We start from the raw sequence: 57671 nt of genomic DNA on the forward strand, positions 1-57671 counted from the left end.
CTTTAATTACTGCATCGTCAGACATTTCCATCATCGGTTCAAACATGTGTTATCTCCGTTTTTTCCTGCAACTCAGGTTAAAACTCTTTTTGTATCCAATTACGCAATTTACCAAATAAACCTGACATAGAAGGTGCTGAACGCTTAGGTTCGCTGTAATCACCCTCATCACTTATCTGACAATCTCTTGCGTAATGAAGTAAACCAACCGCCGTAGAATGATACGGCTCTTTAACATAGTCAGTTAAGCCACTAACTTCTAACGGCTTACCAACTCGAACTTGATTGCGGAAAACACGTTCCGCACACTCTACCAATCCGTCAATTTGTGCCGCTCCACCAGTGAGAACGACGCCAGCTGCAAGGTGGTGCTTAATACCCTCATCTCGTAGCTGCAATTGAACCGTATCAATAGTTTGGTTAACGAGACCCATAAGTTCAGTGTAACGTGGTTCAATCACTTCCGACAAAGTTTGTCTTTGCAAACTTCTCGATGGACGGCCACCTACACTAGGGACGTTAACAGAATCATCCTTGCTTACGAGCTCACTCAGAGCGCAACCATGGTTTACTTTTATCTCTTCAGCATCGCTCACTGGCGTGCCAAAAGCGAAGGCAATATCACTGGTTACTGCATTTCCTGCGTAGGAAAAGACTTCTGTGTGTCGCAGTGCGCCGCCAGTCCAAATGGAAATATCCATCGTACCGGCACCAATATCAACAACACATACTCCGAGCTCTCTCTCGTCGTCAGTAATTACCGCATTACTTGAGGCAAGTCCTGAAAACACGATTTGTTCTACAGTGAGACCACATCGTTCAACAGCTTTAATAATGTTTCTCGCCATGTCGCTATGGCAAGAAATTAGATGAACACTGACTTCCATTCGAACACCAGATAAACCAAGTGGATTCTTAATGCCTTCTTGGTAGTCGATGGTAAATTCTTGTGGAATCACGTGCAGAATTCTCTGCTCATCACCTATTTTAATCGATTTCGCGGTATGGATCGCTCGATCCATATCGTCTTGAGACACTTCTTCATCTGAAATAGTGCCCATGCCTTTTTCAATTCGGCTTGCGATATGCTTACCGGACAGCGAGATAAATACATTGCTGATTTGGCATTCAGCCATCAACTCTGCTTGATCAATTGCTCGCTGAACCGACTTCACTACCGACTCTAGGTCGTTTACACCACCTTTATCCATACCTCTGGATGGGCTTTGCCCTGAACCAATGATATTGATTTGACCATCAGGCAGTATTTCACCAACTAGAGCTGATATGGTCGCAGTGCCTATATCAAGACCAACGATTATGTTGTCATCTGCGGTCTTAGTCATTTCTGCTCTCTTCTAACTCTTGCTCTGGAAACCAGCCTACAGCGGCTCCCGTATCATACCTGAGGTCGATGTAGCTCACTTGATTCGCTTTACTTCCTAATTCGTTATAAAGCGAAATAAAGCGTTCAACACGCTCATCTAAAGAATCTTTACCTAGTTCTAAACGGATACCGTTATCTAGGATTATTTGCCAAGCGCGACGTTCATTAAGAACGAGTGAGGTAACGGTTAATCCTAGACTGTTAATCAAAGGAGTAATCTGTCGCCATTTTGCTATCACTTCTTGGCTGGTCCCTTCCGGGCCATAAAGCTTAACTCTATCACCCTTTAACAGGCCGATATCGCCATTAAACACTTGACCGTTTTCGTTCAGCAGCATGTTGCCATTCCAGATTGCTGCCGCTTGGTATTCAGTCAAAAATACTTTTATTGTGTCTGGCCACTGTTTACGAATCGAGACAACAGATACCCAAGGTAACGCTTCTAAACTGTCTTGTAACACCCCAATATCTTGCGACATGAAGGTGCCAATATGTTCTAACTCGCCAAAAGCATGCTGAACATCACCAGCTGTTACATAAGTTAAGTCGCCTTGAAGTACTATTTTAGAAAGAGGCAATCGCTGATCGTCCCACATCCAAGTCAGTGTGGTATAGAAAAGAAACCCAATGAATAGCAATACCACGACTAAAAAAGACCCGCCTAAGGCGTGTTTCTTGAGCGATGGTAAACTGAATAGGTGGCGGTTTTCGCTAAAAGTACTTTCTACCAAAGCCCGCATTCCCTGTCGTTGGTTCGCAATTCTATTCCCTATCTTCGTAATAGAGGTAAAAGCACTTACTTTAACCTATGAATTATACTGAGCAAAATCAAACTATCAAACGTTGATAATAAGATTTTTGGTCAATTTTAGGTCAATCGCAAGAAGTGAGCGATTGACCACAGTCTGTAGAAAGTATTCTGCTACGCGTTCTGCATATTATTAATGTCTAACTGTAACGATTCGAGTTGCTTAGCAACACGACCAACATCACCTGCACCCTGCGTTAAAACAAGGTCACCGCCTTGAATGACGTTGGCTAGAACCGATGGCAGCGTGTTGATATCAGCAACGAAGATCGGATCAATCTTACCACGCCCACGAATAGTTCGACTCAACGAGCGTCCGTCAGCCCCTGCAATCGGTTTCTCACCTGCAGAGTACACATCTAATAAGATTAGAACATCAACCTGCTCAAGAACGTTAGCAAAGTCATCATACAGATCACGAGTTCGGCTGTAGCGGTGTGGTTGGAAAATCATCACAAGACGTTTGTCTGTCCAGCCACTACGGGCAGCTTGAATTGTTACGTCGACTTCGGTTGGGTGATGACCGTAATCATCAACCAACATTGCAATACCCTTACCCGTTTCGTACTCACCAAGGTGATCGAAACGACGGCCAGTGCCTTCCGTTCCCGCCATCGCTTTTAGAATCGCTTCATCGCTGATGTCGTCTTCAGTCGCAACCGCAATCGCCGCTGAAGCGTTCAGTGCGTTATGGCGACCTGGAATGTTCAACGTAATATCTAGGTTAGCTTTACCTTCACGTACCACAGTGAACTTGCCTTGTTGGCCTTCTTGTACGTAGTTTTCAATACGGATATCCGCATCTTCAGAGAAGCCGTAGGTAATCACTTGACGACTAACTTGAGGGATAAGCTCGCGCACTACCGGATCATCAACACACATTACAGCCTGACCGTAGAATGGCAGATTGTGTAAGAAATCAATGAACGTCTGCTTTAGCGTTTCGAAATCGCCACCGTAGGTATCCATATGATCCGCTTCAATGTTAGTAACGATACTAACCATTGGTTGCAGATGTAAGAATGACGCATCACTTTCATCGGCTTCAGCGATAAGAATACGACTCGAACCTAAACGAGCATTGGTGCCTACACTCTTCACCAAACCACCGTTTACGAAGGTCGGGTCTAAACCCGCTTCCGAGTAAATCTGTGTCACTAGCGCAGTTGTCGTGGTTTTACCGTGCGTACCTGCCACAGCAATGCCATGACGAAAACGCATCAGCTCAGCCAGCATTTCAGCACGACGAACGATAGGTGTGCGCGCTTCACGAGCGGCAATAATCTCTGGGTTTTCTTCGTTGATAGCGGTTGAAACCACTACCACACTTGCGTCGGCAACGTTGCTTGCTTGGTGACCGATGTAAACGGTCGCGCCCTTGCTAACTAAACGATCGGTTACTGGATTTTGAGCAATGTCAGAACCCGTAATCTGGTAGCCTTCATTAAGCAAGACTTCAGCAATCCCGCTCATTCCTGCGCCACCAATACCAATGAAGTGGATAGATTTAACACGGCGCATCTCTGGCACCATTGCACGGATTTGCGCTAAGTCTTGGGTATGTTCAATCGTCATCAATTCAATCTCATTATTTTGCTAAAGCTTTAATCGCTTCAGCGACGGTCACATCCGCATCAAGCTTGGCTGCTTGACGAGCTTTTGTTGCCATCATTTTTAATTCATTTCTATCAAGCTGAGCGATAGTATTCGCTAGCTTATCAGCCGTCAGTTGAGGCTGTTCAATCATTAATGCCGCGCCACATTCAACGAGGTGATCGGCATTCAGCGCTTGCTGTCTGTCTTTGTGCATAAACGGAACGAAAATAGAACCCACACCAGCAGCAGAAACTTCAGATACGGTTAATGCACCTGAGCGACACACTAATAGATCTGCCCACTCATAAGCTTGCGCCACATCATCAATAAATTCAGTCACTTGAACATTATCTACAGAATGTGATTTGTATTGTTCAATCACTTGCTGTTGATTGTTCTTACCGGCTTGATGCACCACAGTAAAACCTTCACCAAGCTGAGCCATGGTCACTGGCAAGGTATCGTTCAGGATCTTAGCGCCCTGACTGCCACCCATCACGAGGATACGAATATCGCCGTCACGCTCTGCCATGCGTTGCTCGGGTTCAGCTAAGGCAACAACATCTTCACGTACTGGGTTACCCACCACCTGTGCAGTAGGAAACGCGCCAGGGAAAGCTTGGAACACTTTTTTAGCAATTTTAGATAGCCATTGGTTGGTTAAACCTGCCACTGCATTTTGTTCATGTAGAACCACAGGAATACCGGATAACCATGCCGCGATGCCACCGGGACCACTCACGTAACCACCCATTCCAAGCACCACATCTGGTTGCCATGCTTTGATGTGCTGTCTTGCTTGAAGTATGGCATTAATAATCTGGAATGGCGCTTTAATTAGCTTGCTAATGCCTTGACCACGCAGGCCTTTCACCTTAATGAAGTCGATCTCAATACCATGCTTTGGCACCAGATCCGCTTCCATTCTGTCCGCAGTTCCTAACCAGCGAATTTCCCAACCTTGTTGCTGAAGCTTTTTAGCCACGGCTAAACCCGGGAAAACGTGACCGCCAGTACCACCAGCCATCACCAAAAGTTTTTTGTTTTTTTTCATCACGTTAGATTCTTATTCTACTAATTCGTTTTGATTGTCAGCTTGTTCTTTCTGTTGTATTCGGCACTCGTGATCGATACGTAGCAGCATCGAAACCGCCACCGACATCACAATCAAACTTGACCCGCCGTAACTGATCAATGGCAATGTCAGACCTTTGGTTGGAACGATTCCTGAAGCGGCACCTACGTTAACAAGCGTCTGAAATGCAAACCAAATACCAATACCAAAGGCAAGGTAGCCACTGAATAACTGTTCGTTCTCGAAGGCTTTCTTACCAATTAGAATCGCTTTAAGCACCAAACTAAAAATAAGGATCAGCACTAAAGTTACGCCAACAAAGCCTAACTCTTCAGCCAATACAGCAAACACAAAATCGGTATGTGCTTCTGGTAAATATTCTAACTTCTGAACCGAGTTACCAAGACCTTGCCCCATCCAATCACCACGGCCAAATGCCATCAATGACTGAGTTAACTGGTAGCCACTGCCAAACGGATCATTCCAAGGTTCCCAGAACGAGGTCACACGTCGAACACGGTAGGGTTCAATAACAATCAAGCCGACGACCGCAGCAATGCCCGCCACCATTAAGGCAATAAACTGTGAAAGCTTGGCGCCCGCGATAAATAGCATGCCAAATAAGGTAACCAGCATTACAACAACGGTACCTAAATCGGGTTGGCCAAGGAGTAAGACTGCAAAGGCACCAAACACCATAATTGGCTTACCAAAACCACCGAAGAAGGTTTTCCTCACTTCATCTTGTTTTCGAACCAAGTAACCCGCCATAAAGATAAACAGCGATAACTTAGCGACTTCAGCGGGCTGTAAGTTAAATAATCCAAGAGGGATCCAGCGCGATGCACCGTTCACCGACTTACCGACAGCCAATACCACGACCAACAAAAAGAAGGATAAACCCAGTAGATACATGCTGTATTGAAACCAACGCTTCATTGGAATTTGCAATATGACGCTGGATACGATTAACGCTAACACCAAGAAAATGGCGTGACGGAACATAAAGTGAAACGGCTGATCGGTTAAACGAGCACTGATTGGGAACGAAGCCGACGTTACCATTACCAAGCCCGTCAGCATCAGTCCAAGAGCAATCCATACCAACTGACGATCGTAGAGCGCTTCTGGTGTGGCACGGTTAAGCCATTGCCAAATAGATTGATTAATCTCTTTCACTCTTTGCACTGAATGTCAGTCCTTCAACACGTTAGGCATACTCATGAGCAAGTTCAGTGAACGCATCACCTCTCGCCATGAAGTTATTAAATTGATCGAAGCTTGCACATGCAGGAGACAACATCACCATGTCACCCGACACCAATTGTGCAGAGATACTCTCGATGATGTCACGCATGGTATCAAACGCCTTAGCCGATGGATGTAATGGCATAAATTGCGCAGCATCTTCACCGAAGCAACACAGTTGTACGCGGTCTAGTTGCGCCAACACGGGTTTAAGCTCGCTAAAGTCAGCACCTTTACCCACACCTCCGACTAAGAGATACAAAGTACCTTGGTATTCTAATCCCGACAAAGCCGCTAATGTACTGGCTACGTTGGTCGCTTTTGAGTCGTTAACCCATTTAATTTCGCGCTTGTCAGCCACTACTTGGCAACGATGCGTCAAACCATTGTAGGCTTTCAGAGCTTCAAGGCTTTTGCTGTATTCAATACCAACTTGCTTCAATAGCGCTAACGAGACTAACGCATTCGCCACGTTATGACGTCCAACCAATGTTAAATCTTGGGTAGCAAGTACTGGCTTACCGTTATCAACTAGCCATTCGGTGCCATCGACCATTGATACACCAAACTCTTGGTCATCAAGTCCAAATGTCACCAATGACATCGTATGGTCAGGATAAGTCTCTTTGTCTTCGCGGTTTACAATCGCGTACTGAGCATTATTAAAAATTCTTAATTTAGCGTCACGGTAATCGGCCATGCCTTGATAGCGATCCATATGATCTTCTGACAAGTTCAAAAAAGCCGCCGCTGCAAGATTTAGACTGGATGTTGTCTCTAGCTGAAAGCTTGAAAGCTCAAGGACATATAAATCGGCATCAAGCTCAAGAAGGTCTAAGGCTGGAATACCGATGTTGCCACCAACACCAACGTTAAGACCGGCAGCTTTAGCAAGCACACCCGTTAGATCGGTCACAGTACTCTTGCCATTGGAGCCAGTTATTGCCACGACGGGTTTGTTTACCGCCCAGCCAAACAGTTCAATATCGCCAACAACCGGAGTTCCCGCTTGAATAACATCTTGTATTTCAGGGGTCGCTAAGGCGATACCCGGGTTAGCAACCACTAAATCAGCTTCCGCTAACCATTGGCTATTCCAACTTCCAGAATGCAGTTCTACCGATTCAGGCAAAGATTCTTTTCCTGGTGGTAGCTCTCGCGTATCAATTACCTTCACATGCGTATGAGGTTGATATTTTACGAGATGTTTAACGACAGAGAGCCCGGTAATACCGAGCCCCACAACCACTACATTTTGAATATTTTGCCAACGTTCCATTTAAACAAGATGCTCTTAATAGTTTTAAAGAGCCTCTCACTAAGAGGCTCACATAGGATTAACGAACTTTCAGCGTTGCTAGGCCAACCAGTACTAACACCATTGAGATGATCCAAAAACGCACGATTACACGCGGTTCTGGCCAACCTTTCAGTTCATAGTGGTGGTGAATCGGTGCCATGCGGAAAATACGCTGACCACGCAGTTTGTAAGAGCCCACCTGCAGAATCACTGACAGAGTCTCCATTACAAACACACCGCCCATAATAACCAGTACCAACTCTTGGCGAACTAACACAGCAATCACACCCAATGCACCGCCAAGTGCTAGCGAACCAACATCGCCCATGAATACTTGTGCTGGGTAGGTGTTGAACCATAGGAAACCAAGGCCCGCACCCACGATAGCGGTACAAACCACAACCAGCTCAGAGGTGTATGGGATGTATGGAATGTGTAGATATGCCGCGAAGTTAACGTTACCTGTCGCCCAAGCAATTACAGCAAAACCAGCCGCAACCATAACTGTTGGCATAATAGCCAAGCCGTCTAGGCCGTCTGTTAGGTTTACCGCGTTACTGGTACCCACAATAACAAAGTAAGTTAGTACGATATACAGTAAACCAAGTTGTGGCATCACATCTTTAAAGAAAGGAACAACCAATTGAGTTGCTGCAGTATCGTGCCCGTGAGCATACAGAGCAAAAGCCACAACCAATGCAATAGCCGATTGCCAGAAGTACTTCCAGCGAGCGATCAAACCATCGGTGTTCTTACGAACCACTTTACGGTAGTCATCAACAAAACCGACCGCGCCATAACCAGCAAGTACAACTAATACAGCCCAAACATAAGGATTCGAGAGATCAGCCCACATCAATACCGTAATAATGATCGCAGCCAGGATCATCACACCGCCCATGGTTGGCGTACCACGTTTGCTGAAATGAGATTCAGGGCCGTCATTACGAACAACTTGGCCAATTTGTAGCATTTGCAGACGCTCAATTAAACGAGGTCCCATCCACAGCGACAGACATAAAGCTGTCAAAATACTCGCGATTGCTCGAAACGATAGGTATTCGAACAAACGGAAAAAAGAAAAGTATGGCTGTAGTAGCTCTGCAAGCCAAATTATCATGAAAAGTTCTCCTTTAAAGCAGCGGCTATTTTACTCATCCCTGCACTGTTTGCGCCTTTCACCAACAAGGTGTGTGACGCGTTATTCGGCAAGCATAAGTGCTGCTCTATGTGTGCGATCATCGCTTGATGCGTTGCGAAGTGGGTGCCATTACAGACCTCACTAATCACCTTGGTATCATCACCGTAAGTGAGTACATGCTCAAAAGCGAATGGGGCAGCATATTCACCGACTTGACGGTGAAGTGCAAGACTTTCGTCGCCTAATTCAGCCATATTGCCTAAAATCAACCAACGTTGACCTTTAAAGCTCGACAGCAATTTAGCTGCCGCCTTCATTGCAGGCACGCTAGCGTTATAACTGTCATCTATCAGCTTGATATTCTGACTTAATTGTTGAACCTCAACTCGTCCTTTGACCGAGATAAGGTTCGCTAAACCACTTTTTATTTCATCAAGCGTTGCACCAAATTGAATGCTCAACGCTGCAGCCGCCAACGCGTTCGCCACGTTATGCTGACCAATAATACCAAGTTCAACAGCCGCAGCACCTAATGGCGTCTGCATATCAAAGCAAGCTTCGCCTTGGTCGTTGATTTCGATATTTTCAGCAAAATAATCGGCTTCATGGTTACTTTCAGAAAATGTTAGCACCGCTTTATCTGCAAGTACTTCTTTCCAAAAGCCACCACCGTTGCTCTCTAGATTAACAATAGCAGTATCACCGGCAGCAAGCCCCTGAAAGATTTCACCTTTCGCTTGTTTCACGCCATCGATAGAACCAAAGCCTTCTAAGTGAGCTGCGGCCACATTATTCACCAAGGCAACTTGTGGTTTGACTAGCTGCGTGGTGTAGGCGATTTCACCAATATGATTAGCGCCTAATTCGATCACTGCATAGTCATCGCTTGGTTCACTGCGTAACAAAGTCAAAGGCACACCAATATCATTATTGAAGTTACCTGCCGTAAACAGCACCTTGCCACGCTGTTGTAGAATACTTGCCACCATCTCTTTGACGGTCGTTTTGCCACAGCTGCCTGTAATCGCCATGGTTGGAACATTACATTGCTCATGGATCCGAGCACTTAGCTGACCTAAAGCAAGTTTAGTGTCTTCAACAACAACTTGAGTAATATTTAGGTCAAGTTTTCGTTCGACTAACAACGCGCTCGCGTTTGCCTCAACGGCTTGGTGGCAAAAGTCATGCGCATCAAAGCGCTCTCCAACGATAGCGACAAACAATGCGCCTTCTTCAACGGTACGAGTATCCGTTGAAACAGCATTGATTACGGTATTGTTCGAATTTCCTGCCTCAATCAGCTCGCCATTAACAGCAAAACAAATCTGCTCGAGTGATACATCAATCATTATGAAATACCTAAAAGTTGTAGCGCAGACTCTCGGTCTGAATAATGTACCGTTTTGTCTTTCAATACTTGGTAATCCTCATGGCCTTTACCTGCCAGAAGAATAATGTCATTGCTGCCAGCCTGCTCTAGAGCAAACTTAAGGGCTTGATAGCGATCGTGCTCGACAAATGCAGCTTCAGGTTCACTTAAGCCGGCTAGCATATCTTTAACAATCAACGCAGAATCTTCACTGCGAGGGTTGTCATCTGAAATAATGCTTTTATCGGCGAACTGCTCTGCAGTTGCTGCCATCATTGGGCGCTTACCGGTGTCGCGATCACCACCACAGCCGAAGATTGCCCACAATTGTCCAGAGCAATGCACGCGCAATGCTGCCAGTGCTTTCTCTAACGCATCGGGTGTATGAGCATAATCGACAACCACTTTTGCCTTGTTCGGAGTTTGGAAAAGCTCCATACGGCCAATAACAGGCTGAAGCTGAGGCGCGGTGTCGACCAAGGTTTGCTTGTCGATACCCAACGAAAGCAAAGTCGCAAAAGCAACCAGTACATTTGATGCGTTGAACTGGCCAATTAAAGGAACAGACAGTTGCCCCTGCCCCCAGTTACCATCGAAAGACAGCTGAATACCAGTTTCTGCATAAGCGACATCAGATGCCCATACCGATTGTTGATAGCCCGTTAGCGGTGACAGTGAAACGGCTATGGCATTGGATAAATCTGACATCCAAGCTTTACCCACTTCGTCATCCACATTAATGACTGCGTGCTTGCATTTGTGTTGAGTAAACAGGCTCTTCTTAGCCAATGCGTACTCTTCCATCGTACCGTGGTAATCAAGGTGATCACGGCTCAGGTTAGTAAATACACCAACCTCAAAATCCAAAGCCTTAACTCGGCCTTGCACCAAACCATGAGAAGAGATTTCCATTGCGGTATAAACCGCTTTATCTGCTGCTAACTCACTCAGTGTGCGCTGTATTTCAATAGCACTCCCCGTGGTGTTAGCAGCTGTTTTTAGATTATCTAAGAAACCATTACCTGTTGTACCCATTACCGCTGAACGTTGACCGACGAGATCAAGCCATTGAGCAATCAACTGGGTGATGGTGGTTTTGCCATTGGTGCCAGTGACACCAATCAATTTGGTCGCTTGAGAAGAATAAACACGGCCAGCTAATTCAGAGAGTATTGAGTTTAAGTCTGAAACATAAACCACAGGAACCGAGTTTAGCTTCTCAACCAAGCCATGATCTTTGTCATCGCCAGCTTGTGCAATGACGGCTTTCGCGCCTTGAGAAACGGCTTTATCGATAAACCGACGACCATCGACAGCATGTCCGATTACGGCAACAAAAATATCACCGTCCTTGATGGCTCGGCTATCTAACTCCAATTGCTCAACAGCAATCGACTCCAACTCAGGAGACCCAAAGTCTCCCCAAAGAGAAAGTAAAGATGACAGCGTGAGGCTATTACTCATATTGAATCCTGATTAGCTCTATTCTTGAAACTTGTTTTCATCAGCAGGGACATTCAGTATTTGCAGTGCACCCTTCATGATTTCAGAAAAAACCGGGGCTGCAACTGAACCGCCATAGTAAAGGTCACCTTGAGGTTCATTAACCACAACAACCAACGCGACTCTTGGGTCACTGACTGGAGCAAAACCTGCGGTCACCGCGATGTATTCATCACTGTAGCCGCCCGCTTCAGCCTTACGAGATGTACCCGTTTTTGCTGCAACTCGGTAACCAGGAACCGCGGCCCTTGTCGCCGTACCACCTTTTTGAGTAACCCCTTCAAGCATTTTCAGAACCAGTTCCGCGTTCTCGCGCTTGATGATTTGCTTAGAAAAATCTTGGTCGTTACTCTTAATAATATGAATAGGTTCATACATGCCTTTGTTGGCTAACGTTGCATAAGCATGTGCCAATTGCATCGGTGTTACAGACAAGCCATAACCGAACGCTAAGGTCGCAATTTCAAACTTTGACCAACGACGGCGATTCGGGAAAATACCGCTCGTTTCACCAACCAAGTTGAGCCCAGACATCTCGCCTAGGCCAACTGAACTGTACATACCAAGCAAAGCTTCAAGTGGCATGTTAAGCGCCAGTTTTGCAACGCCGATGTTACTCGATTTCTTGAGTATCAGCGCTAAGTCAGCCTTACCGACTTTAGAAGAGTCTCGTACTCGACTACCACCGATCTGCATAATGCCATTGCCAGTATCAATAATGATATCTGGGTCTGCAGTGCCGTTCTCCAGCGCCGCCAAAACTACAAAAGGTTTCACGGTCGAACCGGGTTCCATTGCATCGGTCAGCACGCGGTTACGCATCTTAAAGCTTTGTAAATCAGCACGATTGTTCGGATTATAAGAAGGGGCATTAACCATAGCTAACACGGCACCCGTTTTTACATCGAGTAGTACCGCAGAGCCTGAAGTCGCCTTGTGATCGGCCACGGCTTGCTTAATAGCGCGATAGGCAATGGCTTGTAATCGTTGATCGATCGTTAATTCGAGTGGTTTGCCTTCTTCACGCTCTTCTAAAGCAATGTTTTCAACAACACGTCCATAGCGATCTTTACGAATCGTCCGCTTACCCGCCTCGCCCGTGAGCCATTTGTCATAGCTACGTTCAACGCCTTCCAAACCATGCCCGTCAATACCGGTCACACCGATAAGGTGCGCGCTGACTTCACCTGCCGGGTAGTAACGTCGAGATTCCGCTTTAAGGCCAACACCCACCAGCTTTAGTTCTCGAATATACTTAGCCATCGCTGGGCTAACTTGTCTTTGCAGGTAAACAAATCGGCGGGATTTGTTGCTAGAGATTTTATCGATCATTGATTGGCGTTTCAGGCCAAGTACGTCGGCTAACGCATACCAACGATCAATTTGGGCCATACCATTTTTATCGAAAATCGTTTTTGGATCGGCCCATACCGCTTCAACTGGAACACTCACAGCAAGCGGTTCGCCATTACGATCTGAGATAATACCGCGAGCGGAAGGAATTGCCTTAACACGTACCGAGCGAAGGTCGCCCTGACGGATTAAGTTATCTGGTTCAATAATTTGAATATAGGCGACACGGCCTACGAGTGCAGCAAAGGCAAGAAACACGAAAGCAATCAAGACGTTGAAACGCCACTTAATAAGAATTGGATCCGAATCCTTTTCGCTCTTCACACACTCTTTCGTTGATTTATTAACGGTTTTTGCGGGTGCTTTTTCCTTTTTACCGGTCATTTCAGTGTGATCACTACTTCTTTGTCAGAGTCTGGACGTTTCATGTCTAGCTCTCGTTTTGCCGATGCTTGAACACGACTATGTTCAGCCAGAGCCGTCTCTTCAAGCATTAAATTTCGCCACTCATCATCAAGTTGTTCTCGTTCCACTAATGCTGTGTCTTTTTGCGTAATAGCCTGACGTGACATATGTGTCGTAAGAACGACCCCCATCGCACTCGCGAAGATACAGATAAGAAGCACCAATGGGACTTTACCCACGGAGATCAAATCAAAAAATATTATCTTGGCTAAGTTTGGCTTGGAGGTCTTCATTGACTATAGCTTTTCTGCGATTCGTAGTACTGAACTGCGCGAACGAGTATTCTCATCCACTTCATCTTTAGAAGGCTTGATCGCTTTACCAATTGGTTTTAGATCGGCACTGCCTAACGCTTTAATTTGGTCTTCTGTTAGCGGTAAACCGTGAGGAACTTGTGGGCCTTGGCTCTCTTTACGAATAAAGCGCTTCACCATGCGGTCTTCAAGAGAGTGGAAGCTGATAACAGAGATACGACCTTGAGGAGCAAGAATGCTTGCTGCGCCTTTCAGTGCGGTATCGATCTCTTCAAGTTCACTGTTGATATAGATACGAAACGCTTGGAATGCACGTGTCGCTGGGTGCTTTTTCTCTTTAAAGCTCTTTGGAGCAACGTCTGAGATAAGCTTAGCCAGTTGACCAGTACGCGTTAACGGTTCGTTTTCTTCGTTTTCTTGATAAGCAATGATGCCTTTCGCAATACGGCGAGCATGTTTGTCTTCACCAAACTCACGAATAACCCAAGTGATATCATCAAGATCCGCTTCAACTAACCACTGAGAAACAGGAATACCTGTTGTTGGATCCATACGCATGTCCAACGGGCCATCTTTCATGAAGCTAAAGCCACGTTCAGCATCATCCAACTGCGGTGAAGAGACACCTAAATCCAGTAAAACACCATCCACTTGACCAACTAAGTCATAACGCTCTGCATATTCAGCCATACCCGAGAATGGGCCATGGATAATTGTAAAACGGGGATCATCAATCTTCTGAGCTTCAGCAATCGCTTGTGGATCGCGGTCGATACTAAAGAGGCGTCCATTCTCGCCCAGTTTAGACAGGATTGTACGGCTGTGACCACCACGGCCAAAAGTACCATCGATGTAGGTACCGTCAGGTTTGATCGCAAGTCCGTCAATAGATTCGTTAAGCAATACTGAAATATGTTTGAATGCTTCTGTCATAGTCTTCTCAGTGAGTGGATTGAGCCGTTAGTTAGGCAATAATTTGTTCTATTAACGTTTTAGTGTACTGATTTCACGCCGTATCTCCACCATATTGTGTATAGGCTTTGGGAATTTTTGACCCAAGCTTATATCAGGGTGAAGGATTCTAAGGAAATCTAAATAATTTACGTCAATATAAAGCAAAAAACCCATCACTACTGTTAAGTAATGATGGGTTCTTTATATAGGTGGAGTTGACACATACGCCGGGTTCTGTTCCGCTTGCGCGGCGGTAACCATTCGTCTAGGCCTGCAATCGCTCACAGGCTCAAGCAATCTACCCGCCCCCATACGCGAGCAGCGCAATGCGAGGGCCTATTTGATCTTGCTCCGGGTGGAGTTTACCTTGCTACGAACTGTTGCCAGCCGCACGGTGCGCTCTTACCGCACCCTTTCAGCCTTACCTGTGCCTCTTCCGAAGAAATGAGGCCATCGGCGGTCTTCTCTCTGCTGCACTTGTCGTGGGCTCGCGCCCCCCAGACGTTATCTGGCACCCTGCTCTATGGAGCCCGGACGTTCCTCCCCTCTACCAGTCTCCCGAAGGACTTCAACGTCAGTTTCCCGAAGGACCTCAACGTCAGTCTCCCGAAGGACATCAGCAAAGCAGCGATTACCCGTTCAACTCCGAGGGCGGATTGTATAGAGATTAGTGTGCAGTGTCTAGCGAGATCACACATATGCTGCAAACCATTAAGCAAGTGCACGAATTTCACACAATCCAGGCACAAAAAAAGGAGCGACGGTATTACCCTCACTCCTCACAAGCTTTTCAATACAAGTTAGCTACTCTATAAAGCGACCTCTAGTTGTCTAGATGCTCTAAGCCCCATTTGTATAAAGCGTTCTTTTTTAGGTTGTAGATTTCTGCTGTCATCGCTGCTGCTTTTTTAAGTGGCAGCTCTTTGGTTAGAATACCCAGCGTACGAGTTGCTTCGTCTGGCAGCTCTGTGCTCGCTTCTTCACGGTGACCATGAATCAGCAGTACCATCTCACCGCGCTTACGGTTCGAATCTTCTTCAATCCACTCAATAAGCTCACCAAGTGGTAGCCCTTGAATGGTTTCGAATGTCTTAGTCAGCTCACGCGCCAACACAACCTCACGGTCTGGGCCTAAGATCTCAAGCATGTCTTGTAGAGAATCAGTAATACGGTGCGGAGATTCATAGAAGATACACGTGCGTTCTGCTTTTGCGATCTCTAAGAACTTGTCTTTACGACCTTTGCTCTTTGGCGGTAAGAAGCCTTCAAAGCTGAAACGATCAGACGGCAAACCAGACGCACTAAGTGCGGTAATCACAGCACAAGCACCAGGAAGTGGCACAACTCTCACACCCGCTTGACGACATTGTGATACAAGATGGTAACCTGGGTCACTGATTAAAGGAGTACCCGCATCAGAGACTAATGCGATAGACTGACCTTCTAATAACCTTTCGACTAGAACTTGCGCTTTAGTTTGTTCATTATGATCATGTAAAGCGAACGTTCTGGTGGATATATTGAAGTGAGCAAGCAGCTTACCCGTGTGGCGTGTGTCTTCGGCTGCAATAACATCGACACTTGATAAAATTTCAATTGCTCTTTGAGTGATATCTCCCAAATTTCCGATTGGGGTTGGCACAATATAGAGAGTTGGGCTCTCTGTGAGCAAGGTTTTGTTATCTGTCATTTGTTTACCATCACTTCAACGATTAATATAGATACAAATTGATACGGAATTTAAAGAACTCATGGCAACGATGAACCATAAGAGACTCAGTGTACCACGCTTACTCACTCCAATTGCATTAGCAATTACGTTGGCGGCTTGTTCTTCAGGCCCTCAAGCACCAACGCGTGTTGATATTACACTAGATCCAGCGCAATCAACTGAAAGTTACATGATGCAAGCGGATAGCAGCAAAGGAAGCCTGCAAAACGATTGGCTAATCATGGCACTGAAAGCCTCTGTGCAGGCAGGCAAAACCGATCAAGCGACTTTGTTGATCAAACGTTTAGCAAAGCAAGAGCTTAGCGAAGTACAACAAGCAGAATGGCAACTGGCTCGTGCTCAGTTATTAGTGAATAACTCACAACCAGATCAAGCCTATAGCCAACTGAATTTTCAACCGTGGTGGAAACTGCCTAACGAGCAATGGAAAGATTATCACGAGCTACGCGCTAACATTTCTGAGATGAAGAAAGAGTATTTCGAAGCGAGTCGTGAGTTAGTGCTTTATTCAGAGTACATAGATGCTGATGAAGAAATCCAGCAGCAAACGGCTGACCATATTTGGCAGAATCTGAACAGCTATTCTCAATATGAGATTCTAGAGCTTAAAACATCTCCTACCGAAGACGTTTTAGCGGGCTGGTTACAGCTGTCTATTTACATGAAGACGCTCAACTCAAATCTTCCTGACCTACAGAAGACACTGTCTGACTGGTTAGCTGAGAACCCTCGTCACCCAGCAGCGCTTTATACGCCTCAAGCGATCAGCGACATATTAGCGTTAGAAATCAGCAAGCCGACCAGCACCGCGCTATTACTGCCTTTAACAGGTAAGTACGGCAAGCAAGCACAGCTCGTTCGTGACGGTTTTATCTTTGCAATGATGAATGATAAAGAGCGCGAAGAAGATGCGACACTGACGATTATGGACACCAACGTACAAAGTGCCGCTGAAATTAAAGCAACACTGGAAGAAAACAACGTTGATTTCATTGTTGGTCCATTGATTAAGAGCAACATCACTAAGCTTCAACAAGCGCAGAAAAATCACGAGAATTCGATTCCTGCGTTAGCTCTAAACATTCCAGCGCAACTAGAAACTGATACTAATATCTGCTACCTCGCTCTATCACCAGAGCAAGAAGTCGCTCAAGCAGCGAAACATCTTTTTGCTCAAGGCTACAAGTACCCGCTTATCCTAGCGCCGAAAGGACGTTTAGGTGATCGAGTTGAGCAAGCCTTTAAGGCAGAGTGGAAAAAGTACAGCAGCAACGATGTTGCTATCAGCTTGTTCTCTGATAAACGCCAACTGCAACGTAATGTGAATCAGGTATTCGGCTTGCAAGAGAGTCAACAGCGTATCGCTCAAATGGATGGCCTCCTAAACCTAGATCTAGAAACGGAGCCACGTAGCCGTCGTGATATCGACTCTGTCTACATTGTGGCGAAGAACTCAGAGCTCACGTTGATCAAGCCTTTTATTGAAGTCGCGATTAACCCAGATGCTGACCAACCAGCCTTGTTCTCAAACTCACGCAGCAACAGCGGAGATAAGCAGTACGAAGATCTAACGGGAGTGTTCTACAGCGACATCCCACTATTGGTTGAGAACAAGAACGAGCTGAACAAAGAGCTAAACGACCTATGGCCTGCACATTCAAATGGCCAAAAACGTCTACAAGCGTTAGGAATGGATGCTTATTACCTAATGGATGCGCTTCCACAGATGAAAGCCGTTCAAGGTTACAGCATTCCAGGTGAAACCGGTGTGTTGACTATCGACAATAATTGCATCGTGCAACGTGAAATCAGCTGGGCAGAGCATGGGGCTTTTTAGCCGTCAGTTTCTCTCCAAACCAACAATCACCCACAAACAAGTGGGTGATAAATACGAGACCGTGGCAAAGAATTATTTAGTTCGCCACGGTTTATCGTTAATTGAACAAAACTTCATAGCAAAGTGTGGCGAAATTGATCTTATAATGCGCCATAACAATACGGTTGTGTTTACTGAGGTAAAATACCGCAAGCAAACACGCTACGGACATGCTGCTGAAATGGTGACAGCAAAGAAGTCACAAAAGCTATTAAAGACAGCCAATGTTTGGCTTATGCAGCAAGGTTTGTCAGTACACTCTACAGATTTTAGGTTTGATATTGTTGCCATTGAAGGGCCGAATGACGATATTGACTGGATTAAAAACGCCATTACCCAAGGATAAACATGCTAGACAGCATTAAAGAAAGTTTTACAGAAAGTATTCAAATCCAAATTGCAGCAGCAGAAGCACTGCCTGACGCAATCACGCATGCCGCACAAGCAATGGTGGCGACCCTGCTCAACGGAAATAAAATCCTTTGTTGTGGCAATGGTGGTTCGGCGTCTAATGCTCAGCAATTTGTATCGTGCCTACTTAATCGCTTTGAAACAGAACGCCCTAGCCTACCAGCAATGGCGCTTATGGCTGATAACACCACACTAACTGCCGTGGCAAACGACTACCACTATGAAGAGATCTTCTCTAAGCAAGTGCGCGCGTTTGGTCAAACTGGCGATATCCTGCTCGCTATCTCTACTAGCGGTAACAGCAAGAACATCATCAAAGCGATGGAAGCCGCGGTAACACGTGATATGACTATCATTGCCTTCACTGGTAAAGACGGTGGTGAAATGGCAGGTTTGCTTGGCGAACATGATGTAGAAATTCGTATCCCTTCACACCGTACAGCGCGCATTCACGAAGTTCACATGGTGACACTGCACTGCCTATGTGACCTAATCGATCAAGTACTCTTCCCTGCTCACGAAGAGTGATAGACGGAGCATCACAATGAAATCATTAACCTCTATGAGGCTGTTTAAGCTGATTAGTGTTTCGCTACTTACACTTTCCCTGTCTGGTTGTGCTGGCATTTTCATTGCTGGTGCAGCAACCACAGCGAACTTAGTCACCGACACACGAACCACCAAACAAATTTGGAACGACAACAATATTGAATTTGAAGTCGCAGCCATCACCAACAAACAACCATATCGTGGCAACGTTCGCATCACTGCCAGCTCTTACCGAGGTTCGGTTGTATTAATGGGACAAGCGACCACTGACTCAGAACGTCGCGCGTTTGAAAACCAAGCCAAAGACGTGGCAGGCGTAGAAAGCATCCATAATCAGGTGCGAGTAAAAGAGCCATTAACCATCAGTGCTATTAGTAACGACAGTTGGATCACCACTAAAGTGAAATCAGCCCTTCTTGCAAACGCAGATCTCAACGGCATCAAGGTTAAAGTCATCACTGAAGATTCAGAGGTATTTTTACTGGGGTTAGTATCTCGAGAGCATGCTGATATCGCGACAGAAGTTGCCCGTAATGTTTCAGGTGTAAAGCAGGTGATTCGAGCATTCGAATATGGTGAAGAAGACGCTTCGGTAAACTAACGTTCCCTGAATTTACTTCTGACTTGGCTGCTTAGCTGGTAAAGCCTCACGAAATGAATCAGGCGAGTAAAAATCAGAAAGCACAAAAAGAAAAAGCAGCGATAAATCGCTGCTTTTTTTATATTTGGAGTTATTTAAAAAATAACGCTATTTGATAACACGAAGGCTTGGTCGACCTTTTGCAGGGCGAGGTGGCTCAGGATCTGAGTCAGGCTCTTCCGCATCAACGTCTGCCGTTGCTACACTCAAAGATGGGCCTTTTTCTGGTTCTTCAAAAGGACTTTCTTCAATCCCTTCTTCAAACGCGTCCATGTATGCCTCTTCAGGTTCAAACATGGTACCAGCACCATTCTCACGAGCATAAATTGCTTGTACTGCATATAGAGGAACGATCACTGAGTGTGGACGTCCGCTAAAGCGAGCACTGAACGTAACAGCTTCGTTACTCAGTTCAAGTTGCCCAACCGCACGAGGCGCGATGTTCAGAATGATCTGACCATCTTGAACAAACTCTTCTGGAACTCGCACACCCGGTAGTGTTGCTTCAACAACAAGATGTGGAGTTAGTTCGTTATCAACCAACCAATCATAGAATGCACGGAGCATGTATGGTCGGCGGGGTGTCATATTAGAAATATCCATACGCTTAGCGAACGAGTCGCATCTCACGTTCAGCTTCTGTTAGAGAAGCTAGGAATGAATCACGTTCAAATACGCGGTTCATGTAAATCTTAAGCTCTTTAGAACCAGGACCAATCAGTTCGATACCAAGCTCAGGTAAACGCCATAGTAGCGGAGCAAGGTAGCAATCAATTAGGCTAAACTCTTCGCTCATGAAGTATTCATACTCAGCGAAGATAGGAGCAAGAGTCAGTAGGTCGTTGCGCAGTTTAACGCGAGCAGCTTCTGATTCTTCAGCGTTGCCTTTAACGATCTTCTCTGCAACTGAATACCAGTTGCGCTCAATGCGGTACATCATTAGACGGCTATTACCACGAGCAACCGGGTAAACAGGCATCAATGGTGGATGAGGGAAACGCTCATCTAGATATTCCATGATGATCTTTGAGTCATATAGAGCAAGCTCACGATCAACAAGGGTAGGTACTGATTTGTACGGGTTCAGTTCAACAAGCTCTGCTGGTAGATTTTTTTCATCTACTAACTCAACTTCAACACTTACGCCTTTTTCAGCAAGAACAATGCGCACCTGATGGCTATACATATCAGAAGCACTTGAGAAAAGAGTCATTACAGAACGTTTATTGGCAGCTACAGCCATGGAGCCCTCCAGTACACTTTAAATAAAAACAATGGAGGCCTAAAGCCTCCATTGAACATTAACATAATTTGGGAATTAGCACGGTATTATAGCACAATTAGTGCACATCACGCCAATACTCTTTCTTCAGTAAAATCACAATGATAGTGAAGATTACTAAGAAGGCCATTACCCACCAACCCATAGCGTGGCGTTCAAGCTGTACTGGGTCACCCGAGTAAACGAGGAAGTTAACAAGATCGCGAACCGCGTTGTCATACTCACCAGTGCTCAATTCACCAGAACCGTCAGTTTCAGTACCAACAACAACTTTAACTTCCTCACCATCTACCATGTGAGTATCGTAGATTGGCGTTGGGATACCTTGCAGCTCTTCCAAAACATGCGGCATACCAACACTTGGGAAAACAATGTTGTTCACACCAAATGGACGAGACGGATCTTCATAGAAAGTACGAAGGTACGTGTATAGCCAATCTGCGCCACGAACACGAGCAACCAATGTTAGATCTGGTGGTGGAGCACCAAACCAGCTAGCTGCTTGGTCAGAAGGCATAGCGTTAACCATCAAGCTACCAATTTTCACTTCAGGATCGAAGATTAGGTTTTCCTTCATTAGGTCTAAAGGAATCTCTAAATCATTCGCAACACGCTCATAGCGTTGGTACTGCGTTGAGTGACAAGCGAAACAGTAGTTCATGAACATCTTAGCGCCATTTTGCAATGAAGCTTTGTCTGTTAAATCATTGTTTGCTTTGTCTAATGGTACGCCTGCACCCGCTGCCATCGCTAGAGACGGCAACATAGCAAATAAAATTACAATCCACTTTTTCATTTGAATGTCACCCTTTCTGGTAATGGTTTCGTCGCTTCATTTTTACTGTAGAACCACAGCAGAACGAAGAACATGAAATAACCTAAGCTAAAGATTTGAGCCAGTAATGTGTATGTTGGCGTTGCTGGAAGCGCACCAAGGACACCAAGCGCAATAAAGCTTATTGTGAATTGGATGATGTTAATCAAATGCAGTTTGCTACGGTAACGGTAAGAACGCACTTTACAACGGTCGAACCATGGCAGTAGGAATAGCACAACAATAGACGCACCCATTGCAACGACACCCAGTAGCTTATCTGGAACAGCACGTAGTACCGCGTAAAACGGCGTGAAGTACCAAACTGGAGCGATGTGCTCAGGTGTTTTCAGTGGGTTTGCAGCTTCAAAGTTAGGCGGCTCAAGGAAGTACCCACCCATCTCTGGGTTAAAGAACAGCACGTAACAGAACAAGAATAGGAAACCAGCAACACCTACCATATCTTTCACCGTCCCGTATGGGTGGAAAGGAATAGAGTCGATGATGTCGTATTTCTTAGTGTAATCCTTGTGGAATGGGAACTGAGTCTTGTAGTCGTCGCCCATAGTGCCTTTAGGAAGCTTAGTCTCGATACCGTCAGGGTTATTCGAACCAACTTCGTGCAGCGCTAGTACGTGAAGTACGATAAGCAGCAAGAGTACAATTGGTAGAGCGATAACGTGCAGTGCGAAGAAACGGTTCAGCGTTGCACCTGAGATGATGTAGTCACCACGGATCCAAAGCGTTAGGTCATCACCAATAACTGGAATTGCACCAAACAGAGATATGATTACCTGAGCACCCCAGTAAGACATTTGACCCCATGGTAGTAAGTAACCCATGAAAGCTTCAGCCATAAGCACTAAGAAGATCAACATACCGAAGATCCAAAGTAGCTCACGAGGTTTTTGGTAAGAACCGTAGATTAGACCACGGAACATATGCAAGTAGATAACCACGAAGAACGCAGAAGCGCCAGTCGAGTGCATGTAACGCAGTAACCAACCGTATTCCACATCACGCATGATGTATTCAACAGAAGCAAACGCACCTTCACCAGATGGCACGTAGTTCATTGTTAACCAGATACCCGTAAGGATTTGGTTAACCAGGACCAACATTGCCAAAGAACCGAAAAGGTACCAAAAGTTAAAGTTCTTAGGCATTGGGTATTCAGATAAGTGCTTTTTGTAAGCATTCATCGCGGGTAGACGTTTTTCTACCCAATCAAGCAATCCTTGCATTATGCGTCTCCCTCGTCGACACCGATCATGATCTTCGTGTCACTCAAATACATATGCTTTGGTACAACAAGGTTCAATGGAGCCGGTACGCCTTGGAATACTCGACCAGCCATATCAAACTTTGAACCATGACAAGGACAGAAGAAACCAGACTTAACGCCCTGAACCTGTTCTGCGAAAGAATCTGGCAGGTAAGTTGGAGAACAACCTAAGTGTGTACAGAAACCAACAGCAACGAAGAATTCCGGCTTAATCGAACGGAACTCGTTCTGTGCGTAGTCTGGTTGTTGTTCAGTCTCAGATTGAGGGTCACGAAGTTGACCACCGATCGCTTTTAGGTTCTCTAGTACCGATTCAGCTCGGCGTACAACCCATACAGGTTTACCTTGCCACTCGACACGAACCATTTGTCCTGGTTCTAACTTGTTGACTTCCACTTCCACCGGCGCGCCCGCAGCTTTCGCTTTGGCACTCGGGTTCCATGATTTAATAAAAGGTACGGCTACAGCAGCTGCTCCCAAACCACCAACAACGGCTGTTGTTGCGGTTAAGAAACGCCTGCGACCGTTATTTAAAGGCGCGTTGCTCATCCAAACATTCTCCCATTTGCTCCTTATAGATTGAAATAATTCCGATTAAAGAGCATGGCTAACAAAATATGTATTTAGTTCTATTTATTGACGGCAAATGATAAATAAAACCCTACTTTTTGACAAGATAAAGCTACCTTTTTGTAACAATCATGAGGCAAAGCGCACATTGGGTTACAAAAGCTTTCAAAATATAAGAATTTGGGAATAAAACGAGGAGGGAAAAGCGTTTAGCGGGGACCAGAAAGACAAAAAGCCCGGCATATAGCCGAGCTTTGAACCACAATTCCAGTAATAAAACTGGTCGCGTGTATTTTTCGGTAAGGAAAAATTAACGCTTAGAGAATTGAGGTTTACGACGTGCTTTACGTAGACCAACTTTCTTACGTTCAACGCAACGAGCGTCACGCGTAACATAGCCAGCTGCACGTAGAGCAGGACGTAGAGTTTCATCGTATTCCATAAGAGCACGAGTGATACCGTGGCGGATTGCGCCAGCTTGACCTGAAATACCACCACCAGAAACAGTGATGTAAAGGTCAAGTTTCTCAGTTAGTTCAACTAGCTCAAGAGGTTGCTTAACAACCATACGAGAAGTTGGACGACCGAAGTAAACATCAAGGCTACGCTTGTTGATTACGATCTCACCAGAGCCTGGTTTGATGAAAACACGAGCTGCTGAGCTTTTGCGACGACCAGTGCCGTAGTATTGATTCTCTGCCATTGTCTTAATCCCCAATTAGATGTCTAGTACTTGTGGTTGTTGAGCAACATGGTTGTGCTCAGTACCAGCGTATACTTTAAGCTTACGGTACATCGCGCGGCCTAGAGGACCACGAGGAAGCATACCTTTAACTGCTAGTTCAAGAACCATTTCTGGTTTCTTAGCAATTAGCTTTTCAAAAGTGATAGTCTTAAGACCACCTGGGAACTCAGAGTGACGGTAGTAAACCTTACCCTTAGCTTTGTTACCAGTCACAGCAACTTTCTCAGCGTTAACAACGATGATGTAATCACCAGTGTCTACGTGAGGAGTGTATTCTGCTTTGTGCTTGCCGCGTAGGCGAGAAGCGATTTCACTTGCTAGACGGCCAAGAGTTTTGCCTTCAGCGTCTACAACATACCAGTCGCGTTTTACAGTTTCTGGTTTAGCAACGAAAGTTTTCATGCTAATAATTACCTATTTAAAAAATTTACACTTAAGGAATACTCGCGTATTCCCACTGTCTAAGAGTTACCATTCATCACCCCTTCGAGTGTTGGAAAACTCTTGGCATAACGTGATTTTACTCATCGCTAGAGGCCCGCAGTAACGGTAGGTCGCAGGATTATAGAGAAGAGCGAAGAAAAAATCACCTCTTTTTGAACAAAATCACGATTTTTTTAATTCTCTTTCGTATTCGAGATAATAAGAGCTAAATTAAGTGTTCTTTTGCCAAATATTCATGGCTCTGCATTTCGATTAAACGCGACTGACAACGTTTAAACTCAAACTCTAGCTGACCATTGGTGTACAATTTTTCTAACTCAACTTCCGCTGAAATTATTAATTTCACGTGGCGCTCATAAAACTCATCGACTAACGCAATAAAGCGCCTCGCCGCATCGTCTGACGTCGCCCCCATCTGTAAAACATCCGCTAATAAAACCGTGTGGTAAACCTTAGACAGTTCGATGTAATCATTCTGACTACGAGCTGACTGACAAAGTTGTGCAAAAGTACCATGCAACACCCCATCACTCGCTTCAATGACATCCAATTGGCGATGGTTGACTTCGATCTGCTTGAGCTTCTCTTTATCTTCACCGACCAACTGCGCGTAGTATTTCTCTAGATTGATATTGGCTTGGTTATCTAATGGGTAATGATAGATCTCAGCTTGCTCTAAGGTTCTCAGTCGGTAATCAATACCGCTGTCTACATTAAGGATGTGACAGTTTTCTTGAATCAGCTTAATCGCAGGTAAAAAGCGTGCACGCTGTAAGCCATTACGATACAGATCTGCAGGTGGGATATTAGAAGTAGCCACCAAGATAACGTTACGCGCAAAGAGCTCTTGGAACAAAGTCCCTAAGATCATGGCGTCTGTAATGTCTGAAACAAAGAACTCATCGAAACAGATAATGTCGGCTTCTTGCTTTAGTTTGTCAGCCACTAGCGGTAACGGGTCACTCACATTACCGAGCGCTTTCAGCTCATCATGAACTCGATACATAAAGCGGTGAAAGTGAACTCGCATTTTTTTTGTGGTCGGTAAGGCTTCGTAAAACGTATCCATTAGATAAGTTTTGCCACGCCCTACACCGCCCCAAAAATAGAGGCCTTTGGGAGGCGTTGGCAACTCGGGCTTTTTACCTAGCAACTTCTGGAATCGCGTAAGTTGAGGAACAGGGGTATTCATGTAATCTTGGAATTGATGAAAGAGTTCATCTAAAGATTTAACTGCTTGCTCTTGTGCTGGATCTCTTTGAAATCCATGTTCTTTTATATCTTGTTCGTATTTTTTAACGGGATTCATGACGACATTTCCACAATGAAAGCGATATCAGACAGCGAAGAAAAATGTGCCCAAACAGCACGAGAGATTGTTTGATGCGATGAATAAAGCAACACTAAACTGCTATCCAGCGCACACGCATTTCTCTTTATACTGCGGCTTTCTCATAGTACCATGGAGCCGTATCACGTGTAACTAAGCAGTAACAAACATGTTAAAAAACAATAATAAGGAGCTGTTATGCCTTGGATGTATGCCGTTGCCGGTTTACTAGTCGGAGTTATCTTAGGGGTCGCTATTTCTCGTCTCATGACGCCTGAATACAAAAAACAAAAGAACGTACAAAAAGAATTAGATAGTGCAAAGTTTGCCCTTGAACAGCAACGACAAGAACTTGCTGACCACTTTGCTAAATCAGCAGAAATGTTAGATACCTTAGGTAAGGACTACACAAAGCTGTATCAACACATGGAAAAAACGAGCTCAGAGCTGATTCCTAATCTGCCAGAGCAAGACAACCCGTTTGTCAAAACAGCCGCTGCCCATTCGGATAAGACGCAAGACAAGCCCTCAACTAAAGAGGCCGCTCTTGAGGAACAACCAAAAGACTACGCTAATGGTGCAACTGGTTTATTTAAAGAACAGAAGAAAGAAATCATTGATGCTCCTGATGTAGTCACAGCAAAAGCATCGTAAACATTTAACACTTCTTGAACTTTACAAAGGTTTTTGAGTCATAACTTTCACTCAGGTCATTTGAAACTTCTCATACTTATTAAACGTATAAGAGGGTTAAGACCTTAACTAGAGAGGAGCTTATGATGAAAAAACCTTTGCTTGCTTTATCAGTACTGACTTTAAGCTTAAGTTCAATCATCACCCCAATTCAAGCAACCGCCGCACTGCCGTTAAGTGTGGGTAATGAACAATTACCGAGCCTGGCTCCTATGCTTGAACAAGTGACCCCCGCTGTGGTTAGTATTGCCGTTGAAGGCAAACAGGTACAACGTCAGCAAATCCCTGAACAATTCCAATTCTTTTTCGGCCCTGAACAAACACGAGAGCGCCCATTCCGCGGCTTAGGCTCTGGTGTCATCATTGATGCTAAAAAAGGCCATATCGTCACCAACTATCACGTTATAAATGGCGCTGACGATATCAAAGTGAAACTGCATGATGGTCGAGAGTACGATGCCGAGCTGATCGGTGGCGACCAGATGTCTGATATCGCATTGCTCAAATTAGAGAAAGCCAAAAATCTTACCCAGATAAAAGTCGCAGATTCAGACAAACTCAGAGTCGGCGATTTCAGTGTCGCTATCGGCAATCCATTTGGACTTGGCCAAACCGTGACATCCGGTATCGTTTCAGCGTTAGGCCGTAGCGGTCTCAATCTAGAGAACTTCGAAAACTTCATTCAAACCGATGCCGCGATTAACAGTGGTAACTCTGGAGGTGCATTAGTGAATCTTAACGGTGAACTGATTGGTATCAACACGGCTATCCTAGGCCCTAACGGAGGCAATGTCGGCATTGGCTTTGCAATTCCATCCAATATGATGAAGAACCTGACAGAACAGATCCTCGATTTCGGTGAAGTGAAACGCGGCATGCTAGGTGTGCAAGGTGGAGAAGTCACTTCTGAACTCGCTGAAGCACTCGGGTATGAATCAAGCAAAGGGGCGTTTGTTAGCCAAATTGTCCCTGATAGCGCAGCAGACAAAGCCGGTTTAAAAGCGGGGGACATTATTGTCTCTATTAATGGCAAGCGCATTGACACCTTTAGTGAGCTCAGAGCAAAAGTGGCTACATTAGGCGCAGGCAAGCAGATCGAACTCGGCGTTATCCGCGATGGAAAAAGCAAAAACTTTGATGTAACCCTTGGCGAATCTACCAATAGCAAAACGCAAGCTGAAAAACTCCACGAAGGGCTCGCTGGCGCTGAGCTAACCAACACCAACGAGAGTGATGTTGCTACAGGTGTGAAAGTGTCGAGCGTTGCTCAAGGCTCTCCGGCTGAAGCCTATCAGCTTCTAAAAGATGACATCATCATTGGAGTCAATCGCCAAACAGTCAAAAACCTAGCGCAATTTAGAGATATTCTAGAGAAGCAACCGGGTGTATTGGCGCTCAACATCCAACGAGGCGACCGGACCATCTACCTTGTGATTCGATAACCATTCATCACAATGTTTAAAGGGAGGCGAAGTAGGTTTGATTGAAACTTACTCAGCTTCCCTTTTCTTTAGATGAATCAAAATGCTATGCTTCACTCGTAATTAAGTCGTCCATCCATCGGTGGAGGCTTCACACCTTACTTGTTGAAGAGGGAAACATGCTGTCCTTTCTATTTCGTTCTATTTCCCTTGGACTCGTTTCAGCGGCGCTTATTCTTCTCGCATTTCCGAGCTTAAGGCCAGCGATTGTTGCTGACGTCACTGGCCCTAAAGTCGATAATATCGGCTCTCTTCAGATTTCATTTAACCAAGCTGTACGCCGCGCGGCACCCGCAGTGGTCAATATCTATAGCCGTAAATACGCAGAAAGCGATCGCAACAAGCTGCTGACTCAAGGTTTGGGTTCAGGGGTGATTGTCAGCGAAAAAGGCTACATCATTACCAATTTCCACGTGGTGGCTCAGGCTGACCAAATCGTGGTTGCCTTACAAGATGGACGTGTAGCCGCCGCACAGTTAGTCGGCTCAGATAAACGCACCGATATCGCAATACTTCGAGTCAGTGGTGACAACTTACCAGTGATTCCACTGAACCAAGATTACACAGCCAATGTAGGTGATGTGGTACTGGCTATCGGCAACCCATACAACCTAGGTCAAACGACGACCTTTGGTATTATCTCGGCAACCGGCCGCTCTTCAATCAGTGCAGATGGTCATCAAGCGTTTATTCAAACCGATGCGGCAATCAATGAAGGTAATTCTGGTGGCGCTCTTGTTAACTCACAAGGCGAGTTAGTCGGCATTAATACCGCCTCTTTCCAACAAGCAACCGATATGGAAACCTACGGTATTTCGTTTGCTATCCCCTACCCACTTGCCAATAAAATCATGCAAAAAATCATCGCTGATGGTCGTGTAATTCGTGGTTACATCGGCATTGATGGGCAAGATATTAACTCAGTGACATCACGTTTACTGGGTAATAAGAACATTGGTGGCATCGTAGTACTGGGTATTGACCCGAACGGTCCAGCAGCCGATGCAGGCTTTGAAGCACAAGATATCATTGTCAGCGTCAACAACACCCAAGTTAATGGCCGCCAAAGCGTTATGGACATTGTTACCGACCTGCGCCCAGGTACGGTGATCGATGTGGGTATTTTACGCCAAGGTAAAAACAAAACTCTGAAAGTGACGATTGCCGAAGATACACGCTTGTAGGTTTAACATTACCGGCGCGATTCAAACCGCCAACGTACACATATAAAAATACAGATACAAAAAAACCCAGCTCTCAGGCTGGGTTTTCTTTTATCTAATCATCTTATCTAATCAAGATAGCAAACGTCTCTACGATTCGCTAGGGTCATCGATATCGATGCGAGTCACTCGCTGCAACCCTCTCGGCAGTAAACCACCACGACGACCACGTTCCCCACGGAAGTTTTCAAGGTCCGCAGGTTTCAAGCCAAGCTTGCGTTTACCCGCGTAAATAGTCAGCGTTGCATTCTCTGGAATAGCCATCAGATGCGAGACAAACTCTTCACGCTCTTTTGCTTTTGCAGAAGGAATATTGATGATCTTGTTACCCTTACCTTTGCTCAACTGAGGTAGGTCTTTAATCGGGAACAACAACATACGACCTTGATTAGTAATCGCCAGAATCTGGTTAGAGTCCAAGTCAGCTATCGGGCTTGGCAACATCACTTCAGAAGCTTGTGGCAAGTTAACCAGCGCTTTACCGCTCTTGTTCTTAGACAGCAGATCGCTACCTTTACAAACAAAACCATAACCCGCATCAGAACCGACTAACCACAGCTGTTCATTCTCTCCCATCACCACTTGGCGAATAGAAGTACCAGGGCTGACGTTCAAGCGGCCTGTAATTGGCTCACCTTGGCTTCGCGCCGATGGCAGTGAGTGAGATTCAAGGGAGTAGCTTCGGCCATCACTGCCGAGGAACACCGCTTGTTGGTTACTCTTACCCTTAGTGCTTGCTAAGAATTTATCACCTGATTTGTAGTTCAAACCTTCAGCGTCAACTTCATGCCCTTTAGCATGACGAATCCAACCTTTCTCAGACAACACAACCGTAATTGGTTCGCTTGGTACTAAGTCACGTTCTGTTAGCGCTTTCGCTTCAGCACGCTCAATCAACGGTGAACGACGATCATCGCCGTATTTATCTGCATCTGCTTGGATTTCTTTTTTGATCAGCGTATTCAAACGACGCTCTGAACCGAGTAGCTTTTCAAGCTTTTCTCGTTCAGCTTCAAGCTCTTCTTGCTCAGCTCGAATCTTAAATTCTTCTAACTTAGCTAAGTTACGAAGTTTAATATCGAGTATCGCATTGGCTTGAATTTCAGAAATGTTGAAACGGTTAATCAAAACAGGACATGGTTCGTCTTCTGTTCTAATGATTTCAATCACTTCATCAATATTTAGATAAGCGGCAAGTAAGCCTTCTAAGATGTGCAAACGTGCCAGTACTTTATCTAAACGGTACTGCAAACGACGACGAACGGTCGTGCGACGGAACTCAATCCACTCTTTCAGGATTTGAACTAAGCCTTTAACTTGAGGACGGTTATCTAAACCAATCATGTTCAAGTTAACGCGAAAGTTTTTCTCTAAATCCGTCGACGCGAATAAGTGACTCATCAGTTGGTCACAGTCGATACGGTTTGAACGAGGAACCACGACGATACGCGTTGGATTCTCGTGATCTGATTCATCACGCAGATCGTCAACCATAGGCAGCTTCTTAGCGCGCATCTGGTTAGCAATTTGCTCAAGTAACTTCGCACCTGACACTTGATGAGGTAAAGACGTGATAACGATATCAGAGCCTTCCTTGTGCCATACCGCGCGCATCTTGATGCTGCCACGGCCTGTACGGTAGATCTTTTCGATGTCCGACTTCGGCGAAATAATTTCAGCTTCTGTCGGGTAATCTGGGCCTTGAATAAAACCCATCACATCTGGAAGTTCTGCTTTCGGCGTATCAATCAAATGAATCGCCGCATTCGCTACTTCACGCACGTTGTGTGGCGGAATATCGGTCGCCATACCTACCGCGATACCAGTAATACCGTTCAACAAAATATGAGGAAGACGAGCAGGCAACATTTGTGGCTCTTTCATCGTGCCATCAAAGTTTGGTTGCCAATCAACGGTGCCCTGACCCAATTCACCCAGCAGGACTTCAGCAAACTTTGACAGTTTTGCTTCGGTATAACGCATCGCAGCGAACGATTTCGGGTCATCGGGCGCACCCCAGTTACCTTGACCATCAACCAATGGGTAGCGGTAAGAAAAAGGCTGTGCCATCAACACCATTGCTTCGTAACAAGCAGAGTCACCGTGTGGGTGATACTTACCTAACACGTCACCAACGGTACGAGCTGATTTTTTATATTTCGATGAAGCAGATAAGCCCAACTCAGACATCGCATAGATAATACGACGTTGTACTGGCTTCAAGCCATCACCGATATAAGGCAATGCACGATCCATAATCACGTACATTGAGTAATTTAAATAGGCATCTTCGGTGAACTTGCGCATTGGCAACTGTTCAACGCCATCATATGTAATTTCGTTAGACATCCATTATACCTCGGCCATATCACCGTTAGTCTGTAGCCATGTACGGCGATCATCTGCACGTTTCTTACCAAGCAGCATGTCCATCATCTCGTTGGTCGCGTCGTTGTCATCAATAGTTAACTGAACAAGACGACGAGTATTTGGATCCATAGTAGTTTCACGTAACTGAAGTGGGTTCATTTCACCCAGACCTTTAAATCGTTGCACGTTGATTTTGGCTTTCTTCTGCGATAATCGCTCAAGCACACCATCTTTCTCTGAGTCATCGAGTGCGTAGAACACTTCTTTACCGCAATCGATACGATACAGAGGAGGCATTGCCACATAGATATGACCCGCTTCAACCAAAGCATGGAAATGACGAGTAAATAGTGCACATAGCAGTGTCGCGATATGAAGACCATCCGAGTCCGCATCGGCAAGGATACAGATCTTACCGTAACGCAGGCCTGACAAATCATCGTTATCTGGGTCGATACCCAGAGCAACCGAGATATCATGTACTTCTTGTGAAGCCAATACTTGGTCTGCTGACACTTCCCACGTATTTAGGATCTTACCGCGAAGTGGCATAACCGCTTGGAACTCACGGTCACGAGCTTGTTTAGCAGAACCACCCGCCGAGTCCCCTTCCACGAAGAAGATTTCGGTACGGCTTAAATCTTGAACTGAACAGTCGGTTAGCTTACCCGGCAGTGCTGGACCAGAAGCAATCTTTTTACGTACAACCTTTTTGCTTGCACGCATACGACGATGTGCGTTAGCAATACACGCTTCTGCAAGTAATTCTGCTAGTTGAGGCTTTTCATTCAGCCACAAGCTGAAAGCATCCTTCACTACACCAGAAACAAACGCAGCAGTTTGACGAGAAGATAAACGCTCTTTTGTTTGCCCTGCAAATTGTGGATCTTGCATCTTCACAGATAGAACGTAAGAACAACGGTCAAAGATGTCATCACCCGTCAACTTAACGCCACGAGGGAGAAGATTACGGAACTCACAGAACTCACGCATTGCATCAAGCAGACCCTGTCGAAGACCGTTTACGTGTGTACCACCTTGCTTAGTTGGTACTAAGTTCACGTAACTTTCGGTGATCATATCACCGCCTTCTGGCTGCCAAATGATCGCCCAGTTCGCCATTTCCGTTTCAGCAACGAATTCGCCAACATAAGGTTCTTCAGGCAGTAAGGTATAACCTTTTACACCTTCTGCAAGGTAGTCTTTTAGACCGTCTTCGTAGAACCATTTATGTTCTTCACCGCCAACTTTATCGACAAAGGTAATTTCTAAACCCGGGCAAAGTACAGCTTTCGCGCGCAGGTTATTGATAAGACGTAAAACTGAAAACTTAGAGCTATCGAAGTATTTTGGATCGGGCCAGAAATGCACCGTAGTACCGGTATTACGGTGACCACAAGTACCCGTCACGGTCAGTTCAGTCACTGCATGACCGCCCTCAAGGGCTATCTCATGAACTTGACCATCACGACGAACTGTTACTTCAACACGTTTTGAAAGTGCGTTTACGACCGAGATACCTACCCCGTGCAAACCACCTGAAAACTTATAGTTGTTGTTTGAGAATTTACCGCCTGAGTGGAGCTTAGTTAAAATCAGCTCAACACCCGAGATCCCTTTTTCAGGATGGATATCAACCGGCATACCACGTCCGTCATCGGTAACTTCTAACGATTGATCAGCATGAAGCACAACTTTAATTTTCTTAGCGTGTCCCGCTAGTGCTTCATCGACCGAGTTATCAATGACTTCTTGGGCAAGGTGGTTAGGTCTTTCTGTCTCGGTGTACATTCCCGGGCGGTGTCGCACGGGATCGAGACCTTCAAGTACCTCGAGGTCTTTTGCATTATATTGTTCAGTCATAATACGGAGTTTACTCAAAAAGTTTGCGTCAGTTCGCAGGCTCTAGTTTCACTAAAGCAAAATTATCACTATGAACCTTCATAGTAGAGCGAACGAGCGAAGTATTGGGGAATATAGTCTGGAAGCTGAGTAATGATGTCAAGCTAGTTCAAAAACTAAGACATCAAACTATGATATTTCACCATTGATAGATGAAATAACAGACAGACAAGAGAAAATTACTCTGCTGGTGAAACAGATTAAAGATTTAGAAAGGTGATGATTTGTTGTGGGTAGCGCTCAAAATCCACAAAGCTATGATCCCCGCCCTCTTCTATTGTTTGTGTTGCACCTTGGTACTTATCTACCGCTTGTCGGTAATCCAGAACTTCGTCTTCCGTTTGCTGAAGTAACCAGAAATCACTCGCCTTAGCGATAACCGGAACCTCTAACGCTTTCAGTTCATCGATATGCTTTGTTTCCAGTACATATCGTTCATCTGTGTATGGGTTTACTTGCTCACCTAAATAATCAGCAAGAAGCTCATACGGCTTCACGGCTGGGTTTACAACAACCGCTTTAAAACCATAGTGACTATTCAACCATGTAGAAAGATAGCCACCCAATGAACTACCGACTAACGCTATCTGGTATTGCTCTTTATATTGCTCCACCAGCTGCTGCAAATGAAGTGCAGCTTGCAGAGGGAAACTCGGCAGTTGAGGCGTGATCACCTTAATATCTGCGCGATGTTCAGCGCAATAGTCAGCCATCACCATCGCTTTGTGGGATCGTGATGAACTGTTAAAACCGTGAATATAGAGAAGCAGTGATGGCTTAGCGGTTTGCTGATCAAAGTCCTGCATATTAGTAACCACCGGCATCAAAGTCTGGCGAGAACTGTCCATTAGGCAAGCGACGAACCTGAGTAGTTACCGTGCCATCTTGGTGCAATTCAATCTCTCGCCAGCCTGGAGATAAGGTATCAACCGCAAAGTCGTTCGAGTTTGGTTTAAATTGAACACAAGTCGATGGGGTTGCCATGACTTGTACACCCTGATGATTGCGATTCATGTCTTGATGAACGTGACCACAAAGTACCGCTTTCACATTGGTGTGCTGTTGAACCACACCCCAAAACTGCTCAGCATCTTTCAGGTTATGTTGATCAAGCCACGCACTCCCCACTAGCAAAGGGTGGTGGTGCAGCAAAACCAAGGTGTTACGCTCAGGGAATTCTGTCAGCTTTTGCTCTAGTAGATCAAGTTGTTGATCACTAAGACGCCCATGAGGTACGCCCACCACTTGCGAGTCCAGCATAACCATCTGCCAGTTATCGCCTAGCAAGACATGCTCAACACACTGTATTTGTGGTGATGGCAAAACACTGCCCATATTAGGCTTGAAGTCATGGTTCCCGGGTAGCCAGTAACATGGCTTTTCCAAAGGCTTTATCCCTGACTCAAATTTCTGGTACGACTCAGCACTGTGATCTTGAGAGATATCACCTGTTGCTAGAATCGCTTGATAGTCAAAGCCCTGACTAACAATGCCATCGACTACAGCACGAAAGCTATCTTGAGTGTTGATGCTTAATAAGCTGCCATTGCTCGGCGCAAATAAATGCGTGTCCGTTAGCTGCACAAGCTTAATAGTGCTCTCATCAAATTTTGAAGTGTGTGATAATTCCAAAATAACAAATCCAGATACGTTACTGTTTAGACTTTAAAAGTGTTGTTTAAGTAGGTTCAATTAAAAGTTAATTGGGGTTCGGCTGATACCCGTTTTTAAACAAAACGTTAACCATTCCCCAAGAAATTTATTCAATTGAAATTTCTCGTCCTTTTGCAAAAGTTTAGTGTTGGGGTAGTCATATTTCGCTTTGACTCGCGAAAAATCCCCGCTAGCGCACACTTCTGCAACTCGAGCGTCGTGATATAGCCTGACAGACATTTTTGGCAAAGGAAACACTGGCATCGCGTCACTCTGACATATATCTATTAAAGTGGTGTATTTTGTGACCTCATTCACTGTCAATTGATACACCATGTTAACGGCTTGATAACAGCGAACGTCACCAACCTCATGCCCAACCGGTAACAGAGCGTTAAGTTTGGCATAGTTAGTCTCGTAAACTCGCATCAATTCAGCAAGATCAACATGATACGGTTTTTTGACCGCTATATTTGGCATAACGTTAATCTATCCACTCTGACTGTAATTCTTGGTAGTTCAATTGTAGCCACTGTAGCGCAATGATCGTGGCGCCATTTTCAAACACACCCTCTTTTACTAATTGATAGGCTGCTTCACGGTTCATCACTTGCACACGAATATCTTCACCTTCGTAATCCAACCCGTGCACCCCTTTGGCTGTCGTTGCATCAACACAGCCAACAAAGACGTCGAGCTTTTCTGAGCAACCACCAGATGAAGGGTAATACGAAGTAATAGGCAATACAGATCCGACTTCGACTCCGGCCTCTTCCATTGCTTCACGACGAGCGACGTCTTGTGGTGATTCATCGGTATCAATGATCCCAGCAACAATTTCGTATTGCCATGGATTCTGATGCTCTAAAGCACCGACACGGATCTGCTCGACGATCACGACTTCGTCACGCACAGGATCATAAGGTAGCAAAGCGGCGGCATGTCCACGCTCAAACATCTCACGCTCGATTGGTTGGCTCCAGCCTCCCTCAAACAGCTTGTGTTTAAATGTGTATTTAACCATTTTGAAAAAACCACGAAACAGCGTCTCTTTTGAGACTATTTCCACATCTTGAGGAGTAAACTCATGTCGTTGATTGTCATACTGTTGCATTTGGTACCTCACTAAGTGATCTTTATAGTTTACTCATTGTCCGAGTTAACTACCAAGGATAAGGTTCAACTTTTTATATAAATTTTATAATTAAAGTTAAGTTTTTAAAAATAAATATTGCACAAGTGGACAGTTAAATGTAAAAAAGTGCAAAGTTTCGAGTAAATTACCACCAAACTGGGTTAAACTCTTTTGAAGAAAATTCCATTAAAGGCAGGAATAGGAAAATGAAAAAACTGCTTCCACTATTTATCAGTGCAGCAATCGGCAGCCTGAGTTCGTCAGCTTTTGCTGATACGCTAGCTGAAGTTTACGACCAAGCAAAACAGAACGATCCACAACTTCTTCGTTCAGCAGCGCAGCGCGATGCCGCTTTTGAAGCAGTAACGTCAAGCCGTAGCTCTTTGTTACCGCAAATCAATTTGACAGCTGGATACAACCTTACTCGAGGTGAGACAGACTTAGATTCAGCACCTACTAGAGATAATGACCAAAATGCTCTAACTGCTGGTATTAGCTTTTCTCAAGAACTGTACCAACGTTCTTCTTGGATCACGCTAGATACCGCCGAGAAAAGTGCTCGTCAATCGGATTCAGCGTATGCGGCAGAGCAGCAAGCTCTAATTCTTCGTGTTGCGACAGCGTACTTTGAAGTACTTCGCGCTCAAGACAACCTAGAATTTGTTCGTGCAGAAAAAGCCGCGGTTGCTCGTCAACTAGAGCAAACGAAACAACGCTTTGAAGTAGGTCTTTCAGCAATCACCGATGTACATGATGCGCAAGCTCAGTACGATGGTGTTTTAGCTGACGAAGTTTTAGCAGAGAATACTCTGATTAATAACTACGAAGGTCTGCGTGAGATTACAGGTCAGGAACACTCTAACCTAAGCATCCTAGATACTGATCGTTTCTCAGCTAGCAAATCTTCTGAGTCTGCTATTGCACTTGTTGAACAAGCAGAGCAAAAGAACCTAAGTCTACTTGCTGCGCGTATCTCGCAAGATATAGCTAAAGACAACATCTCCCTACAGAGTTCAGGTCATCTACCATCTCTAACTCTTGATGGTGGATATGACTACACTGATATTGGTTCAAGTGACACTTCTGACGGCACGACAAACAACTTCAATGTTGGCGTTAACTTAAATGTACCTCTATACACGGGTGGTAGCACAACTTCTTTGACTAAACAGGCTGAATACAACTACGTTGCAGCAAGTGAAGATCTAGAAGCAACTTACCGTAGCGTTGTAAAAGACGTTCGTGCATTCAACAACAACATCAGTGCTTCGATTGGTGCTCTACGTGCTTACGAACAATCTGTTGTTTCTGCTCAGTCTGCTCTAGAAGCAACAGAAGCAGGTTTTGATGTAGGTACTCGTACTATCGTTGATGTACTAGATTCGACTCGTCGTCTATACGATGCGAACAAAAACCTTTCAGATGCTCGTTACAACTACATCCTAAGTGTTCTTCAGCTTCGTCAAGCGGTTGGTACACTAAGCGAACAAGACATTGTTGATGTAAACGCAGGTCTAAAAGTAGCAAGTAAGTAATTTCAGATCCTAGTTAAAGGCTCTAACTTGAGTCTTTAATAAAACGATCAAATTACAGATACAAAAATGCCGCTCATTGAGCGGCATTTTTATTGTCGATTGAAAGTGAGATTTACTGTCTAACTAAAAGCTTAACCCCAAAAGACTAGACACTAGCCTCGACCACCTTTAATCGCTTTAATGATTTCAGTCGTAGAGCAACCATCTTCAAAATTAAGTACTTTCACTTCACCACCAGCCGCAATCACTTCCGCGCCACCGGCAATCTCTTCAGGTTTGTAATCACCACCCTTCACTAGAATGCTTGGTAGAACCTCAGAGATCAAACGTTGAGGTGTATCTTCAGAAAACGGAACCACCCAATCAACCGCGCCTAAGCCAGCCAATACCGCCATACGACGATCGGTTGGGTTCACAGGGCGACCAGGGCCTTTCAAGCGTTTTACTGATTCATCCGTATTAACGGCAACGATCAAACGATCACCCAGCTCAGCTGCGTGGTTCATGTAAGAAACATGGCCGGCATGCAGAATATCAAAGCAGCCATTAGTCATAACCACTTTCTCGCCTTTCGCACGAGCACGTTTCACTGCTTCAACCAGTGCTGCTTCAGAGATCACGCCATAGTCGGTGTCTTGGCTACCATGAATCGCTTCCGCTAACTCAATAGTAGACAGTGTAGATGTACCAAGCTTACCCACTACCACACCTGCAGCAGCGTTCGCCAGTGCACACGCCTCATCCAGTGGCTTACCAGCAGCAACGGAAGCCGCCAGTACAGAAATAACCGTATCGCCAGCACCCGTCACGTCATACACTTCTTTCGCTTGAGTCGGCAAATGGAATGGTTCCAAACCTTTGCGAAGTAATGTCATCCCATGCTCACTGCGAGTCACTAACAAAGCTTCGAAATCAAACTCTTCGATCAGTGCGAGTCCTTTCTCTATCATTTCTTCTTCAGATTTAACCTTACCCGCAACCAGCTCGAACTCAGCCATATTTGGCGTAAGCAAAGTCGCACCACGGTAACGTTCAAAGTCTGCGCCTTTCGGGTCAATGAATACCGGAACCTTTGCCGCACGTGCTTTTTGAATAAAACTTTGCACATGCTCCAAGGCACCTTTTGCGTAATCAGATAGGATTACCGAACGTACATTAGGAAGCGCTTGTTCCATGCGAGACAAAACAAGGTCGGGATCCGTGTTCTCAAATTTGTCTTCAAAATCAAGGCGGATTAGCTGTTGTCCTCGGCTCATCACTCGCAATTTAGTAATAGTTGGATAGTCTTCTAACTCAACGAAATCACATTTAACTTTTAGTGCACCTAGGGTGTTTTTTAACACCTCAGCAGGCTCATCTTTTCCAGTCAAACCAACGATATGAGCATGGCCACCAAGAGAAGCAATATTCATTGCTACGTTGGCAGCACCACCAGGACGCTCTTCGTTATTTTCTACTTTCACAACGGGTACAGGTGCTTCTGGTGAAATACGGCCAGTTGGGCCATACCAGTAACGGTCAAGCATTACGTCACCGACAACAAGAACGCCTGATTGGCTGTAGTCAGGTAGAATTGGTTTCATTATGGATCTCCAAAAATCGAATCTGGCTAGAGTCTAGCACACTGATTACAGTGGCTAAACCATATAAAAACTAGCAAACGCTTACTGAAATATAGGCTGTATCATACAAGCGATAACTAAGGTTAAACTTCCATCCACTGCTTCCATGCTTGAACAACATGTTCTCTTTCCATCTCAAACTTCTCAATCGCCACATCCGCATCAAGGTTGAGTAGATTACGGTGATGAATTTCATCTCTTAGCGTTGTATAGACGTTGGTTAATGCCATACCTTGCTGTTCGTCCATAATACCTTGCGACAACAAGCTTTCAAAGATTCGGACATTGTCGCACCAACGGGTAAGCTTAGGTTTCTCGTTGCTGTATCTCAGCACTAGATATTGAGCCAAGAACTCAATATCAGTAATACCACCCGCATCTTGTTTCAGCATGAATCGATCGGCTTTTTTACCGCCTAAATGACCGCGCATTTTTTCACGCATATCGACAACGGACTTTTTAAGCGTCGCTTCATCACGCGATAAGCACAACACTTCATGACGTGTTTTATTAAACGCAGACGCCAGTAGTTCGTCGCCATAAATCATACGAGCGCGAGTCAAGGCTTGGTGCTCCCACGTCCATGCGTCATTGTGCTGATACTCATCAAACGCATCGGTTGGGCTCACAAGTAAGCCAGATGCGCCTGAAGGCCGTAGGCGAGTATCGACCTCATATAAAATTCCGGAAGCGGTTCTGGTCGAGAAAATATGAATAATACGCTGTGCCAATCTTAGATAAAACTGGCGTCCATCAATCTCTTTCTTACCATCAGTATAGATGTGTACCGGACAATCGTGCATGAATACAATATCAAGATCGGAGTTGTAACCCAGCTCCCAACCACCAACTTTGCCATAACCAACCACCGCAAAACCGCGCCCTTCTCGATCTTTCACATGAGTGGGCTCACCGAACTTAGCCGACACTTGCAGCCATGCTTGATTAATACCCGCCTCAACAATCGCTTCCGCTAAATAGGTAAGGTGATCACTGACCTTCATAACAGGTAATGCGCCCGCAATATCCGCGGCAGCAATTCTCAGGATACAAGTCTGCTTAAACTGACGCAGACCTTCCATCTGCTGCTCCATATCGTCTTCAGGAATACGAGCAAGATAATCACGCAACTCTGTTTTGTAGGACTCTAATGGCACAGGATTATAGAGTTGTTGAGGGTCGATAAGTTCATCTAAAAGAATAGGATAACGACCAAGCTGCTCAGAAATCATCGGGCTGGCAGTACATAGGCGAACTAACTGAGTCAGAGCAGCAGGGTGTTCATCAAGCAGCTCTAGATAGGTAGTTCGAGTCACTATTTTTTGTAGCAGATGCAATACTCTAGATAAACCAAACTCGGCATCCTTCGCGGTATACAATGCTTGGAATACTTTAGGCATTAAACGATTGAGCACTTCACGTCCGCGTGGGCCAAGCGTCTTTTTAGCCAAGTCAGCTTTAAACTGGATAATCGTTTTTGCTGCTTCTGCAGGGCTAGCGATTGCAATATCGTGTTCTAGCACTTGCTCAATCACATCCGGCTTATGGGCCATATCCCACAACTCACTAAAGTGACTCGCAATTGGGTTTGCGTCTTCTTCATCAACCCCAATCAAATCTTCAAATACCGTGTGCACGTTCGCCATATGCGCACGGGTCGCGTCAATCAAACCACCCCAATCGGCAAATTGCATTGCTATCGCGAGCTGTAGCTGCTCTTGCTCGTTGTCAGGTAAGGTTTGAGTCTGCTTGTCACCCATCGCTTGCAACAGGTTCTCAAGGCGGCGCAGAAACAGATAGGCATCACGCAAGTGGCCTACCTCTTCACTCTCAAGCAAATTCAGATCGTCAATCGCACTTAGCGTTTCAAGTAGACCTCGCCCGCGAAGGCTCGGTTCACGTCCCCCACGAATCAATTGGAAGACTTGAGCAATAAACTCCACTTCACGGATACCACCAGAGCCAAGCTTGATGTTGTTCGATAAGCCACGACGACGAACCTCGCTGCCAATCATCGACTTCATGCGTCTTAACGATTGAATAGCACTGAAGTCGATGTAACGACGGAACACAAATGGACGTAGCATCTGGCGAAGTTCTTGGTACTGTGGATACATTTCACAGCCCATGACTCGCGCCTTAACCATCGCGTAGCGTTCCCAGTCACGGCCTTGCTCTTGGTAGTAATCTTCCAGCGCAGCATAACTCATCACCAATGGGCCGCTCTCTCCGAATGGACGCAAACGCATGTCGACGCGATAACAGAACCCATCAAACGTTTGTTGATCGAGCGCCTTGATAATGCGCTGCCCTAGGCGAGTGAAAAACTGAGCGTTGGCGATACTTCGTCGCGCACCTTGTGTTTCACCATTTTCAGGGTAAGTGAAAATTAGGTCGATATCCGAAGAAAAATTAAGTTCTCCGCCACCCAATTTCCCCATACCAATGATCAACATAGGCTGCGCTTCACCTTGTTCATTGCAAGGAGTGCCCCACTCTTTACAGCAAATGTCGTATTGCCATTGGTAGGTCTCGAAGATCATCGCCTCAGCCAACATCGATAAATGGCTTAAGCTCTGCTCAAGTTGCCAAGAACCCATAAAGTCGCGCCAAGCAATGTAGGTCATTTCTCGGTTGCGGAATTGGCGCAGCACTCGTTGGCCACTCATTTCATCAGTACAATCAGAAAGTAACTCGGCTAATCGCTCACGATAACCTTGAGCACGTTCATCGCACTTAAGCATGTCAGGTAAAGAACTCGATAAAACCGAATCACGTTGCAGGCATTCACCAATGAAGCCACTCAGACCTAATACGTACTTAAGATCGTCAACAAGTGGCTCAGGCCACGTATTAATAGCTTCACTCTGATGTTCTAGTAAATGCTCAAAAGCAGACTGCGAATGAGTGACGAGCTGAGGAGGCAATGGCATGTTTCTTCCTTGTGTAAGCTATGCGACGAACGTTCGGGTTATCGGTTCTAGTCTTCAATAGTGAGTTTTAAAACTAAGGATCAGTTATACCAAAGTTACGCCAATAAAAAACGCCCACATTAGAAATGTGGGCGTTTTATCTGTCAACTTATTGAGTTAGGCCGATGTCTCTATGAATAAGTCTTTGGGAATAAGACAAAGGCCAAGGATTAAACCTTAAACTGCTTAATCTTACCGTCGAGCTCTTGCGCGTTGCTTTCCATAAGCTGAGAAGTCTCAAGAAGCTCACCAACCACCACGACAGACGCTTCGACAAGCTCACGAACATTGGTTAGGTTGACGCTCATCTCTTCAGCCACACTGCTCTGTTGACCTGCAGCTGTTGCGATTTGGAAGTTCATGTCATTAATTTGGTTTACTTGGCTAACGATACCGTCAAGCTCAGAACCGGCATTCGTCACTAGATCGACACCTTCAGCCGCTTCAACAACACTCTTTTCCATCAGCTCTACCGCAGAGTTAGCGCTGCTTTGTAGGTGACTGATCATGTCTTGAATCTCGACTGTCGCTTGTTGAGTACGCTGTGCAAGGTTACGAACCTCATCAGCCACCACGGCAAAACCACGACCCGCTTCCCCCGCACGCGCCGCTTCAATCGCTGCGTTTAGTGCTAATAGGTTTGTTTGCTCTGAAATGCCTTGGATAGTACCAACAACGCTGCCGATTGAATCAACGCGCTCTTCGACTTGGTTTACCGCTGCTGCAGAAGCTGCGATGTCGGAAGACAACTCGCTCATCTTAGAAACAGATCCTTGAACAAACTTCTGACCGGTCAATGCTTGGCCTGATGCTTGCTCTGTCAATGAAGACGCACTTTGCGCGTGTTCAGCCACGGTTTGCACGGTAGACGTCATCTCGCTCATTGCTGTCGCTAGTTGGTCGATTTCGTTGAACTCTTCTTGAGCCGAATCTTTGGTTTCTGACATGCTGATTGTCATCACTTCCGTCAGAGCAAACAGCTCATCTGAAGAGGCAATCTGAGCTTTAACCATGTCATGCAGCTGGACTCGAGTTTTTTCGAGTTCTCGTGCCACGTCGCCGTATTCATCTTTACAATCCATATGAATTGGCACTGACAGGTTCTTGTCTGCCATGGTTTTGATTGCATCATTTAGGTATTGAGTTTGGCGCAACATAACGCGCGCCGCGGCTAATAGAAGAACCACAAACACAATGATCATCAAGGCTGTTTGCCAAGCCACTTGAACTAGGTAAGTCTCGTAATGCTGCTGTGCAACTTGAGCATTGTTCGTTACTGCAAGTAATGAATCGTAAAACGTGCTCGCGTCCCATAGTTGCTTCGAAATGATCAGAATCGTGCTGAATATCATCAACATGACCATTTTTGGAACGAGACGAACGTCAGAGATTACCCTTTCCCACGGCTTGAATGACAGTTTAGTCATTGTCAGTTCTCCATTAACTCTTATATATTGATGGCTTCTATATCCGCGAGATGGCTATGTCAGTCAAAGTTCGCGATTTATTTTGAGCCTCGTATGAATGTTAAATAGTATCAAAGACACAACCAAGCCGATGAGCTTATTATCACTGATTCTCTCTTTCTTAGCGCTATTTGTGATCTCAGGCTTATTGTTTGCACCGATTGATAAAGAATCGAAACAAGTCCTTATCGGCCTCGATTTTATAATCTGTAGTGTTTTTCTTTTTCAGCTCACGATTGATCTACTCAGATCACAAAACAAGAAAGAATACCTAAAAGTACACTGGATCGATTTCTTAGCAAGCATCCCGATGGTCGAGCCGCTCCGTTTCGCTCGCATTTTTCAGATCTTGCGTGTGATTCTGGTTTTGCGCTCGGGTAAACGCGTTTTCAGAGAGCTATTTCGCAATCGAAAAGAGACCACTCTCGCTTCGATCATTCTGCTTCTGGTCATTCTCTTAACCATAGGTGCAGGAACAATACTTCTGTTAGAGCACAAAGATCCTAATGCCAACATTACCACTGGCCAAGATGCTTTATGGTGGGCTTTCGTTACCATCAGTACTGTGGGCTATGGCGACCACTACCCAGTGACAAGTTCAGGGAAATTGGTGGCGTCTTGGGTTATTATTTGCGGCGTGGGTGTATTCGGTATGATTTCAGGCTTGATTACCTCTTTAATCACCTCTCCCACTCATCATGAGAATCAACGGGCTGAAAACAAAGAGAAGCATCTTGAAAAGATCATAGAGCAACAACAAAAAATCCTCGAACGACTAGAGAAGCTTGAGCAACAAACAAAAAAATAGGGCCGAGGCCCTATTTAGAAATTCATACTTATATTGATACAGGCAGTGAGCTTAATCTTGCCAGTATGGCTCAACTTCGACACTGATTTGGCGAGTCTGCTCCATCGCATGCAGGATAGACACCTCTTGACGAGCCAACCAACGCTCTAGCTGAACCTTCTCATCACCTTCTAACTTCTCAGTTAACGGCTCTAATGTTTTAAGTGCCAGCAAGTCATCAATGCCTTGCACCATATCGGCCCATGGCAAGCGGAAGCTGTTTCGCTCAACGTCATCATATAAACTCGCGAAACCAACGCCAGAATACAGATTACGCATCAAACGGTATTGCTGTTCAATATACGCTTGGCTGGTCATCACTCGCTCTGGCGGGAAAGCTTCCATCAAGTCTGCCCATGTGCGATCGAGTTGCTGCACCGAAAACCATTCGATACCACGCCCCATTTGCTCACGCGCTTTCTCATCTAAGAAAGGTTGCCAGCCACGAGACAAGATCCAACGGCTTAGATCTAACAATAAGCCGGTATAACGAGCAGAGCTAAGCAAAGTCAGCAATTCTTCGCGATCTGGAAGTTGCTCTTGCATCTCTTTGAGTTCAGCGACTAAGAACTTACGCGCATCGAGCTTACGCAGCACGTGGCCTTTGTCTTCGAGCAAATCTTCAAAGTGATCATAGCTTTTCAGCCAGTCGAGCTCTTGCTCAAGCCACTTCAACTCTTGACGTAAAATAGCACTCGCGCGCCTTGGCACGATGCCACCATAAATAGTGAAGGTTTGACGGATAAAACTCAGCGAGTGACTGATCTCATGCAGCGCTTCAATTGATTGGCGCTCGGTGAAGATCTGCTCATGATAGTGCCAATGAGCGAGAGCATGCTCTAAAGATTGAATGAAACACGATTCAACGGTATCACTTTTGTCAGTATCAACTAATGTCAAAGGAGTGACTTCATCTCCTTGATAACCTTGAGCAAGACGATAACCCTTAGCCGCTTTGCTAAGATTGCCTAAACGCATGCCGCCTTGCTCGCAGAATTGACGAGACAATGTAAACAGAGCATCGGTTTGACCTGATTTAAGTTCTAATTCAACTTCGCAAATGGGTTCTTGTAAGCCACCAGACTCAACAAAACCTTGGTCAAATGCCACTTCAACTTGGCTGCCATCAGGCATACCCACAAGCCATTGCTCACGAGTAAAGTTGGTAGAGAACAAAGGCGTCAGCTCTGCTTGTAAGGTTTCAATATCCTTACCTGCTGGCCAAATATCCTCAGGATGTAAGGATAACTTAGGCTCGTTGCTGTCGTGTTCTGCGTTGTATTCTGGTCTTTGATGCAGGCCAGCAACCACACGACCTGCGGTCTTAACGGTTTGTACAAACACGTCATCAAAACGTCGAATGCGCAAGCCTGTATCGTGCTTGCGTAGCCAGTTGTCAGGGGTGTCAAAGTAGATGTTACCTAGCTCGCGACAACTATGCTGAAGTACTTTAGTTTCAGCAATTTTATTGCGTAAAGTCTCTGAAAAATCAGGAGAAACAAAAAACTTCAGTTCTATCTCGGTTTCCATAGTTATACCTTTCTGTGAAGATAGGGACAGGATATTGCCAATTTGAAAAGTCAGCAAGTCAGAAATATCGCCCTTATGATGATCTAAAACAGTTTTAATGAGACATTGATTAGGTTAACATGCGCGACTTTGTAGCCATCGCTTAACATTTCACCATGAATATGGTGTATGTTGTTTTAAGGTTATTATTTATTAGGTTGGATGACCATGCCAGTAAATACAATTATGGGGTTATTTGCAAAGTCCCCAATTAAACCTTTGCAGCGTCACGTAGTATGCGTGAACGAATGTTGTTCTCACCTAGTTAATTTCTTTGAAGTTTCTTCAAAGGGTGACTGGGAGAAAGCTTCTGAAATTCGAGCTCAGATTTCTCACCTTGAGAAAGAAGCTGACGTACTAAAACGTGAAATTCGCCTTAAACTTCCTCGCGGTTTGTTTATGCCAGTTGATCGCACCGACATGTTGGAGCTTTTAACTCAACAAGACAAACTAGCAAACCTAGCGAAAGACATTGCTGGCCGTGTATATGGTCGTCAACTTGTCATTCCTGCTCCAATGCAACAGAACTTCATCGCTTACGTTAAACGTTGTCTAGATGCAGCGAACCAAGCACAAAACGTAATCAATGAATTAGACGAATTGCTTGAAACGGGCTTTAAAGGCCGTGAAGTAACACTCGTTGCTGAAATGATTCATCAATTAGATGTAATTGAAGATGACACGGACGCGATGCAGATCGAATTACGCCAACAATTAATGGCGATTGAAGACGATATGAATCCAGTTGACATCATGTTCTTATACAAAATTCTTGAATGGGTTGGTGGTATTGCAGATCAAGCACAGCGTGTAGGCGCTCGTCTTGAAGTAATGCTTTCTCGATCTTAAATCATACGCTAACTATATAACGAAGAGCATTTTTCAACCAAACCACTTATGCGCTGAGTATTCCTCTCGCTGAGCGGTTTTTTGCGTCTAAATTTGTTCCGCTTGTTATCAAACAACTAGGTATTACGATGGATATCCTTGCTAACTACGGCACTGTCCTGATTATTGTTGCAGCAGCTTTCGGTTTCTTGATGGCTATTGGTATTGGTGCAAATGACGTTGCGAATGCAATGGGCACTTCAGTAGGCTCTAAAGCTCTAACCGTTAAACAAGCGATCATTATCGCAATGATCTTTGAATTCGCAGGTGCTTATCTTGCGGGCGGCGAAGTAACAGACACGATCCGTAAAGGTGTTATCGAAACGTCTCTATTCGCTCATCAACCTGACGTACTTGTGTACGGCATGATGTCTGCACTACTAGCTGCTGGTACATGGTTGCTTCTAGCATCATACATGGGCTGGCCAGTATCAACGACTCACTCAATCATCGGTGCAATCATCGGTTTTGCTTGTGTGTCTGTAGGTACAGAAGCAGTAGACTGGAACAGCGTTCAAGGTATTGTGGGTAGTTGGATTGTCACACCGTTGATTTCCGGCATCTTCGCCTATCTCATTTTTGTAAGTGCCCAACGACTGATATTCGATACAGAAAATCCGTTGTTTAACGCTAAGCGTTTTGTGCCTGTGTACATGTTCATTACGACAATGGTCATTGCACTTGTAACGATCAAGAAAGGTCTTAAGCACGTTGGTCTTCACCTAAGCGGTACTGAAGCATGGTTATGGGCAGCAGGTGTTTCTGCTCTAGTCATGATTGGCGGTTACTTATACATTCAAAAGAAATTTGCTAATCGCGAAGAAGACCATGGCTTTGCTGGCGTTGAAGGTATCTTCAGCGTACTTATGGTTATCACAGCTTGTGCAATGGCATTCGCACACGGCTCAAACGACGTAGCTAACGCGATTGGTCCACTGTCTGCTGTTGTTTCAACGGTTGAACACATGGGTGAAATCTCAGGTAAGAGCACGATCGCATGGTGGATTCTTCCACTAGGTGGTATTGGTATCGTTGTTGGTCTTGCTACCATGGGTCATAAAGTAATGGCGACTGTGGGTACTGGTATTACAGAACTAACACCGAGCCGTGGTTTCGCAGCTCAGCTTGCAACTGCGTGTACCGTTGTTCTTGCTTCTGGTACTGGCCTTCCAATCTCAACCACACAAACATTGGTTGGTGCGGTATTGGGTGTAGGCTTTGCTCGTGGTATCGCGGCACTGAACCTAGGCGTTGTGCGTAACATCGTTGCTTCTTGGATTGTAACGCTACCTGCTGGTGCACTACTTGCAGTTGTGTTCTTCTACGCAATTCAGGCTATGTTTACAATGTAATCGCCTTGACGTTAGTAAATATTAGCGTCAGAAAACGGTGAGCTTCGGTAACGATATGTAAATACCATGTCATTATTGACTCAAACGCACAGAAAGGGAGGCTTTGCCTCCCTTCTTTGTTGCACCGCATAAAGAAACTAAATATTATTTGCTCATTGAGGCTGACTCATACGCCTACCCAATTTGAATCGTTAAGGGATTTACTGTGAAAAAACTGATTAGCTTAGTTTTGCTTGCAATGCTTGCGGCTCCAGCTGCCTTTGCACAAGACCGTTATATTGCTGACAAACTATTTACTTATATGCATTCTGGCCCAAACAACACATTCCGTATCATCGGTAGTATTGATGCTGGTGAAAAGATTACTTACCTTCAAACTAACAAGAGCACGGGTTACACCCAGGTTCAAGATAACCGCGGCCGTAAGGGCTGGGTAGAAAGTAAGTTTGTAAGCACTCAAGAAAGCATGGCTCTGCGCATGCCTAAGCTAGAAAAAGAACTGACTGACGTAAAAGGCAAGCTTGCAAATGCTCGCCAAAGTGCAGACAGCGAGAAAGCTGGCCTAGCGAGCTCTCTAGACTCTCGTAACAAGCAAATTGCTGAACTTGAGCAAAACTACAGCGAGATTAGCCAGCAGCTAACGAGCTCTCAAACAGAGAACCGTGAGCTACGCGCTAAACTAGACACACAAAAAGATGATCTATTGCTTAAGTACTTCATGTACGGTGGTGGTGTTGCTGGTATTGGTCTACTTCTTGGTCTTATCCTGCCACACATTATGCCTCGTCGCAGAAAGTCACCAAACGGCTGGTCGTAAGCTGATCGTTTTATCTGCTTAGCCTACCTTGCGCTAAACAGAATAAATTCAGTATCGAATATCAAAAAGGAGCACCGAGGTGCTCCTTTTTATTTGTCTTGGTTTCTCGTTCAAATATCCACTCAGAGCGAGAGGAAAGCGGATCCCTATTGCACTAGCCTTTCCACTCATACAGAGCCGGGATTTCTATCTTCTGATGATTAAACTCAATGATCACCGATTGTGGTTTAATCTCTAACAACCGAATGTCTTGTCCAATCCAATCTCCCTGCGCCACCTCATGACCGTTCACTTTAACCCAACGTTTCGTTTCACTACTCGAGTACATATGAGTTTGTAAATCTAGCTTTGGTAGAACTCCAGTCAAACTACTGCCATGAGACTCTAACTCGATGACCGGAGATTCCATGCTTTCAGCAGGTCTAGAATCCATTGGCTCAGGAGCGCTTTGTTGATCTTCCATAATAGATTCAAGCTTCAATGCTAAATCAGGTGGTAACTCACTGAGGTCTAGCCCTTGCAGTAAATCACTGTCCGATTGCAACTCATTGCTGCGCTCAGGTGAGCTTGACTGTGGCGATGAAGGTTCGAAGCTCTCAGTGCTTGGCTCAGAATTTAACTCTGGATTTGGCTCAGAAACATCAGTTCGTGCAAACATGACGTTCGAGTCATTCATATCAGCGGCATTGCTGATATTCACTTGGGCGTACACCTCTTTGCGCGGCAATACTTTTAATTCGTTATGTGTGGGTGCTGTACGAATCAAAAATGGCGACTCATCTTGCGTAACTGCCACTGTTTCATTCGTTACTGACGCCTTTGAAGCGGGCGCTTTATCTTCAGACTTAAGAGGCATTGTCTCCGTCGACTGGCTGAGCGCTTGAGCAGAAGAAGTATAAGACTGATAAGCCAGCGTCCCACCGACTAACAAAGAAGGGACTAATAGAAAAAGAAGCCCCATAGCGAGCGATGAACCTTTCTTTTTACTGATCGCCACAGCTGAATTTGGGACATGATGGCTTTGGTAGCCTCTAAGCTCAGATTGTTTGAGCTCTTGCATAATGCGCGACATTAGCTAGCTCCTCCACCGAGTGACATCAGCTTAGGTGAATCCAGTTGAGCCAACCTTTGCAATCTTGCCAATGTACGTTTGCCCGCAATACCGTCCACAGACATCCCCTGCCAAGTTTGAAAGGCTTCGACTTTCATTTTTAATTCATTATCAAACACATCATTTCCTGAAACGACTTCACCTAACACTTCAGACAACAGTAAATCCAATAATGTTACGGCTTCGCCTTGATAACCCTCTTTTAGGGTTTCTCTCAGTGGTTGTTTCCAAATAGCGACATAATCGCCTTGCCACACTTGTTCTAACGAGCGTTTAGGCAACACCAACAACTTATCGTTAATGAGTAACTCAACCGAGTCGTCAGACTCCCCATAAAGCACAGCGAATACAGGCTCTTGATCGAGTTCAAGGTTGAGAACCACAGGTACCCCAAGCTCCAACAGATCAGCTAGGTTGGTCTGTTGTTGCTCACACACGAACACGCTTTGAGGTTCACTTAAACACAAACCATCACGCAAAGAAGACTGATACCCCCATAAGGTATAAAGATCTTTAATCGCAAGAGAACGGTTAGTCCCTTGCATTAAATGCTGTTGAATATCTTGTGGTAGGGCAAACTTTGAAGGCTTCGGCTCTGCTGCTAAGTTAGCTTCTGCCGCTAACTTAGCCGTACCTGCCACCAATGAGCGCTGTGCATGTGCCAGTACTTCGGTTTTAGCTTCGCTTGAAGTGTTAGCTGATATCCATGAATCTATGTATGACGGGGCGAAATTAAAAGTAGTAAAGGCTAAGCCAATGCTTAACGTCGCTAAACCAGCATATTTGAGTAGCTTTGGTGCCACGGTAACTGCGTGCTGTTTTTCAACATGATATACATCGGCCTGAAAGGCCATGATCTGCTGGCACGCTCGGTTGACCGTTTCATTGGAGGGCGCTTGCTCACCATCATGAAAAGCGAGCTGTAGAGCCTTATCACACACCAAATTGATAAGTCTCGGAATACCATGAGTATATTGGGCAATCAGCTTGATAGAACGATTCGAAAACAACATCTGCTCGCCACCCGCCGTTTCCAAGCGAAACGCGATGTACTTGCCAGTCTCTTCAGTATTAAGAGGCAGTAAGTGATAACGACCTGTAATGCGCTGCGCTAGCTGGCGCAATTGTGTTGTTTGTAGATGCTGTTGTAATTCCGGCTGACCAACCAACAGCACTTTTAACAGTTTACGGCTGTCGGTTTCCAAATTGGTTAGAAGGCGTAGCTGCTCCAATACGTCAGCAGCAAGGTGTTGTGCCTCATCGATCACCAATAAGGTTTGAATACCTTCTGCATGGCTATCCAACAAAAAATAATGAATCGCTTGGCTGAGCTGTTTGAGCGATGCTTGTTCAGGGTATTCCACCTCAAACTCATCACAAATAGCTTCTAGTAAATCCGTATTGGAAAACGTAGGGTTGAGTATAAGGCCAGCTTGAGTCTGATTATCGAGTGATGACAACATCGCTTTGGCGACCGTTGTTTTTCCTGTACCTACTTCACCAGTAAGCATCGCAAAGCCCCCACCCTCGCCTAAACCGGCTTGTAGGTTCTGCATCGCTTCTTGATGACGCTGACTCAAAAACAAATAGCGAGAATTTGGTACAATCGAAAATGGCATCTCAACGAAGCCAAAATATTCCTTATACATGTGCTGCCCTATAATTACGATTAATGGAAAGTACCATTGCTCGCAGTAAAGTCCAGCAGTGATAAAACATTTCGAGGTGATAAGTTGCAAATATACGATAGCCTACCAAAAGACAATGGGCTACAGCGCTATCTAGTCGGTGGAGCGGTACGCGATAAGCTACTCAATATTGACAGTTATGATAGAGATTGGGTCGTGGTAGGAAGTACCCCTCAAGAAATGGAAAGCCTTGGCTTTACTGCTGTCGGAAAAGATTTCCCTGTATTCTTACACCCAAAAACCAAAGAAGAGCACGCACTGGCTCGTACTGAAAGAAAATCAGGTTCAGGTTACACGGGTTTCGAGTGTTATTTTGCTCCAGACGTGAGTTTGGAAGAAGATCTGATGCGTCGAGATCTAACGATCAACGCCATCGCTCAAGATGATAAAGGCCAACTTTACGATCCTTACCATGGCCAAAAAGATCTCTCTGATCGTATTCTAAGGCACGTCTCGGACGCTTTTGTTGAAGATCCTCTTCGTGTGCTGCGTGTGGCTCGCTTCGCCGCTAAGCTTCACCACCTTAACTTCACAGTTGCACCTGAAACCATAGTGATGATGAGTGAGATAGTGCAATCCGGTGAACTGGCACACCTCACTGCCGAACGAGTTTGGCAGGAGTGGCATAAATCTCTTGGTACTCCGCACCCTGAAGTGTTCCTTTCTGTACTGAAAGAGTGCGGTGCATTGGCTGTTGTGTTGCCTGAAATTGACGCTCTGTTTGGTGTGCCTCAACCTGAAAAATGGCACCCGGAGATCGACACGGGTATTCACACTCTGATGGTTGCTCAGCAAGCTGCGCTATTAAGCTCATCATTACCAGTGCGTTTTGCAGCTCAAGTGCATGACTTAGGTAAAGGCGTCACGCCAGAAAGTGAGTGGCCAAGCCACAAGATGCATTGCCATACAGGCTTAAAAATCATTAAAAAGCTGTGTGAAAGAGTCAGAGTGCCCAATGAATTCAGAGACCTTGCGTTGTTAGTGTGTGAGCAGCATTCTAATATCCATCGTGCAGGCGAGCTAAAGCCAACCACCTTTCTCAAGGTTCTCAACAAGTTCGATGTATGGCGTAAGCCAGATAGACTCGACGATATACTGCTTTGCTGCCAAGCCGATCATGCTGGCCGTAAAGGGTTAGAAGATCAGCCTTACCCTCAGAAAGCGCGTTTTGAAGTGGCTTACCAAGCAGCGCTTGAAGTCGAAGTGAAATCGATTATTGCTGATGGTTTTCAAGGTAAAGGTATTCGAGAAGAACAAGAGAAGCGCAGAGCTGCCGCAATTGAGAGCGCCCTATTAGAACTCGCAGATAATTAATCGCCAAAGCGCTGATTCTCCGGTATTAAAAAACCCGCTACTAGGCGGGTTTTTCCGTTTCAATCTGTAGGACGAAACATTTGTCTACGTAAGTCTAGTGCTACTGCATCATCAAGAAAGCAAATAGACCAAAACCTAGAATCAGGCGGTAGATAACAAACGGTGTCATGCCCATACGTGAGATAAGCTTCAAGAAGAAGTGAATACAGATATAAGCACTGATGAAAGAAACCACGATACCCGTTAGCAAAGTGCCAACATGGATAGGGTCACCACTGGTCACTAACTTAAGACCCAAATAACCACCAGCCAAAGTGATGATTGGGATAGACATCAAGAAAGAGAATCGAGCCGCCGCTTCGCGTGTGAAACCTAGGTAAAGCGCTGCGGTAATGGTTGCGCCAGAGCGAGACGTACCTGGGATGATCGCCATTGCTTGAGCAAGACCAATAAACAGCGCCTTTTTCCAACCCGCTTGGTATTCGTCATCACGCAGGCTTGAGTTCTTATCCACCCACCATAGCAACAGACCAAAAATAATCGTTGTCGTAGCAATTACCCACGCACTGCGCAAATAAAGCTCAACAATATCTTTCATCAACAAACCAAAGATACACGCTGGAATCGTCGCGAGAATGATCATCCACGCCAGCTTTGCTTCTTTACTGCGATCGCCTTTAAACACGGAACCAAAGAATGCACTCAACAGAGAGACCACTTCTTTGCGGAAATAGATAACTACTGCGGCCAAAGTACCAACGTGGACAGCCACATCAAAGGCCAAGCCTTGATCTTCCCAACCTAATACAGCAGAAGGAAGGATTAAATGTGCAGAACTGGAAATAGGTAAAAACTCAGTAAAGCCTTGCACCAACGCCAACATAAACGCTTCAAAATAACTCATTACTTACCTTAAAAATTATAGTTTTATATCTACGACAGAGAGCGAGTCTAATTGCTGCATCTTCTGCCATATTTCACTGACGGTTCTTCCATCTTGCGGGATCACTCTTGCAGGACAGAGATCATAAAGTGGTTGTGTTACAAAAGGATATTTATAGATATCACTGCGTGGCAATTCTGGTTCGCTTTCAGAAACCACGTCTCCAAACAGCACAATATCAAGATCGAGCTTTCGGTCTTGAAGTTTATGAGCATCTTGAGAGCGACCCCATTTAAACTCAATTTTACGAAGTTGCTGTGAAAATTCAGTCAATGAGAGTGATGTGTCGAGCTCTATCACAAAGTTATAAAACGAATGGCTTTCAAACCCTACAGGCTCACAGTGATAGATCTTAGAGCATTTAAGGTCAGTCCCTAACGATTGAAGCTCTGTCCATGCCACCCTTGCATGCTTGTCGCGGTCTATGTTCGTGCCAACACCAACATAGGCTATTGTCATGCTTGACCTCGTTCGATGATCACACCGACTGCTTTTGCTTGTGGCACTGCGCCAGGCTTCGCTAAACGGATTTTAATCCAAGGCACTGAGAACTGAGTCATGATTAGTTCAGCCACTTCTTCTGCCACACGCTCAACCAATAGGAATCGGCCATTCGCAATATGATCCAGCACAGCAGTACTAACCGTCGAGTAGTCCAAAGCATCAACCACATCGTCACTTTTACCCGCTGGGCGATTGTCATGAGCCATTTCAATATCAAGCACAAGTTTTTGTTTAATCTCTTGTTCCCAATCGTAAACACCGATCGTTGTAATTACTTCTAGCTGTTCAATGAAAACTTTATCCAGTGCCATGACTTGTCCTTTTAGAGGTCGGATACCCATATTGGGGAAAAAAACGTATTATTTGCGTAATTCCGGATATGATATCAATTACTCTGGGATTGAGCATTATTTTCCCATCGTTAGGCTTATAACCGTTAAGGACAGACATGACCCCTTTGGCTCTCATCATGATCATTGCTGCCTATTTGCTAGGTTCAATCTCGAGTGCGGTCTTGATATGCCGAGTTTTAAGGCTCCCTGATCCCCGAACGGTAGGTTCTAACAACCCTGGAGCAACCAATGTTCTGCGCGTTGGCGGTAAAGGCGCAGCAGCTGCCGTCCTTTTGTGTGACATGCTTAAAGGTACCATTCCAGTATGGCTTGGCTACTACCTCAATATCGACTCGATCATTTTAGGCGTCGTGGCGATAGCGGCGTGTCTTGGTCATATGTACCCAATATTCTTCCACTTTAAAGGTGGTAAAGGCGTTGCAACGGCACTCGGAGCCATCGCCCCAATTGGATTCGATCTAACGGGAATGATCATGGCGACTTGGTTGGTTGTGGCATTTTTGTTTCGTTACTCTTCTTTAGCGGCACTGGTTACTGTGTTGCTCGCACCTTTCTACGCTTGGTTAGTCAAACCACAATATACGCTGCCAGTAGCGATGCTGTGTTGCTTGATTGTGTTGCGTCACCATCAGAATATCCGCCGCCTTCTCGATGGCAGCGAGCCAAAGCTCGGACAAAAAAAATCGGCTTAAACTGTCATGTCTAAGCCGAACTATTTTTAAACCGAGATACGTTTAAACCAACGCAAGCCTAAGTCGATCAATACTATTCGTTCTTTAAGTGCTTACAGCAGATGTTTATCTAAAAACGTCTTCAGCATAGAGTTAACAAACTCTGGTTGCTCAAGCGAGCTAATATGGCCAGCACCAGGAATGACCACTAACTCACTGCCCGTAATGCAATCGTGCATTAGATATGACTCCAGTGCCGGACGTGGCTTATCTTCTTGTCCAACCGCAATCAAAACTGGCAGTGCAAAGTTCTCTACCGCTTCAATCATGTCACGACGCCCAAACACCATTCGACCGATTCGAGCCACTTCTTCAGCGTTCTCCCCCTTAAGAGCTGATAATTTCTGAGTAAAGCCTTCCACTAAAGTTGGCGTGTTTGTTTGAGCATCATTTGCAAAGAACAATGGAACAACCGCTTCAACAATCGGCTGAGGAACCATCTTGGTTTGAGTAATGGTGTCTAACATGCTGAAGTATTTAGCATGAGCAACTTCTGGTTCTAAACCAACAAAGGTATCCATTAGAACCAAAGACTTGATACGTGCAGGTGCAAGTTCCGCTAACTCGGTTCCCCACATACCGCCAACCGATAGGCCAACAACGGAAAACTCTTCGATTTCTAAATGATCAAGTAGATCCAAAATGTGTTGAGCGTAATCTTTTAAGTTGCGCATCGAGCTCGGCGCGGCTTGTGATTCACCATGAGACCAAAGCTCTGGAACAATACAGCGATACTGAGTTTTTAATGCATCGATCTGCGGCTTCCACATTGCACTGTCCCAAAGGTAGCTATGGCCTAATACAACAACAGGGCCTTGACCTTCATCTAGGTACGCCATCGATTGATTGTCTACTGTGAACTTGTTCATTTTCTTCCCTAATCTCTATCAGCAATTATTTATCGACATACAGTCGGTAAGCTAGGATATAAAAACGGCCGCACTCAGCGACCGTTTATCGAAATACTATGGTTTATTCTGCGCTTAGCTTTTGTTGATCGACTGTTTCTCGTTGAACGATTGCTACTGGTTAAGCAATTGGCTCTAGTTGGTCAATTGGCCAACGCGGCGTGGCATGAACAGACAAATCAGCCGTTTCACCATTTTTTAGGCGTTGCATACCCGCATAAGCGATCATAGCACCGTTATCTGTACAGAACTCAGTTCGCGGGTAGTAAACCTCGCCTCCGATTTTCTTCGCTAGCGCTTCAAGCTCAATACGTAGCTGTTTGTTGGCACTTACGCCACCAGCAATCACGATACGTTTCATGCCTGTTTCCGCCAAGGCACGCTTACATTTAATTACCAAGGTCGCACAAACGGCTTCTTGGAAAGCGTAAGCGATATCAGCACGTGTCTGATCGTCGTTGTC

General features: G+C 45.2%; 53 protein-coding genes and 1 other RNA gene (2 of these 54 running past the window's edge). 14 read left to right on the top strand and 40 right to left on the bottom strand.

From position 1 onward, the window contains the following. The 15 genes from ftsZ to rsmI form a co-directional block, all read right to left on the bottom strand. Positions 1–46 carry the 5' end (the start) of a cell division protein FtsZ gene (gene ftsZ, locus ED652_RS01285; protein WP_017084771.1) on the bottom strand. It extends 1184 nt beyond the left edge of the window, so only the first 46 of its 1230 coding nucleotides appear in the window; its start codon is at positions 44–46; its stop codon lies beyond the left edge, outside the window. A gap of 31 nt (positions 47–77) precedes the next feature. Next, positions 78–1346, bottom strand: a complete 1269-nt coding sequence (gene ftsA, locus ED652_RS01290) for a cell division protein FtsA (protein WP_004729844.1) — start codon at positions 1344–1346, stop codon at positions 78–80. Beyond that, positions 1339–2118, bottom strand: a complete 780-nt coding sequence (locus tag ED652_RS01295; RefSeq protein ID WP_017109276.1) for a cell division protein FtsQ/DivIB — start codon at positions 2116–2118, stop codon at positions 1339–1341. Before ED652_RS01295 ends, ftsA begins: the two co-directional genes overlap by 8 nt. Before the next feature lie 191 nt (positions 2119–2309). Beyond that, a complete protein-coding gene (gene murC, locus ED652_RS01305) occupies positions 2310–3770 on the bottom strand; it encodes a UDP-N-acetylmuramate--L-alanine ligase (protein ID WP_017109277.1) in 1461 nt (486 codons plus the stop codon). A 13-nt stretch (positions 3771–3783) separates the two neighbouring features. Next, positions 3784–4845 carry an undecaprenyldiphospho-muramoylpentapeptide beta-N-acetylglucosaminyltransferase gene (gene murG, locus ED652_RS01310; RefSeq protein ID WP_102281953.1) on the bottom strand — a complete coding sequence of 354 codons (1062 nt, stop codon included), beginning with the start codon at positions 4843–4845 and terminating at the stop codon, positions 3784–3786. Between the two features lie 12 nt (positions 4846–4857). After that, entirely contained in the window at positions 4858–6054 is a 1197-nt protein-coding gene (gene ftsW / locus ED652_RS01315; RefSeq protein ID WP_122053254.1) for a cell division protein FtsW, read from the bottom strand. Between the two features lie 22 nt (positions 6055–6076). Then, a complete protein-coding gene (gene murD, locus ED652_RS01320) occupies positions 6077–7393 on the bottom strand; it encodes a UDP-N-acetylmuramoyl-L-alanine--D-glutamate ligase (protein WP_122053255.1) in 1317 nt (438 codons plus the stop codon). 58 nt (positions 7394–7451) lie between these two features. After that, positions 7452–8534, bottom strand: a complete 1083-nt coding sequence (gene mraY / locus ED652_RS01325) for a phospho-N-acetylmuramoyl-pentapeptide-transferase (protein ID WP_017109281.1) — start codon at positions 8532–8534, stop codon at positions 7452–7454. Continuing rightward, on the bottom strand, positions 8531–9904 hold the full coding sequence (murF, locus tag ED652_RS01330; protein ID WP_122053256.1) for a UDP-N-acetylmuramoyl-tripeptide--D-alanyl-D-alanine ligase: 1374 nt from the start codon (positions 9902–9904) through the stop codon (positions 8531–8533). Before murF ends, mraY begins: the two co-directional genes overlap by 4 nt. After that, a complete protein-coding gene (gene murE / locus ED652_RS01335; protein ID WP_122053257.1) occupies positions 9904–11388 on the bottom strand; it encodes a UDP-N-acetylmuramoyl-L-alanyl-D-glutamate--2,6-diaminopimelate ligase in 1485 nt (494 codons plus the stop codon). Before murE ends, murF begins: the two co-directional genes overlap by 1 nt. Positions 11389–11406: 18 nt before the next feature. Further along, a complete protein-coding gene (locus ED652_RS01340) occupies positions 11407–13164 on the bottom strand; it encodes a penicillin-binding transpeptidase domain-containing protein (protein WP_122053258.1) in 1758 nt (585 codons plus the stop codon). Next, entirely contained in the window at positions 13161–13478 is a 318-nt protein-coding gene (gene ftsL / locus ED652_RS01345; RefSeq protein ID WP_017056040.1) for a cell division protein FtsL, read from the bottom strand. The genes ED652_RS01340 and ftsL overlap by 4 nt, the downstream gene beginning before the upstream one ends. Before the next feature lie 3 nt (positions 13479–13481). Further along, positions 13482–14432 (bottom strand): 16S rRNA (cytosine(1402)-N(4))-methyltransferase RsmH, encoded by a 951-nt coding sequence (rsmH, locus tag ED652_RS01350; protein WP_017084764.1) that lies wholly within the window; start codon positions 14430–14432, stop codon positions 13482–13484. Between the two features lie 228 nt (positions 14433–14660). Beyond that, an RNA gene (gene rnpB, locus ED652_RS01355) (RNase P RNA component class A) lies at positions 14661–15100 on the bottom strand. Between the two features lie 176 nt (positions 15101–15276). Next, positions 15277–16143 (bottom strand): 16S rRNA (cytidine(1402)-2'-O)-methyltransferase, encoded by an 867-nt coding sequence (gene rsmI, locus ED652_RS01360; RefSeq protein ID WP_017106823.1) that lies wholly within the window; start codon positions 16141–16143, stop codon positions 15277–15279. A 61-nt stretch (positions 16144–16204) separates the two neighbouring features. Between rsmI and ED652_RS01365 the strand changes: the two genes are divergently transcribed. The 4 genes from ED652_RS01365 to ED652_RS01380 are packed head-to-tail and all read left to right on the top strand — an operon-like array spanning position 16205 to position 19622. Next, entirely contained in the window at positions 16205–18022 is a 1818-nt protein-coding gene (locus tag ED652_RS01365) for a penicillin-binding protein activator (protein WP_122053259.1), read from the top strand. Next, positions 18009–18407: a YraN family protein gene (locus ED652_RS01370; RefSeq protein WP_102384403.1), complete on the top strand. Its 399-nt coding sequence runs from the start codon at positions 18009–18011 to the stop codon at positions 18405–18407. Before ED652_RS01365 ends, ED652_RS01370 begins: the two co-directional genes overlap by 14 nt. 2 nt (positions 18408–18409) lie before the next feature. Continuing rightward, positions 18410–19000 (top strand): phosphoheptose isomerase, encoded by a 591-nt coding sequence (locus ED652_RS01375; protein WP_010434705.1) that lies wholly within the window; start codon positions 18410–18412, stop codon positions 18998–19000. A gap of 16 nt (positions 19001–19016) precedes the next feature. Next, positions 19017–19622 carry a BON domain-containing protein gene (locus tag ED652_RS01380; RefSeq protein WP_102384404.1) on the top strand — a complete coding sequence of 202 codons (606 nt, stop codon included), beginning with the start codon at positions 19017–19019 and terminating at the stop codon, positions 19620–19622. Between the two features lie 147 nt (positions 19623–19769). On the opposite strand, the gene sspB is transcribed toward ED652_RS01380, so the two are convergent. The 8 genes from sspB to zapE form a co-directional block, all read right to left on the bottom strand. Then, positions 19770–20264, bottom strand: coding sequence for a ClpXP protease specificity-enhancing factor (gene sspB, locus ED652_RS01385; RefSeq protein ID WP_017106827.1), 495 nt, complete (start codon positions 20262–20264; stop codon positions 19770–19772). 4 nt (positions 20265–20268) lie between these two features. Continuing rightward, complete coding sequence (sspA, locus tag ED652_RS01390; protein WP_009848943.1) at positions 20269–20904, bottom strand: stringent starvation protein SspA; 636 nt, start codon at positions 20902–20904, stop codon at positions 20269–20271. Between the two features lie 97 nt (positions 20905–21001). Beyond that, positions 21002–21739 (bottom strand): cytochrome c1, encoded by a 738-nt coding sequence (locus ED652_RS01395; protein ID WP_017106828.1) that lies wholly within the window; start codon positions 21737–21739, stop codon positions 21002–21004. Further along, positions 21736–23001 carry a cytochrome bc complex cytochrome b subunit gene (locus ED652_RS01400; RefSeq protein WP_009848941.1) on the bottom strand — a complete coding sequence of 422 codons (1266 nt, stop codon included), beginning with the start codon at positions 22999–23001 and terminating at the stop codon, positions 21736–21738. The genes ED652_RS01395 and ED652_RS01400 overlap by 4 nt, the downstream gene beginning before the upstream one ends. Then, entirely contained in the window at positions 23001–23591 is a 591-nt protein-coding gene (gene petA / locus ED652_RS01405; RefSeq protein ID WP_102298433.1) for a ubiquinol-cytochrome c reductase iron-sulfur subunit, read from the bottom strand. The genes ED652_RS01400 and petA overlap by 1 nt, the downstream gene beginning before the upstream one ends. A 331-nt stretch (positions 23592–23922) precedes the next feature. After that, complete coding sequence (gene rpsI, locus ED652_RS01410; protein ID WP_004740758.1) at positions 23923–24315, bottom strand: 30S ribosomal protein S9; 393 nt, start codon at positions 24313–24315, stop codon at positions 23923–23925. Positions 24316–24330: 15 nt separating this feature from the next. Continuing rightward, a complete protein-coding gene (gene rplM / locus ED652_RS01415) occupies positions 24331–24759 on the bottom strand; it encodes a 50S ribosomal protein L13 (RefSeq protein ID WP_010434689.1) in 429 nt (142 codons plus the stop codon). 247 nt (positions 24760–25006) lie between these two features. After that, complete coding sequence (gene zapE, locus ED652_RS01420; protein ID WP_017109289.1) at positions 25007–26110, bottom strand: cell division protein ZapE; 1104 nt, start codon at positions 26108–26110, stop codon at positions 25007–25009. A 219-nt stretch (positions 26111–26329) separates the two neighbouring features. Here zapE and zapG point away from each other — a divergent pair, with 219 nt between their 5' ends. The 3 genes from zapG (at position 26330) to degS (ending at position 29489) form a co-directional block, all read left to right on the top strand. After that, positions 26330–26785 carry a Z-ring associated protein ZapG gene (gene zapG / locus ED652_RS01425; protein WP_017109290.1) on the top strand — a complete coding sequence of 152 codons (456 nt, stop codon included), beginning with the start codon at positions 26330–26332 and terminating at the stop codon, positions 26783–26785. Between the two features lie 125 nt (positions 26786–26910). Further along, complete coding sequence (locus tag ED652_RS01430) at positions 26911–28266, top strand: Do family serine endopeptidase (RefSeq protein ID WP_102281947.1); 1356 nt, start codon at positions 26911–26913, stop codon at positions 28264–28266. A gap of 158 nt (positions 28267–28424) precedes the next feature. Beyond that, positions 28425–29489 (top strand): outer membrane-stress sensor serine endopeptidase DegS, encoded by a 1065-nt coding sequence (gene degS / locus ED652_RS01435; RefSeq protein ID WP_122053260.1) that lies wholly within the window; start codon positions 28425–28427, stop codon positions 29487–29489. 129 nt (positions 29490–29618) lie between these two features. Here degS and parC read toward each other — a convergent pair whose 3' ends face one another. From parC to nudF, 6 genes are all read right to left on the bottom strand, one after another. Further along, positions 29619–31877 carry a DNA topoisomerase IV subunit A gene (gene parC, locus ED652_RS01440; protein ID WP_122053261.1) on the bottom strand — a complete coding sequence of 753 codons (2259 nt, stop codon included), beginning with the start codon at positions 31875–31877 and terminating at the stop codon, positions 29619–29621. A 3-nt stretch (positions 31878–31880) separates the two neighbouring features. Next, entirely contained in the window at positions 31881–33761 is a 1881-nt protein-coding gene (parE, locus tag ED652_RS01445) for a DNA topoisomerase IV subunit B (RefSeq protein ID WP_102466727.1), read from the bottom strand. Positions 33762–34000: 239 nt separating this feature from the next. Continuing rightward, on the bottom strand, positions 34001–34606 hold the full coding sequence (yqiA, locus tag ED652_RS01450; protein ID WP_102472837.1) for an esterase YqiA: 606 nt from the start codon (positions 34604–34606) through the stop codon (positions 34001–34003). A 1-nt stretch (position 34607) separates the two neighbouring features. Beyond that, a complete protein-coding gene (gene cpdA / locus ED652_RS01455; protein ID WP_122053262.1) occupies positions 34608–35432 on the bottom strand; it encodes a 3',5'-cyclic-AMP phosphodiesterase in 825 nt (274 codons plus the stop codon). Between the two features lie 60 nt (positions 35433–35492). Continuing rightward, positions 35493–35933: a DUF1249 family protein gene (locus ED652_RS01460; protein ID WP_076673946.1), complete on the bottom strand. Its 441-nt coding sequence runs from the start codon at positions 35931–35933 to the stop codon at positions 35493–35495. A 4-nt stretch (positions 35934–35937) separates the two neighbouring features. After that, positions 35938–36567, bottom strand: coding sequence for an ADP-ribose diphosphatase (gene nudF / locus ED652_RS01465; protein WP_076673948.1), 630 nt, complete (start codon positions 36565–36567; stop codon positions 35938–35940). A 227-nt stretch (positions 36568–36794) separates the two neighbouring features. Between nudF and tolC the strand changes: the two genes are divergently transcribed. Beyond that, positions 36795–38123 carry an outer membrane channel protein TolC gene (tolC, locus tag ED652_RS01470; protein ID WP_102466851.1) on the top strand — a complete coding sequence of 443 codons (1329 nt, stop codon included), beginning with the start codon at positions 36795–36797 and terminating at the stop codon, positions 38121–38123. Positions 38124–38275: 152 nt separating this feature from the next. Here tolC and hldE read toward each other — a convergent pair whose 3' ends face one another. The 3 genes from hldE to ED652_RS01485 all read right to left on the bottom strand — a co-directional run bounded on the left by hldE (position 38276) and on the right by ED652_RS01485 (position 44144). Continuing rightward, complete coding sequence (gene hldE / locus ED652_RS01475; RefSeq protein ID WP_122053263.1) at positions 38276–39706, bottom strand: bifunctional D-glycero-beta-D-manno-heptose-7-phosphate kinase/D-glycero-beta-D-manno-heptose 1-phosphate adenylyltransferase HldE; 1431 nt, start codon at positions 39704–39706, stop codon at positions 38276–38278. 122 nt (positions 39707–39828) lie between these two features. After that, complete coding sequence (glnE, locus tag ED652_RS01480; RefSeq protein ID WP_122053264.1) at positions 39829–42678, bottom strand: bifunctional [glutamate--ammonia ligase]-adenylyl-L-tyrosine phosphorylase/[glutamate--ammonia-ligase] adenylyltransferase; 2850 nt, start codon at positions 42676–42678, stop codon at positions 39829–39831. 209 nt (positions 42679–42887) lie between these two features. Beyond that, positions 42888–44144, bottom strand: coding sequence for a methyl-accepting chemotaxis protein (locus ED652_RS01485; RefSeq protein WP_102327053.1), 1257 nt, complete (start codon positions 44142–44144; stop codon positions 42888–42890). 97 nt (positions 44145–44241) lie between these two features. Between ED652_RS01485 and ED652_RS01490 the strand changes: the two genes are divergently transcribed. Beyond that, positions 44242–44991 (top strand): potassium channel family protein, encoded by a 750-nt coding sequence (locus ED652_RS01490; RefSeq protein ID WP_122053265.1) that lies wholly within the window; start codon positions 44242–44244, stop codon positions 44989–44991. 51 nt (positions 44992–45042) lie between these two features. Here ED652_RS01490 and ED652_RS01495 read toward each other — a convergent pair whose 3' ends face one another. Next, positions 45043–46560 carry an inorganic triphosphatase gene (locus ED652_RS01495; protein WP_017106844.1) on the bottom strand — a complete coding sequence of 506 codons (1518 nt, stop codon included), beginning with the start codon at positions 46558–46560 and terminating at the stop codon, positions 45043–45045. A gap of 207 nt (positions 46561–46767) precedes the next feature. Here ED652_RS01495 and ED652_RS01500 point away from each other — a divergent pair, with 207 nt between their 5' ends. The 3 genes from ED652_RS01500 (at position 46768) to ED652_RS01510 (ending at position 49656) form a co-directional block, all read left to right on the top strand. Next, entirely contained in the window at positions 46768–47448 is a 681-nt protein-coding gene (locus ED652_RS01500) for a TIGR00153 family protein (RefSeq protein WP_029224734.1), read from the top strand. 128 nt (positions 47449–47576) lie between these two features. Next, the gene (locus ED652_RS01505; protein WP_017084749.1) at positions 47577–48839 is read left to right on the top strand and encodes an inorganic phosphate transporter; all 1263 of its coding nucleotides are present in this window, start codon (positions 47577–47579) and stop codon (positions 48837–48839) included. 205 nt (positions 48840–49044) lie between these two features. Next, on the top strand, positions 49045–49656 hold the full coding sequence (locus ED652_RS01510; RefSeq protein WP_122053266.1) for a TIGR04211 family SH3 domain-containing protein: 612 nt from the start codon (positions 49045–49047) through the stop codon (positions 49654–49656). Between the two features lie 154 nt (positions 49657–49810). Here ED652_RS01510 and ED652_RS01515 read toward each other — a convergent pair whose 3' ends face one another. Together ED652_RS01515 and ED652_RS01520 are read right to left on the bottom strand one after the other, a co-directional pair. After that, positions 49811–50728, bottom strand: a complete 918-nt coding sequence (locus ED652_RS01515) for a general secretion pathway protein GspB (protein ID WP_122053267.1) — start codon at positions 50726–50728, stop codon at positions 49811–49813. After that, entirely contained in the window at positions 50728–52416 is a 1689-nt protein-coding gene (locus tag ED652_RS01520) for an ExeA family protein (RefSeq protein ID WP_174214614.1), read from the bottom strand. Before ED652_RS01520 ends, ED652_RS01515 begins: the two co-directional genes overlap by 1 nt. Before the next feature lie 36 nt (positions 52417–52452). On the opposite strand from ED652_RS01520, the gene ED652_RS01525 reads away from it, so the two are divergent. Then, positions 52453–53769 carry a multifunctional CCA addition/repair protein gene (locus ED652_RS01525; protein WP_122053269.1) on the top strand — a complete coding sequence of 439 codons (1317 nt, stop codon included), beginning with the start codon at positions 52453–52455 and terminating at the stop codon, positions 53767–53769. Positions 53770–53869: 100 nt separating this feature from the next. On the opposite strand, the gene ED652_RS01530 is transcribed toward ED652_RS01525, so the two are convergent. From ED652_RS01530 to folB, 3 genes are read right to left on the bottom strand one after another with little or no spacing between them, the layout of a single operon-like run. After that, positions 53870–54673: an undecaprenyl-diphosphate phosphatase gene (locus ED652_RS01530; RefSeq protein ID WP_004735967.1), complete on the bottom strand. Its 804-nt coding sequence runs from the start codon at positions 54671–54673 to the stop codon at positions 53870–53872. Positions 54674–54688: 15 nt separating this feature from the next. Then, positions 54689–55171: a 2-amino-4-hydroxy-6-hydroxymethyldihydropteridine diphosphokinase gene (gene folK, locus ED652_RS01535; protein WP_017106849.1), complete on the bottom strand. Its 483-nt coding sequence runs from the start codon at positions 55169–55171 to the stop codon at positions 54689–54691. Then, on the bottom strand, positions 55168–55527 hold the full coding sequence (gene folB, locus ED652_RS01540) for a dihydroneopterin aldolase (protein WP_004735969.1): 360 nt from the start codon (positions 55525–55527) through the stop codon (positions 55168–55170). The genes folK and folB overlap by 4 nt, the downstream gene beginning before the upstream one ends. A 137-nt stretch (positions 55528–55664) precedes the next feature. On the opposite strand from folB, the gene plsY reads away from it, so the two are divergent. Further along, positions 55665–56261, top strand: coding sequence for a glycerol-3-phosphate 1-O-acyltransferase PlsY (gene plsY / locus ED652_RS01545; RefSeq protein ID WP_004735970.1), 597 nt, complete (start codon positions 55665–55667; stop codon positions 56259–56261). Positions 56262–56353: 92 nt separating this feature from the next. Here the strand turns inward: plsY and ED652_RS01550 are convergent, their stop codons facing one another. Beyond that, complete coding sequence (locus tag ED652_RS01550) at positions 56354–57169, bottom strand: alpha/beta fold hydrolase (protein ID WP_122053270.1); 816 nt, start codon at positions 57167–57169, stop codon at positions 56354–56356. Between the two features lie 160 nt (positions 57170–57329). Continuing rightward, positions 57330–57671: the end of a tRNA (adenosine(37)-N6)-threonylcarbamoyltransferase complex transferase subunit TsaD gene (tsaD, locus tag ED652_RS01555; protein WP_010434613.1), read on the bottom strand. 675 nt of this gene lie beyond the right edge of the window; 342 of the gene's 1017 nt are visible here — the last part of the coding sequence; the start codon falls outside the window, past its right edge; its stop codon occupies positions 57330–57332.

It is taken from the genome of Vibrio sp. Evd11 (assembly GCF_900382755.1).
In the GTDB taxonomy this organism is placed as follows: Bacteria; Pseudomonadota; Gammaproteobacteria; order Enterobacterales; family Vibrionaceae; genus Vibrio; species Vibrio lentus.

Bases quoted from the DNA above. Each gene is read 5' to 3' on its own strand.
- ftsA (WP_004729844.1), bottom strand. From the start codon at position 1,346: ATGACTAAGACCGCAGATGACAACATAATCGTTGGTCTTGATATAGGC.
- murC (WP_017109277.1), bottom strand. From the start codon at position 3,770: ATGACGATTGAACATACCCAAGACTTAGCGCAAATCCGTGCAATGGTG.
- murG (WP_102281953.1), bottom strand. From the start codon at position 4,845: ATGAAAAAAAACAAAAAACTTTTGGTGATGGCTGGTGGTACTGGCGGT.
- murD (WP_122053255.1), bottom strand. From the start codon at position 7,393: ATGGAACGTTGGCAAAATATTCAAAATGTAGTGGTTGTGGGGCTCGGT.
- mraY (WP_017109281.1), bottom strand. From the start codon at position 8,534: ATGATAATTTGGCTTGCAGAGCTACTACAGCCATACTTTTCTTTTTTC.
- murF (WP_122053256.1), bottom strand. From the start codon at position 9,904: ATGATTGATGTATCACTCGAGCAGATTTGTTTTGCTGTTAATGGCGAG.
- murE (WP_122053257.1), bottom strand. From the start codon at position 11,388: ATGAGTAATAGCCTCACGCTGTCATCTTTACTTTCTCTTTGGGGAGAC.
- ED652_RS01340 (WP_122053258.1), bottom strand. From the start codon at position 13,164: ATGACCGGTAAAAAGGAAAAAGCACCCGCAAAAACCGTTAATAAATCA.
- ftsL (WP_017056040.1), bottom strand. From the start codon at position 13,478: ATGAAGACCTCCAAGCCAAACTTAGCCAAGATAATATTTTTTGATTTG.
- rsmH (WP_017084764.1), bottom strand. From the start codon at position 14,432: ATGACAGAAGCATTCAAACATATTTCAGTATTGCTTAACGAATCTATT.
- rsmI (WP_017106823.1), bottom strand. From the start codon at position 16,143: ATGACAGATAACAAAACCTTGCTCACAGAGAGCCCAACTCTCTATATT.
- ED652_RS01365 (WP_122053259.1), top strand. From the start codon at position 16,205: ATGGCAACGATGAACCATAAGAGACTCAGTGTACCACGCTTACTCACT.
- ED652_RS01370 (WP_102384403.1), top strand. From the start codon at position 18,009: ATGGGGCTTTTTAGCCGTCAGTTTCTCTCCAAACCAACAATCACCCAC.
- ED652_RS01375 (WP_010434705.1), top strand. From the start codon at position 18,410: ATGCTAGACAGCATTAAAGAAAGTTTTACAGAAAGTATTCAAATCCAA.
- ED652_RS01380 (WP_102384404.1), top strand. From the start codon at position 19,017: ATGAAATCATTAACCTCTATGAGGCTGTTTAAGCTGATTAGTGTTTCG.
- sspB (WP_017106827.1), bottom strand. From the start codon at position 20,264: ATGGATATTTCTAATATGACACCCCGCCGACCATACATGCTCCGTGCA.
- sspA (WP_009848943.1), bottom strand. From the start codon at position 20,904: ATGGCTGTAGCTGCCAATAAACGTTCTGTAATGACTCTTTTCTCAAGT.
- ED652_RS01395 (WP_017106828.1), bottom strand. From the start codon at position 21,739: ATGAAAAAGTGGATTGTAATTTTATTTGCTATGTTGCCGTCTCTAGCG.
- ED652_RS01400 (WP_009848941.1), bottom strand. From the start codon at position 23,001: ATGCAAGGATTGCTTGATTGGGTAGAAAAACGTCTACCCGCGATGAAT.
- petA (WP_102298433.1), bottom strand. From the start codon at position 23,591: ATGAGCAACGCGCCTTTAAATAACGGTCGCAGGCGTTTCTTAACCGCA.
- rpsI (WP_004740758.1), bottom strand. From the start codon at position 24,315: ATGGCAGAGAATCAATACTACGGCACTGGTCGTCGCAAAAGCTCAGCA.
- rplM (WP_010434689.1), bottom strand. From the start codon at position 24,759: ATGAAAACTTTCGTTGCTAAACCAGAAACTGTAAAACGCGACTGGTAT.
- zapE (WP_017109289.1), bottom strand. From the start codon at position 26,110: ATGAATCCCGTTAAAAAATACGAACAAGATATAAAAGAACATGGATTT.
- zapG (WP_017109290.1), top strand. From the start codon at position 26,330: ATGCCTTGGATGTATGCCGTTGCCGGTTTACTAGTCGGAGTTATCTTA.
- ED652_RS01430 (WP_102281947.1), top strand. From the start codon at position 26,911: ATGAAAAAACCTTTGCTTGCTTTATCAGTACTGACTTTAAGCTTAAGT.
- degS (WP_122053260.1), top strand. From the start codon at position 28,425: ATGCTGTCCTTTCTATTTCGTTCTATTTCCCTTGGACTCGTTTCAGCG.
- parC (WP_122053261.1), bottom strand. From the start codon at position 31,877: ATGTCTAACGAAATTACATATGATGGCGTTGAACAGTTGCCAATGCGC.
- parE (WP_102466727.1), bottom strand. From the start codon at position 33,761: ATGACTGAACAATATAATGCAAAAGACCTCGAGGTACTTGAAGGTCTC.
- yqiA (WP_102472837.1), bottom strand. From the start codon at position 34,606: ATGCAGGACTTTGATCAGCAAACCGCTAAGCCATCACTGCTTCTCTAT.
- ED652_RS01460 (WP_076673946.1), bottom strand. From the start codon at position 35,933: ATGCCAAATATAGCGGTCAAAAAACCGTATCATGTTGATCTTGCTGAA.
- nudF (WP_076673948.1), bottom strand. From the start codon at position 36,567: ATGCAACAGTATGACAATCAACGACATGAGTTTACTCCTCAAGATGTG.
- tolC (WP_102466851.1), top strand. From the start codon at position 36,795: ATGAAAAAACTGCTTCCACTATTTATCAGTGCAGCAATCGGCAGCCTG.
- hldE (WP_122053263.1), bottom strand. From the start codon at position 39,706: ATGAAACCAATTCTACCTGACTACAGCCAATCAGGCGTTCTTGTTGTC.
- glnE (WP_122053264.1), bottom strand. From the start codon at position 42,678: ATGCCATTGCCTCCTCAGCTCGTCACTCATTCGCAGTCTGCTTTTGAG.
- ED652_RS01485 (WP_102327053.1), bottom strand. From the start codon at position 44,144: ATGACTAAACTGTCATTCAAGCCGTGGGAAAGGGTAATCTCTGACGTT.
- ED652_RS01490 (WP_122053265.1), top strand. From the start codon at position 44,242: ATGTTAAATAGTATCAAAGACACAACCAAGCCGATGAGCTTATTATCA.
- ED652_RS01495 (WP_017106844.1), bottom strand. From the start codon at position 46,560: ATGGAAACCGAGATAGAACTGAAGTTTTTTGTTTCTCCTGATTTTTCA.
- ED652_RS01500 (WP_029224734.1), top strand. From the start codon at position 46,768: ATGCCAGTAAATACAATTATGGGGTTATTTGCAAAGTCCCCAATTAAA.
- ED652_RS01505 (WP_017084749.1), top strand. From the start codon at position 47,577: ATGGATATCCTTGCTAACTACGGCACTGTCCTGATTATTGTTGCAGCA.
- ED652_RS01515 (WP_122053267.1), bottom strand. From the start codon at position 50,728: ATGTCGCGCATTATGCAAGAGCTCAAACAATCTGAGCTTAGAGGCTAC.
- ED652_RS01520 (WP_174214614.1), bottom strand. From the start codon at position 52,416: ATGTATAAGGAATATTTTGGCTTCGTTGAGATGCCATTTTCGATTGTA.
- ED652_RS01530 (WP_004735967.1), bottom strand. From the start codon at position 54,673: ATGAGTTATTTTGAAGCGTTTATGTTGGCGTTGGTGCAAGGCTTTACT.
- folK (WP_017106849.1), bottom strand. From the start codon at position 55,171: ATGACAATAGCCTATGTTGGTGTTGGCACGAACATAGACCGCGACAAG.
- folB (WP_004735969.1), bottom strand. From the start codon at position 55,527: ATGGCACTGGATAAAGTTTTCATTGAACAGCTAGAAGTAATTACAACG.
- plsY (WP_004735970.1), top strand. From the start codon at position 55,665: ATGACCCCTTTGGCTCTCATCATGATCATTGCTGCCTATTTGCTAGGT.
- ED652_RS01550 (WP_122053270.1), bottom strand. From the start codon at position 57,169: ATGAACAAGTTCACAGTAGACAATCAATCGATGGCGTACCTAGATGAA.